At 69.6% G+C, this 51,866-nt stretch carries 37 protein-coding genes; 17 read left to right on the top strand and 20 right to left on the bottom strand.

Annotated elements, in window-relative coordinates; all coding sequences use genetic code 11:
* Positions 1 to 201 precede the first annotated feature (201 nt).
* Positions 202 to 2,211 carry a ribonucleoside triphosphate reductase gene (locus tag RIV12_RS10440; RefSeq protein WP_428978933.1) on the bottom strand — a complete coding sequence of 670 codons (2,010 nt, stop codon included), beginning with the start codon at positions 2,209 to 2,211 and terminating at the stop codon, positions 202 to 204.
* 409 nt (positions 2,212 to 2,620) lie between these two features.
* On the opposite strand from RIV12_RS10440, the gene RIV12_RS10435 reads away from it, so the two are divergent.
* From RIV12_RS10435 to RIV12_RS13185, 5 genes are all read left to right on the top strand, one after another.
* Positions 2,621 to 3,724 carry an AraC family transcriptional regulator gene (locus RIV12_RS10435; RefSeq protein WP_309323662.1) on the top strand — a complete coding sequence of 368 codons (1,104 nt, stop codon included), beginning with the start codon at positions 2,621 to 2,623 and terminating at the stop codon, positions 3,722 to 3,724.
* Positions 3,725 to 4,038: 314 nt separating this feature from the next.
* Positions 4,039 to 4,986: a L(+)-tartrate dehydratase subunit alpha gene (gene ttdA, locus RIV12_RS10430; protein WP_216095374.1), complete on the top strand. Its 948-nt coding sequence runs from the start codon at positions 4,039 to 4,041 to the stop codon at positions 4,984 to 4,986.
* The gene (gene ttdB, locus RIV12_RS10425; RefSeq protein WP_076069101.1) at positions 4,983 to 5,645 is read left to right on the top strand and encodes a L(+)-tartrate dehydratase subunit beta; all 663 of its coding nucleotides are present in this window, start codon (positions 4,983 to 4,985) and stop codon (positions 5,643 to 5,645) included. The genes ttdA and ttdB overlap by 4 nt, the downstream gene beginning before the upstream one ends.
* The gene (locus RIV12_RS10420) at positions 5,642 to 7,273 is read left to right on the top strand and encodes a DASS family sodium-coupled anion symporter (RefSeq protein ID WP_309323659.1); all 1,632 of its coding nucleotides are present in this window, start codon (positions 5,642 to 5,644) and stop codon (positions 7,271 to 7,273) included. The genes ttdB and RIV12_RS10420 overlap by 4 nt, the downstream gene beginning before the upstream one ends.
* Positions 7,180 to 7,587, top strand: coding sequence for a FitA-like ribbon-helix-helix domain-containing protein (locus RIV12_RS13185; RefSeq protein WP_428978932.1), 408 nt, complete (start codon positions 7,180 to 7,182; stop codon positions 7,585 to 7,587). Before RIV12_RS10420 ends, RIV12_RS13185 begins: the two co-directional genes overlap by 94 nt.
* A 202-nt stretch (positions 7,588 to 7,789) precedes the next feature.
* Here RIV12_RS13185 and RIV12_RS10415 read toward each other — a convergent pair whose 3' ends face one another.
* Positions 7,790 to 8,677, bottom strand: a complete 888-nt coding sequence (locus RIV12_RS10415) for a hypothetical protein (RefSeq protein WP_309323657.1) — start codon at positions 8,675 to 8,677, stop codon at positions 7,790 to 7,792.
* A 367-nt stretch (positions 8,678 to 9,044) separates the two neighbouring features.
* Here RIV12_RS10415 and RIV12_RS10410 point away from each other — a divergent pair, with 367 nt between their 5' ends.
* The 4 genes from RIV12_RS10410 (at position 9,045) to RIV12_RS10400 (ending at position 14,676) form a co-directional block, all read left to right on the top strand.
* The gene (locus tag RIV12_RS10410) at positions 9,045 to 10,640 is read left to right on the top strand and encodes a serine hydrolase domain-containing protein (protein ID WP_309323654.1); all 1,596 of its coding nucleotides are present in this window, start codon (positions 9,045 to 9,047) and stop codon (positions 10,638 to 10,640) included.
* 140 nt (positions 10,641 to 10,780) lie between these two features.
* Positions 10,781 to 12,562, top strand: a complete 1,782-nt coding sequence (locus RIV12_RS10405; RefSeq protein WP_309323653.1) for a M20/M25/M40 family metallo-hydrolase — start codon at positions 10,781 to 10,783, stop codon at positions 12,560 to 12,562.
* 425 nt (positions 12,563 to 12,987) lie between these two features.
* Entirely contained in the window at positions 12,988 to 13,197 is a 210-nt protein-coding gene (locus RIV12_RS13180) for a hypothetical protein (RefSeq protein WP_428978931.1), read from the top strand.
* A 3-nt stretch (positions 13,198 to 13,200) separates the two neighbouring features.
* Positions 13,201 to 14,676, top strand: a complete 1,476-nt coding sequence (locus tag RIV12_RS10400; RefSeq protein WP_428978934.1) for an alpha/beta hydrolase — start codon at positions 13,201 to 13,203, stop codon at positions 14,674 to 14,676.
* Positions 14,677 to 14,827: 151 nt separating this feature from the next.
* Here RIV12_RS10400 and RIV12_RS10395 read toward each other — a convergent pair whose 3' ends face one another.
* The 4 genes from RIV12_RS10395 to RIV12_RS10380 all read right to left on the bottom strand — a co-directional run bounded on the left by RIV12_RS10395 (position 14,828) and on the right by RIV12_RS10380 (position 21,978).
* Complete coding sequence (locus tag RIV12_RS10395; RefSeq protein ID WP_309323651.1) at positions 14,828 to 15,487, bottom strand: response regulator transcription factor; 660 nt, start codon at positions 15,485 to 15,487, stop codon at positions 14,828 to 14,830.
* 34 nt (positions 15,488 to 15,521) lie between these two features.
* A complete protein-coding gene (locus RIV12_RS10390) occupies positions 15,522 to 17,081 on the bottom strand; it encodes an alpha/beta hydrolase family protein (protein WP_309323649.1) in 1,560 nt (519 codons plus the stop codon).
* Positions 17,082 to 17,209: 128 nt separating this feature from the next.
* Positions 17,210 to 18,493: a sensor histidine kinase gene (locus RIV12_RS10385; protein WP_309323647.1), complete on the bottom strand. Its 1,284-nt coding sequence runs from the start codon at positions 18,491 to 18,493 to the stop codon at positions 17,210 to 17,212.
* Positions 18,494 to 18,726: 233 nt separating this feature from the next.
* Entirely contained in the window at positions 18,727 to 21,978 is a 3,252-nt protein-coding gene (locus RIV12_RS10380) for a DEAD/DEAH box helicase (RefSeq protein ID WP_075417769.1), read from the bottom strand.
* Positions 21,979 to 22,122: 144 nt separating this feature from the next.
* Here RIV12_RS10380 and RIV12_RS10375 point away from each other — a divergent pair, with 144 nt between their 5' ends.
* The 3 genes from RIV12_RS10375 to RIV12_RS10365 are packed head-to-tail and all read left to right on the top strand — an operon-like array spanning position 22,123 to position 28,780.
* The gene (locus RIV12_RS10375) at positions 22,123 to 24,831 is read left to right on the top strand and encodes a DEAD/DEAH box helicase (protein WP_309323645.1); all 2,709 of its coding nucleotides are present in this window, start codon (positions 22,123 to 22,125) and stop codon (positions 24,829 to 24,831) included.
* Positions 24,832 to 24,887: 56 nt separating this feature from the next.
* Positions 24,888 to 26,621, top strand: a complete 1,734-nt coding sequence (locus RIV12_RS10370) for an ABC transporter ATP-binding protein (protein WP_309323644.1) — start codon at positions 24,888 to 24,890, stop codon at positions 26,619 to 26,621.
* The gene (locus tag RIV12_RS10365; RefSeq protein WP_309323642.1) at positions 26,618 to 28,780 is read left to right on the top strand and encodes an ABC transporter ATP-binding protein; all 2,163 of its coding nucleotides are present in this window, start codon (positions 26,618 to 26,620) and stop codon (positions 28,778 to 28,780) included. The genes RIV12_RS10370 and RIV12_RS10365 overlap by 4 nt, the downstream gene beginning before the upstream one ends.
* Before the next feature lie 13 nt (positions 28,781 to 28,793).
* Here the strand turns inward: RIV12_RS10365 and RIV12_RS10360 are convergent, their stop codons facing one another.
* The 4 genes from RIV12_RS10360 to RIV12_RS10345 form a co-directional block, all read right to left on the bottom strand.
* Positions 28,794 to 29,168 carry an Rv3654c family TadE-like protein gene (locus RIV12_RS10360; RefSeq protein WP_309323641.1) on the bottom strand — a complete coding sequence of 125 codons (375 nt, stop codon included), beginning with the start codon at positions 29,166 to 29,168 and terminating at the stop codon, positions 28,794 to 28,796.
* Entirely contained in the window at positions 29,165 to 29,479 is a 315-nt protein-coding gene (locus tag RIV12_RS10355) for a TadE family type IV pilus minor pilin (RefSeq protein ID WP_309323639.1), read from the bottom strand. Before RIV12_RS10355 ends, RIV12_RS10360 begins: the two co-directional genes overlap by 4 nt.
* A 200-nt stretch (positions 29,480 to 29,679) precedes the next feature.
* On the bottom strand, positions 29,680 to 29,931 hold the full coding sequence (locus tag RIV12_RS10350) for a DUF4244 domain-containing protein (RefSeq protein WP_081380044.1): 252 nt from the start codon (positions 29,929 to 29,931) through the stop codon (positions 29,680 to 29,682).
* A 568-nt stretch (positions 29,932 to 30,499) separates the two neighbouring features.
* Positions 30,500 to 34,195 (bottom strand): DEAD/DEAH box helicase, encoded by a 3,696-nt coding sequence (locus tag RIV12_RS10345; protein WP_309323636.1) that lies wholly within the window; start codon positions 34,193 to 34,195, stop codon positions 30,500 to 30,502.
* 240 nt (positions 34,196 to 34,435) lie between these two features.
* Between RIV12_RS10345 and RIV12_RS10340 the strand changes: the two genes are divergently transcribed.
* A complete protein-coding gene (locus RIV12_RS10340; protein WP_309323663.1) occupies positions 34,436 to 35,098 on the top strand; it encodes a GOLPH3/VPS74 family protein in 663 nt (220 codons plus the stop codon).
* A gap of 179 nt (positions 35,099 to 35,277) precedes the next feature.
* On the opposite strand, the gene RIV12_RS10335 is transcribed toward RIV12_RS10340, so the two are convergent.
* Positions 35,278 to 35,925, bottom strand: coding sequence for a TetR/AcrR family transcriptional regulator (locus RIV12_RS10335; RefSeq protein WP_309323634.1), 648 nt, complete (start codon positions 35,923 to 35,925; stop codon positions 35,278 to 35,280).
* A 67-nt stretch (positions 35,926 to 35,992) separates the two neighbouring features.
* Between RIV12_RS10335 and RIV12_RS10330 the strand changes: the two genes are divergently transcribed.
* Positions 35,993 to 37,114: an NAD-dependent epimerase/dehydratase family protein gene (locus RIV12_RS10330; RefSeq protein WP_309323632.1), complete on the top strand. Its 1,122-nt coding sequence runs from the start codon at positions 35,993 to 35,995 to the stop codon at positions 37,112 to 37,114.
* A gap of 183 nt (positions 37,115 to 37,297) precedes the next feature.
* Here RIV12_RS10330 and RIV12_RS10325 read toward each other — a convergent pair whose 3' ends face one another.
* Positions 37,298 to 38,908, bottom strand: a complete 1,611-nt coding sequence (locus RIV12_RS10325) for a cation:proton antiporter (RefSeq protein ID WP_309323630.1) — start codon at positions 38,906 to 38,908, stop codon at positions 37,298 to 37,300.
* A gap of 177 nt (positions 38,909 to 39,085) precedes the next feature.
* On the opposite strand from RIV12_RS10325, the gene RIV12_RS10320 reads away from it, so the two are divergent.
* The 3 genes from RIV12_RS10320 (at position 39,086) to RIV12_RS10310 (ending at position 41,180) form a co-directional block, all read left to right on the top strand.
* Positions 39,086 to 39,316, top strand: coding sequence for a DUF2191 domain-containing protein (locus tag RIV12_RS10320; protein ID WP_010615473.1), 231 nt, complete (start codon positions 39,086 to 39,088; stop codon positions 39,314 to 39,316).
* Positions 39,303 to 39,743, top strand: coding sequence for a TA system VapC family ribonuclease toxin (locus RIV12_RS10315; protein ID WP_309323628.1), 441 nt, complete (start codon positions 39,303 to 39,305; stop codon positions 39,741 to 39,743). The genes RIV12_RS10320 and RIV12_RS10315 overlap by 14 nt, the downstream gene beginning before the upstream one ends.
* A gap of 90 nt (positions 39,744 to 39,833) precedes the next feature.
* Positions 39,834 to 41,180 carry a DUF4921 family protein gene (locus tag RIV12_RS10310; RefSeq protein WP_309323626.1) on the top strand — a complete coding sequence of 449 codons (1,347 nt, stop codon included), beginning with the start codon at positions 39,834 to 39,836 and terminating at the stop codon, positions 41,178 to 41,180.
* Positions 41,181 to 41,209: 29 nt separating this feature from the next.
* Here the strand turns inward: RIV12_RS10310 and RIV12_RS10305 are convergent, their stop codons facing one another.
* The 8 genes from RIV12_RS10305 to RIV12_RS10270 all read right to left on the bottom strand — a co-directional run.
* Positions 41,210 to 42,076 carry a glutathione S-transferase C-terminal domain-containing protein gene (locus tag RIV12_RS10305; protein ID WP_309323624.1) on the bottom strand — a complete coding sequence of 289 codons (867 nt, stop codon included), beginning with the start codon at positions 42,074 to 42,076 and terminating at the stop codon, positions 41,210 to 41,212.
* A 350-nt stretch (positions 42,077 to 42,426) separates the two neighbouring features.
* A complete protein-coding gene (locus RIV12_RS10300) occupies positions 42,427 to 45,471 on the bottom strand; it encodes a tetratricopeptide repeat protein (RefSeq protein WP_309323622.1) in 3,045 nt (1,014 codons plus the stop codon).
* 388 nt (positions 45,472 to 45,859) lie between these two features.
* Entirely contained in the window at positions 45,860 to 46,654 is a 795-nt protein-coding gene (locus RIV12_RS10295) for a hypothetical protein (protein ID WP_309323620.1), read from the bottom strand.
* Positions 46,654 to 47,094 (bottom strand): YbjN domain-containing protein, encoded by a 441-nt coding sequence (locus RIV12_RS10290; protein WP_309323618.1) that lies wholly within the window; start codon positions 47,092 to 47,094, stop codon positions 46,654 to 46,656. The genes RIV12_RS10295 and RIV12_RS10290 overlap by 1 nt, the downstream gene beginning before the upstream one ends.
* A 121-nt stretch (positions 47,095 to 47,215) precedes the next feature.
* On the bottom strand, positions 47,216 to 47,695 hold the full coding sequence (locus tag RIV12_RS10285; RefSeq protein ID WP_075417754.1) for a hypothetical protein: 480 nt from the start codon (positions 47,693 to 47,695) through the stop codon (positions 47,216 to 47,218).
* A gap of 161 nt (positions 47,696 to 47,856) precedes the next feature.
* Positions 47,857 to 48,912: a hypothetical protein gene (locus RIV12_RS10280; protein WP_075417753.1), complete on the bottom strand. Its 1,056-nt coding sequence runs from the start codon at positions 48,910 to 48,912 to the stop codon at positions 47,857 to 47,859.
* Between the two features lie 951 nt (positions 48,913 to 49,863).
* Positions 49,864 to 50,916 (bottom strand): ABC transporter ATP-binding protein, encoded by a 1,053-nt coding sequence (locus tag RIV12_RS10275; protein ID WP_309323616.1) that lies wholly within the window; start codon positions 50,914 to 50,916, stop codon positions 49,864 to 49,866.
* On the bottom strand, positions 50,913 to 51,866 hold a 954-nt coding region (locus RIV12_RS10270; RefSeq protein WP_428978930.1), incomplete at its 5' end, for an ABC transporter permease. The genes RIV12_RS10275 and RIV12_RS10270, both read right to left, overlap by 4 nt.

Below are 51,866 nucleotides of genomic sequence, written 5' to 3'. Positions count from 1 at the left end.
AGCGGCCCGGGCCGGCTGGGCCGTGTGCGAGTCGGCCGGCGGACGTGTCTGCGGTGAGGTCACTGCACCCTCCTTTCGAAACGTCGTCGGGGCTGCCGGGACTGCGGGGCCGACCCGAGGGCCGGTGTCGTTGCAACACCGGGACCGCTGGGCGCCGTCGCCGGATCATCCAACGGCGCCCAGCGGTCCCGGCGAGTCCTCTCAGGCGCTGACCGCGCTCAGGCGCGAGACGGCCGGGCCGTGGCCGCCGGCGGCGACCTCGGTGAACATCCGCCGCTCGGCATACTCGCCCTTCTTGCCGATGTTGAACGAGCGCACCGGCCGGAAGTAGCCCATGACGCGGGTCCACACCTCGCACTCGACCGGTTCGGCCTCCAGGTGGAGCTCGGCGCACTTGTCGCAGGTGAGGTGCTCGCCCACGAGGTATCCGTGGACCGGGCAGATGGAGAAGGTCGGCGTGATGGTGATGTAGGGCGTGCGGAAGGCGGTCAGGGAGCGGCGCACGAGCTCCTTGCAGGCGGCGGCCGAGGAGATGCGCTCGTTCATGTACAGGTGCAGGACGGTGCCTCCGGTGTACTTGGTCTGGAGCTCCTCCTGCATCTCCTGGGCCTCGAAGGGGTCGTCGGTGTAGCCCACGGGGACCTGGGAGGAGTTCGTGTAGTAGGGGTTGGTCTCCGTACCGGCCTGGAGGATGCCGGGGTAGCGCTTGCGGTCCTCCTTGGCGAAGCGGTAGGTGGTGCCCTCGGCCGGCGTGGCCTCGAGGTTGTAGAGGTGGCCGGTGGCCTCCTGGAACTCGACCATCTTGTCTCGCACGTGGTCCAGGAGACGCACGCACATAGCGTGGCCGCGCGGGTCGGTCAGGTCGTAGGCGTCGTGGGTGAAGTTGCGGACCATCTCGTTCATGCCGTTGACGCCCAGGGTGGAGAAGTGGTTGTCCAGGGTGCCCAGGTACCGCTTGGTGAAGGGGAACAGGCCGGCGTCGATGTGGTGCTGGATGACGGTGCGCTTGAGCTCGAGGGTGTCGCGGCCGATCTCGAGCAGCTCGTCGAGCCGGGCGGTCAGGGCGGCCTCGTCGTCGGCGTAGAGGTAGCCGAGCCGGGCCATGTTGATGGTGACGACGCCGACCGAGCCGGTCTGCTCAGCCGAGCCGAACAGGCCGTTGCCGCGCTTGAGCAGCTCGCGCAGGTCGAGCTGGAGGCGGCAGCACATGGAGCGGATCATGCCGGGGTCGAGCTCAGAGTTGATGAAGTTCTGGAAGTAGGGCAGGCCGTACTTCGCGGTCATGGTGAACAGCAGCTCGGTGTTGGGAGCGCCCCAGTCGAAATCCCGGGTGATGTTGTAGGTGGGGATGGGGAAGGTGAAGACCCGCCCCTCGGCGTCGCCCTCGGTCATGACCTCCATGAAGGCGCGGTTGATGAGGTCCATCTCCGCCTGGAGGTCGCCGTAGGCGAAGTCGCAGACGTCGTCGCCGATGAGGGGGTGCTCGTCGGCCAGGTCCGCGGGGCAGGTCCAGTCGAAGGTGAGGTTGGTGAAGGGCGTCTGAGTGCCCCAGCGCGAGGGGACGTTGAGGTTGAAAATGAGCTCCTGCATGCACTGCTTGACCTGGGCGTAGGTCATGTCGTCCAGGCGGACGAAGGGCGCCATGTAGGTGTCGAAGGAGGAGAATGCCTGGGCGCCGGCCCACTCGTTCTGCAGGGTGCCCAGGAAGTTGACGATCTGCCCGACGGCGGAGGAGAAGTGCTTGGCGGGGCCGGCGGCGATGGCTCCGGGGACGCCGTTGAAGCCCTGCTGAAGGAGGTCCTTGAGGGACCAGCCGGCGCAGTAGCCGGCGAACATGTCCAGGTCGTGGATGTGGAGGTCCGCGTTGCGGTGGGCCTGGCCGGCGGCGGCCGGGTAGACCTGGCTGAGCCAGTAGTTGGCGACGACCTTGCCGGAGGTGTTGAGCATCATCCCGCCCAGCGAGTAGCCCTGATTGGCGTTGGCGTTGACGCGCCAGTCGGAGCGGTCCAGGTACTCGGTGATGGTGGCGATGGCGTCCACGGTGGGGCGCTCGCCGCGGGCAACGGCCGAGTCGGCCGAGCCAGGGGCCACGAGGCGCGAGTCGGCGGCGGGCGCCGGCGTGGAAGCGGGGGTGGCGACCGGAGTCGAGGCCGGGCCGTCGACGGGGCTCGGGGTGGCAGTGTCGGTGGGGGCGGGGTGGTTCTCGAGCACGGGTCTCTCCGATGGTCCTTCTCGTTCCTGTTCGCGGCCCTGTCGAGCGTGGATGGGGCCGGTTCTTCCCGGCGCCGCCAGCGACTGCGCACTACCTGCTGAGAGCGGGTCGGTCGGCGGCACCGGTGCCGACCCTACGCCCGCATGCACCGCAGGAGCCGCATTGAGCCACATCATCTTGTGTCTTGATTGTATCTGGACCACAACATCTTGCGATAGAGGTAAGGACTTTTGTCCTGATAGGCAACACCTTCTAGCGCGATCCCGCGGATGCCGTCGAAGCTGGAACGCGAGCCGACAGGGCCACTCGGAGAGCACATATGAGGCCCAGATCACTCCTGCCCGGCGTGTTGGGGCGGCACCATCCACGACGGCACGTCAGATCCACACCACCTTTACGATGGCTGTTATGGACGCCACCGCGAGCCGCCACGTGAACGGAGAGCTCTACTACGAGCACCGGGGCGAGGCTCGCGGCCTCCGGGCCGGCCAGTACGTTTACGGGATCGGCTCCTACCACTACAACTGGCACCCGGCCCTGGAGGTCCTCGTCGTCGTCACCGGCGGGATGGAACTGTGCGCGGACGGCCGGGTGGAGCGCTGCGAGCCCGGCGACGTCATGGTCATCAACTCCAATGACGGGCACGCCACCCTTGCCACGCAGCCACACACAACCGTGCTACTGCTGCATATCGACGCCGGATACCTGGCCGGCTTCACGCAGGACGGCTCCGTCCCCCGTTTCAGCTGCCGCTCCGCCGGGAGCACTCGCGACCAGCCCGGCTTCGCGCGACTGCGTACGCTGCTGGCACGAATGATGCTCGCCAGCGACCGCCCCGGACCCGGAGGTAAGGCCACCTGGGAGTCCAGGCTGCTGAGCGTTGTCGCCACCCTCTTCGACCGCTTCCCACCAGAGCCCTCCCGGGAGCCGGCCACCGACCTGCCCACCGCCATCGAGAGACACCAGGCCCTGCGCCGCGCGGTGGCCTACGTGGACCAAAGCTTCCGCGAGCGCATCACGCTCGAACTGCTCGCCCAGCACTCGGGCTTCAGCCCGGGCTACCTCTCCCAGCTCTTCCCTCAGCACGTGGGCATGACCTTCTCCGAGTACCTCACGCGCGTACGGCTGCGCCAGGCCACGCGCGAGCTGGGCGAGACCGACCACCTCATCGCCGAGGTCGCCCTCCACAACGGATTTCCAGACGTCAAGGCCTTCAACACGGCGTTCCGACGTACCTTCGGACGCACGCCGTCGACTTACCGACGGCTGCTCACCGAGGACACGCGCGAGGCTGACTCGGTCTTCCACCGGAGCTACATCTCGCGCACGAACGCCGAGGTCACGCAGATCCTGCGCCACTGGGCGAGCCTGCCCTCCGTGGCCGACGATGCGAACGAGGGACCCTGCGAGACTGCGTCGCGCCTGGCCCGACTGTCCCCCATGGACGAGGCCCTTGAACTGGCCCGCACCCTGTCGGCGCACCTGGAGGAGCTCGCCGGCCAGACCCAGTAGCAGCGGTCACCTTCCGAGCACCAGCGGCGCGGTTCCCAGCCGGGTGAATCTGTAGGTCGACGACGCACGCCCAGCTTCCCGACGGCTCCCCCGGCACGCACGCCACGCACCATGACGCGCGCCGCGCCGCGAAACGGGATGGGCGAATCCTCAGGTCTTGCCGGCCGCCGGAAACGTCGTCGAACCCGGGCAGCCAGCCGGAGTGGGACCTGCGGCCCGGCCGCCCTCCTGATGGAACGGAAAGATTCTGACGCGCCGTCACGGGACAGTGGTGCTTGGGCACGGATCGGTCCGATACCGAAGGAGGAACCATCGTGACCACCACGACCACCACCGCAGACAGCCTCAGCACGATCGCAACCGTGGACGCCCGCAGCCGGCTGTCCCGGCTCACCGACGTCGTCGCCCGTTTCACCTCACTGGTCAGCAGACGTCTGCCCGACGACGTCACCGCCCGCCTCAAGGCGCTGGCCGAGGCAGAGACCAACCCGATGGCGACGATGATCTACCAGACCATGCGGCGCAACCAGGAGCTGGCCGAGAAACTCAAGCGGCCCTCGTGCCAGGACACCGGGCTGGTCCAGATCTTCGCCACCGTCGGCAGCCACTTCCCCTACACCGACGGACTGTCCGAAGCGCTCAAGGCCTCCATCGCCGAGGCCACGAGGATCGCGCCGCTGCGGCACAACACCGTGGAGACCTTCGACGAGTTCAACACCGGAACCAACGTCGGCTCGAAGTCACCGTGGATCTACTGGGACGTCGCCGAGGGCCGAGATGACCTCACGCTGCACGTCTACCTGGCCGGCGGCGGCTGCTCCCTGCCCGGCCAGGGCAAGACGCTCATGCCGGGCGAGGGCTACGAGGCGGCTATGCGGTTCGTCCTGGACGTCATGACCTCCTACGGCCTCAACGCCTGCCCGCCGCTGCTCGTGGGTGTGGGCATCGGCTCATCGATCGACGCAGCCAGCTACATGTCCAAGCTGGCGCTCATGCGTCCGGTCGGTTCCCACGCCTCCAACCCGAAGGTGGCCCAGCTCGAGGACGACCTCCAGGAGGCCATCGACTCCATCGGGCTCGGTCCCCAGGGCCTGGGTGGGAACGGCTCGACGATGGGCGTCAACATCGAGAACTCGGCGCGCCATCCCTCAGTGCTCTCCGTCGCGGTCAACACCGGCTGCTGGTCGCACCGGCGCGGCACCATCCATTTCGACAAGGACCTGAGCTACGAGCTCATCACGCACAAGGGAGTCGAGCTGTGAGCACCACGAACGAGACCCTCCCCGAGACCACCGTCAGAGCCGACCGCCGCATCACGCTAACAACGCCGATCAAGCGCGAGGACCTTGAGGGCATCAGGGTCGGCGACGTCATCTTCCTGGACGGGCACATCGTCACCTGCCGCGACGTCGCGCACCGACGGCTCATCGAGCTCGGTCGCGAGCTGCCCGTCGACATCCGCGAGGGGGCGATCCTCCACGCCGGCCCGATCATCCGGGTCATCAACGAGGAGGCCGGCCGATTCGAGGTCGTCTCGGTGGGGCCGACCACCTCAATGCGCATGGAGAAGTTCGAGGAGGAGTTCATCCGGCGGACCGGGGTACGCCTCATCGTTGGCAAGGGCGGCATGGGGCCGGGAACCGAGGCCGGCTGCCGGACCTACGGCGCCCTGCACTGCGTCTTCCCCGCCGGCAATGCCGTCATCGCGGCCACCGAGGTCGAGGAGGTGGAGGGCGGCTACTGGCGCGAGCTGGGTATGCCCGAGACCCTGTGGATCTTCCGGGTCAAGCAGTTCGGACCGCTCATCGTCTCGATCGACGCCGAGGGCAACAACCTCTTCGAGCAGCAGAAGGTCATCTACAACGAGCGCAAGGAGCAGGCGCTGGCCGCTCTGGAGCAGAAGGTCCGGTACATCAAATGAGCAGCGCGGACGCCGGTACCGTCGCGCCGGACAGAAGCGACGGAGGAGGGGGCGGCCGCAGCCCCGGCAACAGCGGGGAGAGGACAACCGAGGCGGCGTCGGGGCCGACGCCCACCCTCGACGCCCGCAAGCCCGCGGGCGAAGGCAGCCCGGAGGCGGGAGGGCCATCGACGTCGTCGGCCGACAAACGCCCGGGACTGGGGCGGGAAACCCGGCCGCTGGCGCTGGCCGTGTGCCTCGTCGTCGGCCTGATCACCTGGTTCATCCCGACGCCTTCGGGGCTGGAGCCCGCCGCCTGGCACCTCTTCGCGATCTTCCTGGCGACGATCGTCGGCATCATCGGCAAGGCGGCGCCGATGGGCGCGCTGTCCGTCATCGCGATGGCGCTGTGCGCGGCCACCGGGGTCGTCGCGCCCGACGGCGACGCCGGGGACAGGATCTCGCAGGCCCTGTCGGGGTTCTCGAACTCAACGATCTGGTTGATCGTCTCAGCCTTCTTCGCGGCGCGAGCCGTCATCGCCTCTGGGCTCGGTGAGCGGCTGGCCTATCTGTTCGTCAAGGTCTTCGGCCGGTCGACCATCGGGCTCGCCTACGGTCTGGGGCTCGCCGACCTGCTCACCTCCCCGGCGATCCCGTCCAACACCGCGCGCTCGGGCTACGTGTACCCGGTCATGATGAGCGTGGCCAGGGCGTTCGGGTCCGAGCCGGGCAGGCCGGAGACCCACCGGTGCCTCGGGTCCTACCTGGCGCTGACGACCTACAACCTCAACCTGGCGGTCTCGGTCATCTTCTTCACCGGAGCCGCACCGAACGCCATGGCCTCTCGGCTGGCGGCCGTGGCCGGGGTCCAGGTCAGCTGGCCGGGATGGCTCATGGCCTCGGTGGTTCCGGGGCTGATCGGGGTCATCGCCGTCCCGCTGGTCGTCTACCGGCTCAACCGGCCGGAGATTCGGCGCACGCCCGACGCCTCCGCGATGGCCTCACGCGAGCTGCGGCGGCTCGGGCCGGTGACGGCTCACGAGTGGACGACGCTCGCGGTCTTCGTGTGCATGATCGTCCTGTGGGTCATTGGCGACTCGTTCATGAGCGCGACCACGGTGGCACTGCTCGGGCTGGGGGCGCTGCTGCTGACAGGGGCGCTCACGTGGGAGCAGATGAAGGCGGAGAAGTCGGCCTGGGACACACTCACCTGGTTCGCGGCCCTCGTCATGATGGGCACCGCGCTCAACGACCTCGGTTTCATCGGTTGGCTGGGCGAGCACGTAGGCGGCATGATGGGCGGGTTGGGGACGATCACCGCCTTCGCTGCTCTGACGGGTGTGTACGCGCTGACCCACTACCTGTTCGCCTCAGGGACGGCACACACGGCGTCAATGTTCTCGGTGTTCCTCGGGGTGGGGCTGGCGCTGGGGCTGCCCGGCGTTCCGCTGACCGTGCTGCTGGGCGCGATCCCGACCCTCATGGGGTGCCTTACCCACTACGGCAACGGGCCGGCGCCGCTGTACTTCGGGTCCGGATACGTCGAACTCGGGGCGTGGTGGAGGACGGGGCTCGTCCTGGGCGTCGTGCACATGGCCATCTGGCTCGTGGCCGGGCCGATTTGGTGGAACGTCATCGGGGCCTGGTGAGCCGGGCCGCCGAGGGGCGACCACGGTCGATCTCGGCGACATCATTTTCTGCCAACGAAATCCAGGTAGAGGCTGTGTCCAGTGCTGTCGTTCGCAACCTACCCGAAACAACACACCAGGACCTCAAGGCCTGTACCCAGCTGCACGGCCGCAGCACGGAGGCAGAAATACGCCACATCCTTGGCAATGCAGCGGCTCAGGACCACAAGCCACGACTGGGCTCCTTACTCACGTCAATCAGGGACGAGATCGTCGGCGTGGACCTCGCCCCAGCACGAGACCGCTCCCCGGACAACCCGATTGACCTGTCATGACTATCGATACTGATGTCATCTGACCTACTGAGGATTCACTCCAACATCATCACCCTGGACGCCCCGTCACTCTCGCTGAGGAGCCGTCACCAGAGCAGCCGATGACCTCCTTGAGGGGCTCTGTGTCCAGATCTGCCACAAAGAGGTTCAGGCGCCGTTCACTGAGCAGCAGGAACCGCAGAATTGCGCGGTTCTGTATTTTCTATCCGAGACTCACAGCAGCCTTTGTGGCAGATTTGGACACTCCCCAGCACTCCACGGCCTTCAGCACATCCGGAACGACCTGATGCGCGTAGACATCCTTCCTCGTGAAGCGCAGCGGCAGGAAGCCACGGGCAACAAGCCGGCGGTCGCGCCAACGGTCGAGGCCGAACTGGTACTCGTCGCAGTGGTAGGTGTAGCCGTCCAGCTCTACGACCACCCATCCCTCGACCACCAGGTCCACCTCGCCGACGCCCTCAATCTCCACCCCGTCCTCGAAGCTCAGTCCTGCAGCATGCAGGTCCATTCGCGCCAACGTCTCCAACGGGGAACGGGCCCGGTCACTGGCGCGATCGAGTCGTGCGAGCGCCCGAGCCGAACCGGGGCCACGAAGCAGATTGCGAATCTGCTCGGCAGTGACGCGCTCGTCGTGAAGTGCCGCATCGAGAGCGATGAGTGGGGAGTCGTCCTGGAGGTGACAGCGCAGAAAACGCGCCAGAGCCTCAGGAAGTGCCTGTACGGGGAAACGAGTCGGAGATGCTGAGCCCTGGCTCCGATCGACATGGATAACCTCACGTCCCACGGCTGCGAATCGTCCGCTATCCGAAACCACGAGGTGAACCTGCTCAGATCCTTCTGCAAACGGAAGACCGTAGTAGCGCATGGCTGCCTGGCAGCTGAGGAGCCCACCGTGAATGCGAGCCAGAACGACGGCACGTTCAGCACCTGGAAGACTGACGACACCGTGCTCATGGGCGATGAACTCACCGGTTCTCACAAGCGAGGCGACATGACGGCGCTGGGTGCGAGTCAACTCAAGATCCCGAATGCGCACTGCGCCATAGCAGCCACGAACAACGGTGAGAAGATCAGCGTCCATGGCGTTCATGGAGCCCATTGCCGCTCACCGGCGGAATGGACGCAACACCTTGCCGGAGCCCTGTGGACAACCGTCGCAGCCATCAGACTGTGGCCCCCGGACAGCAAGGGCATCGCGCGAAAGACGGGGCAGGATCACCCCGAGCCGCGATCGTTCGCCAGGAGTATCTCGGGCCTCTCGGCCGGTAAGGGCTCCTCGAGGAGCGCTCACCGGCATCACAGTCACCACACTCGCCCGACTCGGAGATTGCCTACCCGCATTGCGGGTAGATGCCCCGACCTGCTCGACGGCCGACATTCTTTTGTCGGGGTGGCCCGACATGAGTTGACTGGCTGGCTGGATCGTCCCGGTGAGAGCATCAGGACAGCCTGGTCCCATGAGCACCGCGACCTCTCCAATTCCCCGTCCCCAGCCGCCATCACCGCAGGTCAGACCCACATCTCCCATCCGGCCGTCACGCAGCCTCCTCCCCCGCTGGGCCTGCGCGGTTCTGGCGGCCTGCCTGGCCCTGATGGTCTTTGCCGTCGGGCCGCACGCGCCGAAGGCCGACACCTCCTCCATCACGGGAGACAAGGACCTGGCCAAGCAGGTCATCGACCTCCTGCCCGATGACTACCAGGCGCAGGGCATCCACGTCTCCGTCATCACCGCCGAGGGCGCCCGCCACGCCGGCATCGGCACCACCGCCTCCGGCCAGCAGTACACGTCCACCACCCCCATGGAGATCGGCTCGATCACCAAGACCTTCAGCGGCCAGCTCCTGGCCGACGCCATCGCGCGCGGCGAGGTCAAGGCGAGCGACCCGCTGTCCACCCACCTGTCCGAGCTCGCCGGCACCCCGGCGGGCGAGGCCACCCTGGAGGAAGTCGCCTCGCACCGCTCCGGCATCCCGGGCGTCCCCTCACAGGACCTGAGCAAGTTCGTGCTGCGAGGCGACATCCTGGGGCTCAACCCCTTCGCCGACAGCACCGACCAGCTCATCGAGAAGACCCGCACCACCGAGATGGGCAAGCGTGGCGAGTTCGTCTACTCCAACTTGGGCATCTCGCTGCTGGGCGAGGCCCTCAGGCGCGCCGCCGGGGCCGACTCCTGGAAGTCCTACGTCTCGGAGCGGCTCTTCACGCCGCTGGGCATGGAGCACACGACCCTCACCGCCAACCAGTCCGAGATTCCCGACGGCGCCATCCACGGGGTCCAGGCCAATGGGCGCCGCGGCCAGTCGCTCAGCGGCACGGCCTCCAACCCGGCCGGCGCCGGGGTGTGGAGCACCCCGGAAGACATGACCCGCTACGCGCAGGCGGTCCTGACCGACACCGTCCCCGGCGGGGTCGCTCCTCAGGAGGCTCGGTGGCCCGCGGAGGTCTTGGCCGGCTTCCAGCTGCCGGGCGAGAAGATCGGCTACACCTGGTACACCGACGTCGTCGACGGGCACACGATCATCAGCCACGGCGGCACCACGATGGAGTACATGACGCACCTGGCCATCGACAAGGAGTCGGGCAAGGCCGTCATGGTCTACACCGACCAGAACACGGACGGCACTGCCGCCGCGCTCGCCACGACGCTCCTGACCGACGGGCAGAAGATCTCGACGGCGCACCTACCGGTGCCGGCCGAGATGCTGCTCCAGGGCATGATTCTCGGCATCTTCACCATCCTGGCACTGGTCATGGGCCTGTACACGGCCGCCCGCGCGGCGAGCGCGCCCAGCCGCATGGCGGTGGTCTGCCGCGTGGCCGCACTCCTCGCCTGCCTGGCGGCGGCCGCGGCCTCGGGGCCCTGGGCGCACGTGCCCACCTGGATCCTGGCGGTGGCGTCGCTGCCCGGCCTGTACGGGATCGTCCGGGGCATGACGCTGTGGCCGGACCTGCCCACCCTGCCACGTCGCCGGGCCTGGCTCGGCTGGACACAGCTGGCACTGACTGTCGCCTTCGTCGCCGTCTGCCTGTTCGTCGCCTGGCCCAAGGCCTGAACCGGCCGACCCGATGCTTTCTCAACCGTTGCCCTCCCCCAGGTGGGGGAGCCGAGCCCCGCCCGCTTCCACCTGAAGACCACCAACTTCGACCTCTCGACCGATCAACACGTCATTTTCGAGTTCCTAGGTTCCTTGCCATGACTACTCACCGTTTCTCCGTACCCGATCTCGCTCGGCGCCTGCTGGCCCCGATCGCCGCCCTGCTGGGGCTGGTGGCGGGCCTGAGCGTCCTCATCCTGCCCTCCCCCGCACCGACCACCGCCGACCCGACCGAGTTCTCCGCCGAGCGCGCCATGGCCTCCATCAACCGCCTCGCCGACGAGCCCCACAGTGTCCTGCGCCGCGAGGCGCACGACCGGGCGCGCGACGACGTCATCGGCATGTTCACCGACCTCGGCTACACCGCCAAGGTGCACTCCGACCCGATGTTCGATCTCAGCGACCCGGCGGACAAGAAGATCTTCGATGACTTGTCCGCCGAGCAGCAGGCGGCGGTCAAGGACGCGACGGCCGACACGATCGTCGTCGACGTGCCGGGGAAGTCCGAGCGCACCATGGCGCTCATGGCCCACTACGACTCGGCCACGGTCGAGGCGGACGAGAACGGCAGGGCACACCCCACCTCCGGGACCTCCCACGGGGCTGCCGACGACGGCTACGGCGTGGCCGCCATCGTCGAGACGCTTCGGGCTCTCAAGGCCGAAGGGCGCCAGCCGGAAAACTCGCTGAAGATCGTCATCACCGACGGCGAGGAGATCGGCCTCGTCGGCGCCCGCAACGAGATGCAACACCACCGCGCCGACTACGAGAACGTCGACCTGGTCCTCAACCTCGAGGCCCGCGGCATGAGCGGCCCGGCATTCATGTTCGAGACCTCTCCGAACAACAGCGCCGTCGCCGGCTACTTCCTCAGTCACGTGAAGCAGCCCGTGAGTAGCTCGCTGCTCCCCTCGCTGTATGCGCGCATGCCCAACGGCACCGACATGAATGTCCTCATCCCCAAGGGCTTCACGGTGCTCAACATCGCGGCGGTCGGAGAGGCCGACCACTACCACCACGCCACCGACGCCCCGCGCTACGTCGACCACTCGACCCTCCAGCACTACGGCGACCAGGTCCTCGGCCTCACGCGGGCCTGGGCCTTCGACGGGCAGGCCCCCACGCTGACGGCCGACGGCGACCTCCACTTCTTCCAGCTGTGGCGGGGACTGACGGTGCGCTACCCGGCCGCGGTCGGGACGGGGCTGGGCTGCCTGGCCGTCATCGCGGCACTCGGCGCCGTCGCAATGCGGGCCAGGTCGCTGCGCTGGAAGCGGGTCCTGGGGACCGTGTGGGGCCTGACGTGGCGATCCGCACTCGCCTCCGCCGCGGCGGGGCTGGTGCAGCTCGGGGCCATGGCGATGAAGTGGGCGCCGGAGAGCGGACTCGGACCGAACCCGCTACTGCCGTGGATGTTCGCCGGCGGAGCCCTCATCGGGGTTGGGCTCACCGTGCGCTTCGTGGTGCGGCGCTGGAAGGAGGGGCTCGGGCAGGAGGCCGTCGCCGCGGTGCTGCTCCTGCTGGCGGCCGCCTGCATCCCGCTCATGGTGCTGTTGCCCGGCGCTGCCTACGTCCTGGTCCTCCCCACACTCGCCCTGGCGCTGACCGCCCTGGCGCCACAGCGGATGCGGCCGGTGGTCGGGGCCCTGGCGGCCTTCATCATCGTGGTGCTCTTCGCACCCACGATCCTGCTCATCCACGAGCTGCTCAGCCTCGGCGCGGTGTGGGTGACCGTGTTCTTCGCGATCGTGCCGGTGGCGCCGCTGGCACTCGTGCTCCTGCAGGCCGGTTCCCGGCGCACCGCCTCGGGCGCCGGCACCGTATCCGGGCCTGCTTCCGACGACGCCCCCGTTGCCGGTCCGGTCACCGCGACGGCGTAGGGCGACGAGGAAGGCGCAGCTGCGAGCACGAGAGGCTTCGGGGCCTCGGGACCACTCCTGGTGAGTGGCCCCGAGGCCCCGGACTGTTGAGCGACGGGCAGCGGGGACGTGCACAGCGGCCACATGGGGGAGGACGACGTCGTCCCTCTCCTCCAGCAGGTCGGCAGATTCTGGCCCACCGGCCGAGGAAGCCAGCACCGCCGCGCTCTTATCGTCGCAGAGGTCCGGACGCGTGAGAGCCCAGTCCGGACAGAGCCCCACCCGCAGGCACGAGCCAGACAGGAGGTACACCTCCCGACGGCCGCCACGGGCGCGGCCGTCAGCACGCAGAAGTCGACGACGACCCCGGCACCCGAAGGAGCACAACCTCATGAGACCAACCCCCCCTCACCACGCGGAAGGCGGGCGCGACCCTGGCAGCACTGATGCTGTCGGCGACCCTGGCAGCCTGCCAGCCGCAGACCTCCGCCGCAGGCGCCGCAACCCCTACATCCGTGCCGGCACCCACCGACCAGACCAGCACCGCAGCCGGAGAATCCACTGACGGCTCCACTGGTGGATCCACTGCCAGCACCACCGGCGCCTCCGCCTCCCGGACCAGCGCCCCGCAGGGACTGGAGAGCTTCTACAGCTAGACCATTGACTGGCAGGACTGCTCGGACGGCACCTCGCCCTTCCAGTGCGGGACGGTCACCGTCCCCCTGGACTACGAGCATCCGGACGGTCGCACCATCACGATCGCCCTGAAGAAGCTCCCCGCCTCCGACTCCAACGCCGAGCACGGCTCCCTGTTCATCAATCCCGGCGGCCCCGGCGGCAGCGGGATCCAGGATCTGGAAGCCCAGGCCACCACCCTGCCCGAGGGACTCCGGACCGCCTACGACGTCATCGGCTTCGATCCTCGCGGCGTGGGGCAGTCCACCCCGATCACCTGCTGGACCGAGCAGGATATTCACCAGATCCTCACCGACGCTCAGAACGGCAAGCTCTCCGACGTCGTGCCAAGCAACACCGCCTCCTCCAAGAGTCTGTCGGTCCAGGAGAAGATGGACCGGGGCACGGCCGACGCCGCCGCGTGCGCCCAGCACTCCAAGGTCCCCGAGCTGCTCGACCACGTCGGCACCCGCGACGTCGCCCATGACCTGGACATCCTGCGCGCTGCGTCCAAGGACACCATGTTGAACTATCTGGGCATGTCCTACGGGACCCATATCGGAGCCATCTACGCCGACCTCTTCCCAGGCCGCGTCGGACGCGCCGTCCTGGACGGGGCCATGGACCCGTCGCAGCGCTGGGTCGACGGCGAGACCGAGACCACGGCCTTCAAGGAAGACGTCCTGCGCCAGTACGTCGAACACTGCAAGGCTCAGGACAGCTGCCCCCTGACCGGCTCCACGGACGAGGCGATCGCCCAGCTGACGGCCTTCGTGGACGGCCTGGACCAGGATCCCCTCACCGCCCCGGACTCCAATATCACCGTCAACACACAGGAGGCCACCACCATCATCCAGCACTACACCATTGAGAAACCGGACTGGGAGGCACTGACCGCCATGCTCACCCCGGCCATGAACAACCACGACGGCGCCCTCATGGTGAAGGCCAAGCAGAGCGTGCTCGCACCCATGCTGCCGACGACCACCGAGCAGGCCGTCAGCGGGGCGAACAGCGTGTTCGTGGCTCCCGCCGTCATCTGCAACGACTACCCGGACACGGCCGAGACCGTCGCCGACTGGGACGCGCAGTCAGCCGCCGAGAAGAAGAGCCACCCCTTCTTCGGCGGCACCTCGAACGCTATGGAGGCCTACTGCCGCGGCTGGGGACACCGGGCACAGACCCCGCCCCAGGAGACCCACGCCGAAGGCTCGAACCCGGTCCTCGTCGTCGGGCTCACCAAGGACTCCCGGACCCTCTACCCCTGGGCACAGAGCCTCACCGACCAGCTGAACAACGGCCACCTGCTCACCGTCGAGGGCTACGGGCACATCACCTTCGGACGCAACACCTGCGCCACTGCGGCCATGACCGACTTCCTCGTCAACGGGACCGTCCCGGCAGAGGGCACCACCTGCGCCGCAGAGCCCCAGCCCGCAGCCGGCGGCACCGAGGGCTGACCGGCGACGCCACTGCGAGCGCCGGACGTTCCGGGCCTCGGGATCGCTCCCGGTGGGCGAGACCGGGGCCCGGTCTGTCAGAACGGCGACACAATACGAAGGCCAGGGGCCACCGGATGGGACCGGGCTCTCTATCTGTCGGGACGAGGGCTCACAGTGCAGCCTCGGCACACTCAGCCACGGCGACGGCGAGCTGGACCCGGTTGGTGACGCCGAACTTGTCCAGCAGGGCGGAGACGTGGGTCTTAACGGTGCTGGCTCCGACGGCGAGCTCCTCGGCGATCTCGCCGTTGCCCAGGCCCTGGGCCACGAGCAGGGCGACCTGGCGCTCCCGGTCGGTGACGGTCTCGGGGAAGGCGCGGCGCTGCGGGGTGGCCTCGACGGCGGCCTCGACGAGCCGGTCCAGGACGGAGCCGGAGAAGGCCCGCTGGCCGTCGGCGGCGGCGTGCACGGCGCGGAAGATGATCTCGGGGGCGCTGTCCTTGAGCAGGAAGCCGGTGGCGCCGGCGCGTAGGGCGGCGGCGACCATCGCGTCGGTGTCGAAGGCGGTCAGCACGAGGACCTTGGTGTCAGGGCAGTCGGCGGCGATCTGGGCGGTGGCCCAGACGCCGTCGGTGCCGGGCATGTGCAGGTCCATGAGGACGACGTCGGGGCGCAGACTGCGCGCCGCGTCGTAGCCGCTGCGCCCGTCGGAACCCTCACCGAGGACCGTGACGCCGGAGTCGCTCTCCAGGATGAGACGCAAGGCAGCGCGTACGAGGGCGTCGTCGTCAACGATGACAACACGTACACGGCGCTGCGGTGAGTCCATGCCGATTCCTTTGCTTGTTCAACTACCTGGGAGACTACTGTACGTCGGGGCGGGCCGGATCGGGCAGGAAGTGAACCTTCCGGGGTACGGCGGAGTCGTGACCCAGCAGCCTGGGCTCCTGGCCGCGCAGGGTGTGGTTGAAGAAGTCGCTCACCAGCGCCCGAATCGTCTCCTCGGTCTGCGGCTGGACCGTATTGCCGGTCAGAGCGGGGCTGATGAAGGAGAACAGGTCGTGGCTGACATGGTTGGTGTTCTCAATGGTGACGGCCCAGGTCGGTCCGGTACTGCGGTCGTGGAACTGCTCCTGAAACCGGGCATCCTCGATAGAACCCTCGTCCTGGGTTTGTTCCCCTTTACGGGCCTTGGAGATGTCAGCGACGTGATCGGTGGACAGAATATTGAGGCTGGGGACCGGCACGCCGGTGTCGCGGACCGTTCCAAAGTGGGTTCCGTCCATGTTGACGCCGGCATCGAAGCGGGGATCATCAGCCAGGGCCTGCTCCGCACTGGCGCCCCCGAGGGAGAAACCCATAGCACCCACCGAGTCGAGGTTGAGCCGATGATGGAACGGGCTGCCGGGATCCGCATTGAGCGCCGTGAGGTGGTCCAGGATGAAGGAGAGATCCGCGGAGTTGGTGGCGCTCCAACGGGCCGCCCTTTCGAGCCAGCTCTCGCGCCGGCCCGCCTCGGTAGCCGAGGGCTCACCCGGGTCACGGTCGACCTGGCGACCACTGCTCAGGGAGACAGGGGCACCGGAGGTGTAGGGGTGGTCCACAGCGACGACGACGTAACCCTGACTGGCCAGGTCCACCATGAGTGAGGTGTTGTCGAAACGGCCGGCCCTTAAGGCTGGGGAGTAGAAGATGACGGGGAATCCGCCCGGTACCTGGACGATTTCACCCCCGTGTACCGCATGGGTGTCGATCAGCCGGAAATGATCCAGCGAGTTCTCCAGCACGCCCCTGGCACGAGCGGTTCCAAACACGTCGTCGCCGTTCATCGCAGTGCTCTTGGCCAGCCTGCGATCCAGGGCAAGTGGCTTTCCCTGGGCCGTCGCCTCCGTCGGGTACCAGATTGAGAACTCGACCTCACGCAGGTCGTCCTCATCGGGCGTTGTCCACTCCTGGCGACTGGAGTCCGTCAGGTGCTCCTCGGTGTACCCGACGGCGTAGGGACCGGTCGGCGTCGGAAGCTTGAAAACCGGGAGCAGGAAGCCGGCCGCAGATGACACCGCCAGAGCGAGCGCCCCTGACATCATCGCGGTGATACGCCCCAGCACTCGCAGGGCGGGCCGCCCGCGCCGCGGAGCGTCGGCGGTACGACGAGCCCGGCGGAACCAGCGCGTCAGAAGGACACAGGCCAATGCCACTGTGACGACGTAGGCCGGGATCATGACGAACCGGTGCCGCTCGATGACGAGGTGGGCCAGAAGGGGAAGGAGAAGCCCCACCAGCAGGACGGGTTCGGCCCGCAGCCACCGTCGCATGCTCGACACCTTGGAAGCCACCTGCCACCAGCGGGGCGGCAGCCTGAAGACCGTGAGGAGCAGTACCACTGCATCCATGGCAACCACTGCGATCTCCAGCGTTCTCATCGGTGTTCCTCTCACTCCCCCGGCAGGTTCGGCACGGACATTAGCCGGGCGCCGGCCGCGGCCGCCTCCGCCAGGTGGGGGATGCCTTTCGGGCACACGTCCACCTCTCGGTCGCATGATGACGACGGTCAGTCAGCACGACCTCGGGCGGGGACGGCGGCCATGACGACGAAGCGGCGGGGCTGCTCAGTGCGGTCGGACCGATCCGGTGTCGCCGTCTGGCCGGCCGGCTGCGAGACGTGCAGCTCGCCTCCGAGAAGCCGCAGCCGCTCGCGAAGGCCCTCCAGGCCCAGGCCGCCGCCGGGCGCCGTCGGCCGAGGCTTGGACGGGCAGTCGTTGACGCACCGCACCACGAGGGCCGCGCCGTCGTCGCTGAGACCGTCGGAGGCCTCGACCTCGCAGTCGAGGTGGACCACGCCGCCGGCCCCGTGGCGGCGAGCGTTGGTGAGCAGCTCCTCGATGGTGCGCAGGACCGCGTGCCGGCTGCGGGCGTCGGCGGCCTCGAAGGAATCCGCCCAGGACTCGGCCAGGTGCAGGTCGATCTGCTGTCCGGCCTCCCGCTCCCAGGACAGGACGTCCTCGACATCGGACCAGGTGGCGCGGGCGCCATCGGCGGAACCGTCGTCGTGCAGGACGGCGAGGATCTGGCGCAGCTCGCGTCCGGAGTCGGCGGCGAGGGTGTGGATGCTGTCCGCGATCCTGCGGACGCTGCCCATATCCAGGTCGGTGCGGGTCTGGAGCGCGCCGGCGTGGAGGGAGACCAGGGAGAGGCGGTGGGCGAGGGAGTCGTGCATTTCGCGGGAGATGCGGGCACGTTCCTCGGCGCGGCTCTGGGCGATGCGCGCCTCTTGCGTGGTGCGGATGAGGCGGGCCTCGCGGGAGGCTGAGCGCAGCAGCTCCTCGCGGGCCTGCAGGTTGACGCCCAGCATGACGCAGACGATGCAGATCGGGAGAGTACTGACCGCGTATGTGGTGACAAATAACAGCGCACCCTCTCCGCGACTCGGATTGAGGAGCGGAGACAGGCCCACACCTACGGTCGTGGCGACCACTACCACCGGTATCGTCCTCGCCCCTTTACGCATGCCGATAACAGTCGCAGCCACGTAAACCGCCACCTGCGGCCAAGAGGGAATGAGTCCCAGGACAACGATAAGGATCGGCAATGACGGGCGGGGTCCTCTGAGGACCGGGATGAGGAGGAGAAGGCAGGCTAAGGAGATGAGTAAGTGCCCGGCATACATCACCTGCCAGCGGGCCAGGCCCGGCACGACCGTGGAGCCGCCTTCCAGCTTGAGGTACGCAATCAGGGCGAGCAGCGTCTGCACCACGGTGATCGAAGCGGAGCCGCTCCAGACGAGGATCTGCACCCTGCGGGCGTGCGCGCTGGAGGAGACGGGGACGTCGGCCATGGGCCGACCCTACTGAGAGCGCCTGCGCGGGAGCCTCCCCCAGGTGGGGGAGGCAGTTCATCATCGTCAGCCGTGCGCGGTCGTGGGGTGGGTGTCGCGTTCGCCCCCCTCTACCCCTCGAACGGGGGACATAAGGTAGGACTACGACAACCGGGGTGCAGGCAATCGGAGAACGGTGTCTCACTGGACCTTCAACGACACCTTGCGCCTTCCAGTCCTGTCGGTGCTCTCGTTCAGCCCACCGTATCCACGGCCTGCTGAGGCTCCGGGGCGAGTGCAGAGGCGAGGTCCGCGAAATACGGATACTGCGCCCAGGCGGTGCGGTCACCGATAACGTAGAGACGACGCTTCGCTCGGCTCGCGGCGACATTGACGAGATTGACGGTCGACGAGGCCCAGGCCTTCGCCCCCGGAGCGGCTGGATCGCCGCCCAGAACAAGGAAGACCACATCCGCCTCCCGGCCCTGGGCGGTATGAATCGTACCGCCGCGCAATCCGGGATATCTCCCCTTGAGGGTCCCCAACGCGTTAGCTACCACCCGGAATGGCGAGATAGCGATGATTTGCGACGTGGCAACACCCTGAGCCTGGAGCTGATCGATCTGTTTGCGCAGCTCCTCGATCTGATTGCCCTGAAGATGTGTGCCAGGCGTTCTTGCTGGGACATCGATCCAACGGCTCGGTGATACCTTCTGCTCACGAGGCCCGTCAAAAAGATCGGGGCGATCGGGATCATCTAGGCGGCGCTGAACGCCGCTCACCATCATGCCCCCGTAGGCGATCTCATTACACAGTCTGAACATCGGATCGTCGCATCGACGATGCACCGTCAGTGGCGCACCCACCCACATGGGCTTCTCTCCGTGATACAGAGTGGTCCCATGGCGTGAAACGCGGTCAGCGAGAGTCTGGACCGAGGCGAGCGGCGGGATCCAGACCGATGAGACACCGAACGCAGCAGCGATGTCATACTGGGCCTTACGCGGCATCGTCACTACCGGCTGCAACTGCAACGGGTCACCAACGGCGACGACCCGCCGGGATCGCCAGATCCCTCCGACGGCGTACTGCGGGCAGGCCTGCCCGGCCTCATCAATAAGTAGCCATCCGAGAGACTCGGGACCAAGTCCTGCGAACATGCGCCCAAAGGACGCGAAAGTCGTCGAAACCATCGGCACGACCAGGAAGAAGGTCTGCCACGCTGCACGTACTTTTTCGGGCTCCAGGTTACGCGGGTATGCACCGGCAACCACCTCAACAGCTGCACGCAGCCCCTTCACCATATCCCCGGCCGTATTGGCCAGAAAGTCCTCATGGAGCCTCAACGCTGCCAGAAACAGGTCGGACCGAGCCTCATCGAGCTCTGCGTCGAGCCATGGGGCATACTTCTCGCGGTCCTCTCTATCCCGCCTCTCATCCGGGTACCCGCGCCCATAGTGCTCACGGTCCTCAGCTACCTGCCGGCGCAGGTCGGCCACTTCCTGGGAGAGGCACTTACGTCGATTCTCAGTGCTTGCCAACTCACCAGAGATGTACCGCGCTCGCTCGTCGAGGGACTGCGCATACTGACGCACCTGCTGCCAGTTCTGCTCCGCTGTCCGCAACTGCTCCTCGAGTGGCTCCAACCGTTCCCTCCACTCGCGAGCAGCTCGCCCCAAGGTGAAGAGCGTCTCGAGCACCCCGGGCCTGGTCTCGGCGTGCCGGTTCCGGATGCTGCCAGCCTCGGAGTACTCCGTCTGCGCACGCTCAACGATATTCGTGTACTTCCGCCTCTCGTCCGCAGCCTCGGTGGCCGCCACTGTGAGGTGCTGAGCCTGCGCAGCGAGCTCCGGTTCCTCCCTGAGGGCAGCCTTGAGACGTTCTATTCGCCACTGAGCCGCCTCCCGCTGAGCGAGGAGCTCATCGACATGCCGTTCGGCCCGACGGAAGTCTTCTCGTGCCTGCGACCAACTCTTATATGGCACCTTTCCGTCACGCCACTGATTCAGACGCGTCTGCATGCGCGGAGCAGTTCCCGGAATGGGTTTTTTGTCCCGGCCTGTGATGTCAAACCAGAAGGCTGAGCGGAAGGCTCCCCGATTCCGCTTGTTGCCTAGTCGAGCCGCCACCAGGCCCCAGGCCTTCCGCTCCGTTCCCTCGGCATCCTCACGTTTCTTTTCCCCGACCTCCGAGGCCGCCAGAGTCGCGGAGGCGATGTCAGCAAAATAGTCGGCGTCTCCCCGCCATTTGCCATCGATCGCACCAAGGGCGGGAATCTCAACGCTAATGTTCTCAACAGCGGTGTTGTTCGCTGAAGCGACGACCATCTCGAATCCAGTCAGCGTCGGCTGGAGCTGACGCACCTCACGTCGGAAGCCATCACCGGACTGCCAGCAGTGCGTGGTCGTGGTGAAGGCGTCGTCTGGGCTCTCCAATTCGGCGAGGCGCCGCGCACGTTCAACGACATTGCCGGCAAGGATGTCGCGCAGCATCGTTGTCTTGCCAGTACCGGGCGGTCCGTTGACCCCCATCAGACCACCTGCATCAGACAGATCATCCAAGGCCCGGTTGACGGCGAACTGCTGGCGCAGCGCCAGGCCGTGCTCAGGGTTGGAGGGCCACCGACCTTTCGGCAACCTGTCAACCTGGACTCCGGCGTCAGCAACGGCGTTATCCCGGATAACGTCCGCCCGCTGCCCCAAGGGGAGATCGGCGTCGGCGGTCAGGTACTCAGACAGTGCCGGCGGACAACTTCCATTTGACAGTTCTCTCGTGACGGCAGCGAGATCGTCGAGGAAGAAGCTGTTGAGAAAGTCGATGTCCGCGATCGCATCATCAGTGCGACGACTGGAGACGGCGACCGACGAGATGATGATGCGCTCACTGGCCAGTCCGGACACTCCGGCAATTCCCGAGACCTTGTGAGCGATACGCAGCAGTTCCTGCAATGAGTCTGCCTCCTGAGCAGGAGGTTTCTCCGTACCAGCCGCCTCACGACGATCTCCCTCGAAGGCATCCACCGCTTTCGTGAACTCTTCTGCGGCCTGGGAGAACCCACCACCCCAGTGTGGACTCGGCACTTCACGGGTGCTCCGGATCCGGGCTACAGCCCACAGCGCAGAGGAGAGCGTCGCAGAGTCCACCATAAGCGTTCCACGCTCGTCGAGCATAACCGCGGCACAGGCACTGATTCCGGCCGTGCGCTCGTCATAGGCATCCTGGTCCTCTGCGAAAGCACAATGCAGATCCTGATAAATATCCTCGAGGTCGTACACGCCGAGGTAGATGGTGTGCTGCCATTTCATAGACGTGCCACTCACCGGAGCCGGCGGGCGCAGCACTTCCCAAGGCAGAGCCGCCCGAGGCTGCCAGTCGATGACCTGACGGTCCTTCGGACGCGTTGACGGCTTAGTCAGCTCAGGTACCTTCTGTGGGCTGAATAGCTCCAGCATCCACCAGTACTGCAGGATCCGCTGACGAGTCTCGGAGGAAGTATTCATTCCCATGGGAGGATTCTGCCAGGTCGCAGCAGTTCGAGTAGATGATTTGCACGGGATACTTCTGGCGAGGAGGGATCACCGCGCTCGGGCCCGGACACCGGCAGAGGCGAGTCGGACGCCGACGGCCACCGGTGGTGCACACTGTGCCCCATGGCAGACGGGACCAGACGCGACCTCACCGGGCTCCTGGAGTCCATCGGCGGACGCGACGGCAGGCTCGTCCACCTCCAACGCACCCCGGCCCGCCCAGGCTGCCACGCCGACTGGCCCAAGTGGGCGGACCCCGACCTCGTGGCCGCCTACCGCCGCATCGGCGTCGAGCGCCCATGGACGCACCAGGTCACCGCCGCACAGTCCGCCCACGCCGGCCACCACACGGTCCTAGCCACCGGCACCGGCTCGGGCAAGTCGCTGGCCGCATGGCTGCCGGCGCTCTCCGACGTCCTGGCCGCCCAGTCCCCCGGCGCCGACTCGCGCATCTCCGCCCACGGCCGGCGCCCCACCACCCTCTACCTCTCCCCCACCAAGGCGCTCACCGCCGACCAGGCTGCAGCCCTCGATCGGCTCATCGGCGGGCTCGAGGCCGTCCAGCGCGAGGCCGGCACTCCCACGGGCTCGCTGCGCACGGTGCGCGCCGGCACCTGCGACGGCGACACTCCCCTGCCCGAGCGAGACTGGGTGCGTGCCCATGCCGACGTCGTCCTGACCAACCCCGACTTCCTCCACTTCTCGCTGCTGCCGGGCCACGAGCGCTGGACCCGTCTCCTGCGGGGCCTGCGCTACATCGTCATCGACGAGTGCCACGCCTACCGCGGGGTCCTGGGGGCGCACGTCGCCCTCGTGCTGCGTCGCCTCCTGCGGCTCGTGGCACGACTGCGCCCACGCGGCCCGCAGCCGGTCGTCCTGTGCGCCTCAGCGACGGCGGCCGAGCCGGCCCTCACCGCGGCCCGCCTCATCGGCGCCGCACCAGACGACGTCGTGGCCGTCACCGAGGATGCCGCGCCCGCCGGGGAGCGCACCCTGGCCCTGTGGCAGCCGGCCCTGCGCGACCCCTGGGTGCTGCCTGCGCCTGACGACGAGCCAGCCCAGGACTCGGCCCGGGCGACCGAGCCGGACTCGGGCGATCCCGGTGAGGATCCTTCGGCGCGGCGCAGCGCCGTCGTCGAGGCCGCCGAACTGCTCGTGGACCTGCTGAGCGTGGGCGCCCGGGCGCTGGTGTTCGTGCGCTCTCGTCGCTCGGCGGAAGTCGTGGCCGAGCGGGCCCGCCACACGCTGGGGCTCTCGCTGCCAGAGCTCATCGGCACGGTGTCGGCCTACCGCGGCGGCTATCTGCCCGAGGAGCGCCGGGCCCTGGAGGCTGACCTGCGCTCAGGTCGGCTGCGCGCCCTGGCCACCACCAACGCCTTGGAGCTGGGCATCGACGTCACCGGGCTGGACGCGGTCCTCATCGCCGGATGGCCAGGCACGCGCGTCTCGCTGGGTCAGCAGGCGGGCCGGGCCGGACGTGCCGGTGGCCGCGGCCTCGCCGTCCTCATCGCCTCCGACAATCCGCTGGACGCCTACCTGGTGCATCATCCCAAGGCGGTTTTCGCCGCCCCCGAGGCCACGGTCTTCGACCCGGCCAACCCCTACGTGCTCGCGCCCCACCTGTGCGCCGCCGCTTCCGAGGCGCCCTTGCGGGCCTCGGACCTGGCCCTGTTCGGCCTGCCCGACGACGCCCTGCTGCGCGAGCTGGAGGGCCGGGGCGCGCTGCGGCGTCGACCCACGGGCTGGTTCTGGAACGTGAACCTGCCCGGGCGGCCCCAGGATCTGACCTCCCTGCGCGGCGATGGGCCGCCCGAGGTGCCGGTGGTGGAGGCCGACACGGGCGTCGTCATCGGCACGGTCGACGGCGCGGCCGCCGACTCCACCGTCCACGAGGGCGCGGTCTACGTCCACCAGGGGCGCGTCTACGTGGTCGAGGAGCTGGCCGACGACGTCGCCCTCGTGCGGCAGAAGGCGGCGGTCGGCTACCGCACGCGGGCCCGGTCGCGCTCGAGCGTGCGCATCATCGCCGAGCGCGAGCAGCAGGTCTGGGGCCGGCCGGGTGAGAGGACGCCGGACGACTGCCATGAGCCGTCAACGCACGAGCCCGAAGAGCCGGCCGGCTCCGGCCCCGGTCCTAATCCGGCCGGCGGCAGGCGGGTCGCCTCGACCCTCGGCGACGGGCACGAGCCCCCGGGTACGGCGGCGATCACCTGGTCCTTCGGGTCGGTGGAGGTCACCAGTCAGGTGACCGGCTACCAGCGCATGGCGCTGCCGGGAGGGGAGGTCGTCTCCCAGCACGCCCTTGAGATGGATGAGCACGTGCTGCCCACCGCCGCCGTGTGGTGGACGATTCCGCAGGAGGTCTGCGAGGCGGCGGGCCTGGAGCCCACCGACCTGCCCGGGGCCCTGCACGCGGCCGAGCACGCGAGCATCGGGATGCTGCCGCTGCTGGCGACCTGCGACCGCTGGGACATCGGCGGACTGTCAACCGCAGCGCACCCACAGACGGGGGCGCCCACGGTCTTCGTCCATGACGGGCACGCCGGCGGGGCGGGTTTCGCCGAGCGCGGCTACCGGGCCGGGCGCGACTGGCTGGAGGCGACGCTGGCCGTCATCGAGGGCTGCGGCTGCGCGAGCGGCTGCCCCTCGTGCGTGCAGTCGCCCAAGTGCGGCAACAACAACGAGCCCCTGGACAAGGCCGGGGCCACCGTCCTGCTGCGGCTCCTGCTCGAGGCGGCGCCGACGGCGTCCCCCGAGCCCTCCGGCGTCGAGGCCGGTACCGGGGCCGCCGGCGAGCCGAACGCCGTCGACGCGGCGGGCTTCGGCGGCTGAGGATCGCCGCACCGGGCACTGGCCCTCACGCTAGGTGAGGCTGATATGTTCCCGGCATGCTCCTTCGATTACTGCGCACGTACTTGCGCCCCTATACGGGGCTGCTGGTGTGCGTCCTGGTGCTTCAGTTCGCTGAGGTGATGGCCTCCCTGTACCTTCCTACCCTCAACGCCGACATCATCGACAAGGGTGTGGCCTCCGGGGACACCGGTTATATCTGGCGGATGGGCGCGTTCATGCTGGGGGTCAGCCTGGCCCAGGGCGTGTGCACGGTGCTGGCGACCTACCTGGCGGCGCGCGCGGCGATGAGCATGGGCCGGGACCTGCGCGGCGAGGTCTTCGACCGGGTCAGCGGCTTCTCGGAGCGGGAGATCTCCGCCTTCGGGGCGGGTTCGCTCATCACCCGCAACACCAATGACGTCCAGCAGGTCCAGATGCTGGTGATGATGAGTGCCACGATGCTGGTGACGGCGCCGTTCATGGCGCTGGGCGGCATCTTCATGGCGGTCACGCGCGCCCCGGGCCTGTCGTGGCTGATCGGGGTGTCGGTGCCGATCCTGCTCGTGGCGGTGGGGCTCATCGTGAGCCGGATGCTGCCCCTGTTCCGCTCCTACCAGGACAAGCTCGACACCATCAACCGGGTGATGCGTGAGCAGCTCACCGGCATCCGGGTCATCCGCGCCTTCGTGCGCGAGGAGGCCGAGACCGAGCGCTTCGAGGGTGCCAACACCGATATCGCCCGGGTCGGCGAGCGCGTGGGTCAGCTCTTCGTCCTGCTGTTCCCGCTGGTCATGCTGGTGCTGGACGTGACGATCGTCGGCGTCATCTGGTTCGGCGGCCACCAGGTCGGCGACGGCGACGTGGAGGTCGGCACCCTCATCGCCTTCATGTCCTACCTCATGCAGATCCTCATGGGCATCGTCATGGCGAGCTTCATGACGATCATGATCCCGCGCGCCGCCGTCTGCGCCGAGCGCATCAGCGAGGTGCTGGCGACGCCGCCGACCATCACCTCCTCCCCCGACGCCGTCGACACCTTCCCGGCTCCCGGGACGGTTGAGATGCGGGACGTCACCTTCGTCTACCCCGACGCCGACGCCCGCGTCCTGGCGGAGGTGAGCTTCACGGTCCAGCCCGGTACGACGACGGCGATCGTCGGCTCGACGGCGTCGGGCAAGTCCACGGTGGTGCGGCTGCTGGCCCGGTTGCTGGAGGCCAGCAGCGGGCAGGTGCTCATCGGCGGCACCGACGTTCGCGAGGCCGACCCCGAGGCGCTGTGGTCGCAGATGGGGCTCGTGCCCCAGCAGCCCTTCCTGTTCGCCGGGACCGTGGCCTCCAACCTGCGCCTGGGGCGCGAGGAGGCCACCGACGACGAGCTGTGGGAGGCCCTGGAGGTCGCCCAGGCCAAGGACTTCGTCTCCGAGATGGACGGGGGCCTTCAGGCGCCCATCGCCCAGGGAGGCACGAATGTCTCGGGCGGTCAGCGTCAGCGCCTGGCCATCGCCCGGGCCCTGGTGCGCCGGCCCGACATCCTCATCTTCGACGACTCCTTCTCCGCCCTGGACGTGTCCACCGACGCGCGGCTGCGTGAGGCCATGGGGCCGGCCACGGCCGGCATCACGAAGGTGATCGTGGCCCAGCGGGTCTCCACCATCACCAAGGCCGACCAGATCCTCGTCCTGGACGGCGGCCACCTAGTGGGCAGCGGCACGCACACCGAGCTGCTGGCCACCTGCTCCGTCTACCGCGAGATCGTCACCTCCCAGCTCGGAGCGGAGGCCGCAGCATGAGCAGGAACGCGAGCAGCCACATGGGCAAGAAGGCCGGCAGGAACACCGGCGACAACGCCGGGAGCGGTGCGAGCGCCACCGTCAGCCCCGACGAGCTCAGCGAGGAGGACCTCAAGCTGGCCGCTGAGGCGCAGGCCGCCTCGGGCGACTGGCACGACGGGCCGCCCCCGGGCAAGGCCGAGGCCTTCTGGCCCTCCTTCAAACGGATGGTCGGGCTGCTGGGCGCCTACCGGGTCTCCCTGGTGGTCGTGGCCCTGGCCGCCGTGGGCACGGTCGTGCTGGCCGTGGCGGCCCCCAAGGTGCTGGGCCAGGCCACCAACGTCATCTTCGAGGGCGTGGTCTCCACGATGCTGCCGGCCGGCACCACCAAGGCCCAGGCCATCGAGGCCCTGCGGGCGCGGGGGATGGATGACTTCGCCACCATGCTCTCGGCGATGGACGTCATTCCCGGCGCGGGCATCGACTACACCCGCCTGGGCCGGATCCTGACGGTGGTACTGGTCCTGTACGTGGGTTCGGGCCTGCTCAACTGGCTTGAGGGCTGGCTCATCAACCGCATCACCATCAAGGCCCTCTACCGGCTGCGCGCCCAGGTGGAGGACAAGGTCCATCGCCTGCCGCTGAGCTACTTCGACACCGTTCAGCGCGGTGAGCTGCTCAGCCGCCTGACCAACGACGTCGACAACGTCACCAACACCCTCCAGCAGTCCCTGTCCGGCGCCCTGACGGCGATCCTCACGGTGGTGGGCGTGCTGGGGATGATGTTCTCCATCTCCTGGAAGCTGGCACTGGTGGCGCTCATCATGTTCCCGCTCATGGGCGTGGTCTTCGGGGTGATCGGGCCGCGCTCGCAGAAGGCCTTCACCCACCAGTGGGCGCGCACCGGCAAGATCAACACCCGAGTGGAGGAGTCCTTCTCCGGGCACGCCCTGGTGCAGGTCTACGGGCGCACGGAGTCGGTGCGCGAGGCCTTCGCCGCCGAGAACGAGGAGCTCTACCGGGCCTCGCTGCGCGCCCAGTTCCTCTCCGGCATCATGATGCCGATCATGCTGGTCATCGGGAACATCAACTATGTGGCCATCGCGGTGGTCGGCGGCGCCATGGTCGCCTCCGGGTCGCTGCGTCTGGGCGACGTGCAGGCCTTCATCCAGTACTCCCAGCAGTTCTCCCAGCCCCTGGGCCAGCTCGGCGGCATGGCCACGGCCGTGCAGTCCGGGACCGCGAGCGCCGAACGGATCTTCGAGCTGCTCGACACCGAGGAGGAGCGTCCCGACGACGTCGCACCGGAGAGCGCCGGCACCACGACTACCGACGCCGCGACTACCGACGCCGCGACCGCCGATGCCGGCCGGACCTCGGGGACCCGCCCCAGCGCCCCAGCGGATTCGCCGAAGAGCCCGGCGGGGCCGGGCGTCATCGAGATGGAGCACGTGCGCTTCTCCTACAGCCCGGAGGTCGAGCTCATCCGGGACCTGTCGCTGCAGGTCGACCCCGGGCACACGGTCGCGATCGTGGGGCCCACGGGAGCGGGCAAGACCACCCTGGTCAACCTGCTCATGCGCTTCTACGAGCTCGACGGGGGACGCATCCTCATCGACGGACGCGACATCGCCACGATGACGCGCCACGACGTGCGTCGTCGGACCGGCATGGTTCTGCAGGACCCGTGGCTGTTCGCCGGCACGATCCGCGAGAACATCCGCTATGGGCGGCCCGGGGCCACTGATGAGGAGGTCGAGGCCGCTGCAAGGGCGTGCTTCGTCGACCACATCATCAAGGCCCTGCCACAGGGCTACGACACGGTCCTGGAGGAGGACGCCGCGAACATCTCCGCCGGCGAGCGCCAGCTGCTCACGATCGCGCGGGCCTTCGTGGCCAACCCGGCCGTCCTCATCCTCGATGAGGCCACCAGCTCGGTGGACACCCGCACCGAGCTGCTGGTCCAGCAGGCGATGAACGCGCTGCGCGAGGGCCGCACGAGCTTCATCATTGCTCACCGCCTGTCGACGATCCGAGACGCCGACACCATCCTGGTGATGGAGCACGGAGACATCGTCGAGCAGGGCAGCCACGATGAGCTCATCGCGGCGGGCGGCGCCTACGCGCGCCTCCACGCGGCCCAGTTCGCGGGCGGCGCCACCGTCGCCGTCGAGGACTGAGGCCCGGGCCGATTCACGGCTCGAGCGGGGCGTCGACGGGGCCGGCTCGGGCCCGGGCGGTGGCCTGGCGGGGCAGGCCGAGGATCGTCGTCGGGACGACGACGCTGACGGTGACGTCCTCGCCGGCCACGGAGCAGGCACTCACCGAGGCGCCGTTGGCGTCCGCGACGCGCTGCGCCATGACACAGGGGTCACCGGGGGCGATGACCGAGGACAGGACCGTGGCACCGGAGATGGCCGCGAGGTCGGCGGCGGCCCGGGCCCGACCGGTGGCGCTCTGGGCCTGGATGAGACCCGCAATGCCGACCGCCGTCGTCAGCAGCACCGCGATGACACCCAGGGCGTAAACCGTCCCCGAACCGCGCTCGTCCCTTCGTGGGCGGTTCATGGGCCGCTCGGTTCGGTGTAGGCGCAGGCGCGAGCGCGCGCCGTCAGGCCCAGCCCGCCCAGGGGTCCGGGAACGGGTCGGGCGGCGGTGACGCAGGTGAGCTCGCCCTGCTCGACACCGAGGCTCACCCCACCGGCCACGCGCTGGGCGGCACCGATGTAGTCGTCCTGGCCGATAGCGGCCTGGCGGGCCGCCGTGCGGGCGGCGTCGGCCACCCGCAGCTGGGTGACGCCGGCGCTGACCGCCGCCAGAACCATCAGCAGCACGAGGACGACGGCGGGCAGCGACAGCGCCGTCTCGGCCGTCACCATCCCCTGCTCTCCTCGTCCAGAGCACCCGTCCTGGTCGTTGACCCCGTGGCCTCGGTGAGGTCGACGACCAGGTGAGGGATGCGATTGCGCGCGGCCGGAAGGCCGGCGGGAAGCGGGACCCGGGCGGCGACGTCGGCCACCGCCGGGCGCCCGGGCCACTCGGGGGCGAGCGCGCCCACGTGCTGCGATGACGCCGCACATCACACCGAGAGCGCCGACTCGATGATGGACTGCAACGCCCCGCTCAGGCTGCCCGAGCGCATGAGCGCCAACAGCAGGCCGGCGAAGGCCGCGGCCGCCAAGGTCCCGATGGCGTACTCGGCGGTGGCCATGCCCTCCTCCCGGGACGTCAGGCGCCGCATGACGTCCGGCAGCGTTGACGCATCACCCGGACGGGCCAGCATCACACTGGTGCGCAGAGCGCGCAGGGCGGTCCTGGTGGGTCTCCTCATGGTGGTTCTCCTCTGATAGGTGGGGACCAGCGCGCCGCTGCTCCCCAGCGGGCGCCGTGCCCGCACCACCAGCATCGGGCTGCCCCGAGCTCCCGCGCTCAAGGGCTTCTCAGCCCTGTGGAGACCACCTGCAGTCCCGGCTCTGTGGACCCGGGGACCGCCAGCGCCTTCGCCGATCCGCCTGACCGCACGGATGACCCCCACGCAGGCCCCGACGGAGCAATGGTCGGATGGCGCGGGGAGGACACCGAAGGGGAGGTACAGACCGCCACGGTCACTCCCGGCCGGGGACATTCTGCGCGGCCGGGTGCGTCCCACTCCGGGCGGGGGCATTCGACGCCGTCGGGGACAGGATTCCTGTCCCCGTACGCGCACGATGTCCCCGGCCGGAAGAGAGTGTCCCCGAAGGCAGACTCCCGCACCTGTTCACGCGGATTGTCCCCAGCGCCGAGGGGAGGTGACACTGTCGGTCGCGCAGAAGGCCCCACCAGGACACAGCCGAACGGGGTCCACAGTGCGGGGGTCGGGCGCAGGGGAGCTCAGACCGCGCTCGACCGCATTGAGAGCCTCAGCCCTCGATGAGCTCGCGGATCTCGGCGGCGGTGAGGGCCGCCGGACTGAGTCCACCCGCGCCCGTAGCCCCGGCCGTCCCTCCAGCACCTTCGCCGCCGGTCTCGGCCTCGCCGGTCCCCTCAACGACCCGGGCGAAGAGCTCGGCCTTCTTCTCCTTGAGGGCCATGACCTTCTCCTCGATGGTGTCGGCCGAGACGAGCCGGTAGACCATGACCGGCTTGTCCTGGCCGATCCGGTGGGCGCGGTCGACGGCCTGCGCCTCGGCCTGCGGGTTCCACCACGGGTCCAGCAGGAAGACGTAGTCGGCCTCGGTGAGCGTGAGCCCGAAGCCGCCGGCCTTGAGGGAGATGAGGAAGACGTCGGCCTGGCCGGCCCGGAAGGCGTCGATGACCTTCTGTCGGTCGGGGGTGGAGCCGTCCATGTAGGCGGTTCGCACACCGGTGGCCTCCAGGTGCTCGCGCACGCCGGAGAGGTAGCGCGTGAACTGGGAGAAGACGAGGGCGCGGTGCCCCTCGGAGAGGATCGGCCCCAGGTGCTCGACCAGCACCTCGACCTTGGCCGACGGGCTCGGCCGTCGGCCCGGCCCCCTGTGGCCCGTCGCGGAGGCGGTGACGGCCTTGCCCTTCGCTCCCCTCGCGCCGCGGGCCGACCTCCTACCGGAGGCGCCCTTCCCGCCGGCCGTGTTCTCTCCGCTCTCGCGACTCTCGCCGCCCATGTCCGCTGAACCCTCAGTCCCGGGAGTCTCAACGTCCCCGGGCTCGGTTACGTCCCCGCCGTCGACGAGTGCCGGGTCGAGCGCCATCTGCCGCAGGGTGGTGAGCGCCTTGAGCGCGATGAAGCGCGACTGCGCCGTGTCCTCCTCCAGCAGCCCGAGGATCCTCTGCCGCTCGCGGGCCAGGCGCTGATCGTAGGCCTTGCGGTGCTTGGCGCCCAGCTCGACGGCCAGGACCTGCTCGGTCTTGGCGGGCAGGTCCGCGGCCACCTGCTCCTTGGTTCGCCGCAGCAGGAAGGGCCGCATCCTGCGCCGCAGCCGCCCCAGCGCCTCGGTGTCCCCGCGGTCGATCGGCTTGCGGTAGACCTGCCCGAAGCGTTCGGGATCGGGCAGCAGCCCCGGCGCCGCGATGCTCATGAGCGCCCACAGGTCCATGAGCGAGTTCTCCAGCGGCGTGCCCGTGATCGCGATGGTCGACGGCGACCGCAGCCGCCGCACGGCCTTGTAAGTGGCCGAGGTGTGGTTCTTGACGAACTGGGCCTCGTCGCACACCACCCAGGCCCAGTCCTGGGCCGTGAACTCCTCCTCACACAGTCGCACGATCGTGTAGGAGGTGACGACGATGTCGCAGCCCTCCGCGATCCGCGTCAGGGTCTCCTCGCGCTTGGCGGCCGTCCGCCTCACGGCCCGCACCCGCAGCCCCGGGCAGAAGCGCTCGGCCTGCTCCACCCAGGAGCCGACAACGGAGGTCGGCGCGATGACGAGCACCGGCCCGGCCCCCTCCGGCTCACCGGGGTCGCCGGAGCTGGTCGGCTCGTCGGCCGGGCCCTGCCCCTGGGCCTCCTCGCGCTCCTCGATGAGGCGCTGGACGGCGGCGAGCACCTGGACGGTCTTGCCCAGTCCCATGTCGTCGGCCAGGACCCCGCCGAGGCCCGCCTGGCGCAGGAAGTCCAGCCAGCGGTAGCCCTCGAGCTGGTAGGGGCGCAGCGTCGCCCGCATCCCCCGGGGCACGGAAAACCCGCCGGTTCCCTCGCCGGTGCCGCCCGCGTCGCCGCCCCCGGCGGACCGCCCATCGGCGTGCTCGGCGGTGGCCTCGGCGGCGCGCGCCCGCTCCAGCAGCCGCCCGACCCGCTCCTTCCAGCGGGCCGTGGCCCGCTCGATGACGCCGAGTGACTCCAGGACCTCGTAGTAGCCGGCGTGCAGGGCACTGACCCGCAGCTCGCCCTGCGCCTGCGGGTCGGCCAGCTCGCGCCCCTCCTCCATGAGGCGGGCCAGGGCCTCGATCTCCGGTCGGTCAATGCTCACCCACGTGCCCGACTCCAGGAGCACCTCGGGCTCCCCGGTGGCCACAGCCGCCATGAGCAGCGCCAGAGGGATCTCCTCCTGGCCCACGTGGACGCGCACGGACAGGGAGAACCAGTCGGGGCGGTCCTCGTCATCGCTGACGCTGGTGGTGATGACGGGGGCGGCGTCGGCCTCGCGGTAGTCGGGGACGTCGTCGTCGACCTCGACGTCGAAGGCCTCCAGCTCGCGCAGGGCCGGCAGCGTCTCGGTCATGAAGCGAGCCGTGTCCATGCCTCGCAGGTCCAGGGGCTGCCAGAGGGCCGGGTGCCGGCCGGCCAGGGGCAGCAGGCGGTTGAGGACCTCTCGGGCCAGGCGGATCTCCCCCTCGATGTCCCGGCCGGCGGTCTCGCCCTCGATGCGGCCCTCGGCCGCCGAGGAGAGGTCGGGGAGGCCGTGACTGTGCCGGGCTTCGCCGTTCTCGCTGATGTAGCGGATGGACCACTCGGTGGTCAGGTGGTGCTCATCGGCGTCGACGTGGACCGCGAGCGCGGCGCGCAGCGTCGTGGGCCGGGGCAGGCGGATGGAGGCGTCGGCGGACAGGACCGGCAGCGCCCGGGTGAGGGCCTCGAGGTGCTCGGTCTCGAAGCGCTCGACGTCCCCGGCCGGGATGGTGATGGCCTCGCCGTCTCCCAGCAGCACCCGGGAGAGGGCCTCGCTGGGGCGCGGTTCGAGAGGCATGAGGAGCAGCTCGCGTCCGGGCATCCACGTGTAGAAGCCGTGGACGGGGTCGCCGATGGGCATGAGGGAGAAGTTGAGGCTCAGTCCGGGGACCTGGAGGCGCCGCAGCTCCTCGACGTCGTCGATCTCCACGGCGGGGGTGATGACGACGTCTCCTCCCTCCTCCCGGGTGAGGTGGATGCCGCCGCGCAGCCCTTCGGCGAGGTGGACGGGCATGCCGTGGTGCTGGGCGGTGGTGAGGGTCAGGCCGGCCGCCACCCCTCGGCGCAGCACGTCCCAGACGCGGGCGGGCGCGGTCGTCAGGGAGAGGCGGTCGTCGGCGTAGTAGAAGCCGTGGCCGCCGGCTATTCCGGCCAGCTCGCGCAGGACGCCCATGACGTCGGGGTCGACGTCATCGTCAAGGCCACCGGTGGCGATCTGGCTCCAGGAGGCCCCCTGCCGGTTCCAGCCGCGCTTGCCCTCGATGAGCGGGAGCATGGACAGGCCGGCGGGGGTGCCCCACATGTTGCCGGGGTCATCGATGATCTCCAGGGCCATCCGACGGCGCGGGGCGTGCTCCACCCGCAGCAGGTCGGCCAGTCGGCTCTCCCAGGGGGCGACCCGGCCGGAGGAGGGGGCGGCGTCGGGCTCCTCCTGCGCCAGGGTGCGCGCGGTGATGAGCAGGGCGGCCACGTGCTTGCAGTTGCTGCCCACCGGGCACGAGCAGGTGCCGGCCCATGCCTCCGGGGCGCTCCGGGCGCTCTGCTTGCGGAAGACCATGGTCTGGTAGGTCCGCGTGCCCGAGCCCTTGGACTGGGCACTGATGATGTCCCCGTTCCCGGCGACGCCGATGCCCCGCACCCGGCCCTTGCGCGCGTAGTCCAGCCCGCGCTGAAAGGCCTGGTGGCCGACCCGGCTGATGATCTGGTCATCGGTGAGCTCCACCGGCCAGTCGTCATGCCGAATCGCGCGAGCCATGCCCCCAGGTTAAACGCGGGGTGCGACACGTTCGGGTGTCATCTGGGCGCCGATCGAACGCCCAGCGCGAACGGCCCGGTCTCGCACCCGGTCAGGCGGGAACGGGGCGAGGGGCCGGCCGCATCCCGGTCGGGTGGGTGAATGCCTCCCCCTTGAGGAGGAGCCGGGTCGGGCCCGGATCTCGCACCCCAGAGGGATCACATTCTGATGACGGCACGTTGTACTGGAGTCATGAATGCGATGCTGACCTGTGAAGAACTGTTCCTCCTGTTGACCAAGGACTCCGGGAAGCCGGAGAGCCGCATGACGTACCCGGTCTACGGGCTCACCGGTGCACTGCTCACCGACCTGCTGCTGGCCGGCCGTATCAGCCTGACCGAGGAGCGCAACCCCCGCATCTACATCGTCAGCTCCGAGCCGACCGGGCACCCCGTGCTGGATCGGGCTCTGGAGCTCCTGCCCGCCAAGGACGGCAAGCGATTCTCCTCCCTGGTGGCCTGGGGCAAGCTCAACCCCACCCGTCACATCGCCGAGTCCTTGGCGGCGGCCGGGGTGGTGCGTATCCACACCGGCGGGCTGTTCGGTTCGCTGAACCCCAGTTACCCGACGCTCGACCCCGTCCCCGAGCGGCAGCTGCGCGCGCGCATCGACGGCGCCCTGCGCGGGGTGCAGCCACCGACCGGCGCCGACGTCGCCCTGCTGTCGATCCTGCAGGCGCTCGGTGTCGCACCGACCGTCCTGCCGCAGCAGGAGACCGGACTCAGCCGCGGCGAGCTCAAGCGTCGGATCAAGGAGATCGTGGGGGAGAATCCCGTGGGTCGTGCGGTGCAGCGGGCCGTGGAGGCCGTGACGATGGCCATCGTGGCGGCCGCGAGCGCCGGGGCGCTGGCCTCATCCAGCTGATCGGGGAGCCGACTCAACGGACACCGCCGGGGACATTCTGCGCGGCCAGGTGCGTGTCCTTCCGGGCGGGGACCATCGACGCCGTCGGGGACCGGAATCCTGTCCCCGAACGCGCGAGACGTCCCCGGCTGGAGTGGAGCGTCCCCGGCCGCGCGACATGTCCCCGTCGGCGAGTACCGTCATTCATCTCCGAGCGCACGCAGCAGCAGATCCTGATCGACGTCGGACAACGGCTCGGCCCCGTCACCGCCGGCAGCAAAGGCGACCCCGGCCAGGACCGCGCCCAGGACCAGTCGGGCTCCGGCGTGAGGTTCCACATCGGGGGCACCCTCTCCGCGCGCCCGAGCCCGGTCCCGAATCTGCTCCAGATGAGAGCGAGTGGCGGCGAGGAGCTGACCGAGAAACAGCTCCCTGAGCTCCTGGTCCTGAGGCAGCTCGCCCAGAAGCGACAGCACCGCCTGACCGGTGGCCCCTGATAGTAACCGGTTCTTGTGGGCGATGAAGGCCTGCAGGTCTCCTCGCAACGAACCGGTGTCGAAGGTCTCGGCCGAGGAAGCGCCGGACTCCAGGGCCTCATCGGTCACGCCGGTCTCGATCATGCGTCTGGTCGCGGCCAGGACGAGTTCGCGCTTGGTGGGCCACCGGCGGTAGAGGGTCGCGGTGGAGACGCCCGCGCGCCGAGCCACCGCTGCCGTCGTCAGCGCTGCGTAACCACTCTCGGCCAGGAGGTCACGTACGGCCAGCATGATCGCCGGCCCCAGAGCGGCGTCAACCGGCCGCCCCGGGGCGCGCTTGCTCCTCGGTGCTTGTGAGCCCACTGCGTTCATGGGGAGATCGTACCGACCAATAATGAAACTGATTGACTTCGTTTCCCAGGGGTGTCAGGATGCGGCCATGCAACCATCGGCAGCACACTCCAGTGACAACACTGACAGCACTGACAACTTCGACTCCACCATCGATCTGAGCGGCATCCCGGTAGACACCAGCAGCCCCGTCATGGTCACCGGCGCCACCGGCTACCTGGGCAGCTGGGTCACCAAGGGCCTGCTCGACGCCGGCCTCACCGTCCATGCCGCCGTACGCGACCCTCAGAACATGAGCAAGGTGGCCCACCTGAACCGCATCGCCGAGCAGGTGCCGGGTACTCTGCGCCTCTTCGCCGGCGACCTGCTCCAGCCCGGCTCCTACGACGAGGCGATGGAGGGCTGCGCGGTCGTCATCCACACCGCCTCACCGTTCATTCGCGCAGTCGACGATCCCCAACGAGACCTTGTCGCACCTGCACTGCAAGGAACCCGCAATGTTCTGGCCGGTGTCGGGCGCACACCATCAGTCACGCGAGTGGTCCTCACCAGCTCGATCGCCGCCATGTACGGCGACGCCACCGATATCCAGGGCTACCCGGGGCGAATCCTGACCGATACCTGCTGGAACACCACCTCCTCCCTGTCCCACGAGCCCTACCCCTACTCCAAGACCCTTGCGGAGAAGGAGGCGTGGCGACTGGCCGCAGAGCAGGATCGGTGGAGGCTGGTGACCATCAACCCGTCCATGATCCTCGGCCCCTCACTGAGCAGCGCCCCCACCAGCGAGAGCTTCTCCACGATCAGGATGATGATCGACGGTACTGCCCGCCTGGGAGCGCCGCGCGTGGGAATCAGCGTCGTCGATGTCCGCGACGTGGCCCAGGCGCATATCGCCGCCGCCTTCCTGCCTGAGGCCCACGGCCGCTACATCGCATCCGCGGAGGACACCGACATCTTCGCTCTCACAAGCACTTTGATTCCACGCTTCGGCAGGTCGCTCCCGTTGCCGCGGCGCGCCCTGCCCCGGCCCGTCGTCGTGGCCATGGCACCCCGGCTCGGTCAGACTCGAACCTATATCCGGCGCAACGTGGGCTACGCGGTCCGCTCCGACGCCTCCCGAAGCCGCCTCGAACTGAGCACCCGATACCGACCGGCCCAGACATCCATGGAGGAGATGGTCGAGCAGATGCTCGCCCAGCAGGGATAATCACCCGCTCGCTCTCCCCCTCCGCCGGAGGGGGACATTCTGCGCGGCCGGGGACACAACTCACCCGGCGGGGACCTTCGACGCCTCCGGGGACAGAATTCCTGTCCCCGGAGGCGCAACACGTCCCCCACTGGAGTGGAACGTCCCCGGCCGCGCGACATGTCCCCGTCGGCGAGAAGGGCGTCACTCGCCCCGGGGCCGACGACGCCGGGCCGCGCGGGAGGTGCCGCCGTGTCTGCGCAGGTGGTGCCAGCGCTCGCGCCACTGGGCGTGATCCTGCTCGATCTCGGCCAGGCGAGCGGCCAGGCGGTGCGACTCCTCCAGCGACAGCCCTCGGGCGTGCATCCCCAGCTCGGCCAGCCGCGCAATCGCCGGCGTCGCCTGCTCGCGCAGGTCGGGCAGGCCCACCAGGTCGGGCTGCGTCGGCCGTCTCACCCCTCCGGCCGGAGTGCGCTCCCCCACCGGCAGTCTGATACCGCTGGGCGGCGACGCCGGTCGGCGCGGCTCCGAGACCTGCTCACCGACCGGGACCGTCGCCTCCTCGGGGGTGCGCCCGTCGGGAGCTGCCGGCCCCTGGACCACGCGCATCACCTCGTTGGCCGGCACGTGGTCGCTGCGGTGGCCCAGCACCAGCCCGGCGGCCGGCAGGACCAGCACCGACAGCACCCCGGCCAGCACGAGGGTGGAGGCGAAGGAGGTCGACATGGCCTCGGCACTGACCGCCACCTGGGTGACGGCCACGATGATGGGCAGGGCCGTCGTCGAGTAGACGGCGATCTGGAGGCTCTGGCGCATCGAGTAGGCGCGTGAGCCGTCCCTGCGTCGCTCCGCCCGGGAGGCCAGCCACACCGGCACACCCCGCACGAGCACCAGCAGCACGAAGAAGGCCAGCAGGTTGACCAGGTCCCCGCCGTCGAGTCCGGCCTCGATACCCATGCCGGAGGTGACGAAGAAGATCGGGACGAAGAACCCGTAGGCCAGGCCGTCGAGCTTCTCCTCGAACTCGGCGTCACCCTCGGGCAGGGCGTGGCGCAGGACGAAGCCGGCGGCGAAGGCCCCCAGGATGACGTCGAGGTTGAAGATGGCGGCGATCGCGCACAGCCCCACCAGGAGCAGCACGGTAGCGCGGATGGTGGTCTGCGCCGTCGTCGAGGCCCCCAGGTGGATGGCCTCGACCAGACGGCGCCCCACGCGCTTGACGCGGCTGGTGAAGCGGACGATGAGCAGGGTGATGATGAGGAAGACCGCCAGGATCACCATGCTCGCCCAGGTGGAGCGCGAGCCCAGCAGCAGCGCCATGACGAGGATCGGCCCAACCTCGCCGACGGCGCCGTGGTTGAGGATCGAGGCGCCCACCGCCGTGGGCAGCAGACCGCGGTCGCGCAGGATCGGCAGGATCGTGCCGATCGCCGTGGAGGTCATGGCAGTGGCGATGGCGATGCCGTTGGCCGACGCCGCGCCTCCGGTCACCCCGATGACGCTGACCGCACCGAAGGCCAGCCCCAGCGAGAGCAGCCAGGCGACGGCGGCGTGGCGTCCGCCCGCCCCGCGCAGCTCGTTGATGTCGATCTCGTAGCCGGCCATGAGGAAGAGGAAGGCGACGCCGAGCTCGCGCAGCAGCTCGATCGAGGAGTCCTCGATGGCCAGCCCCAGGCCGTGGGGGCCGATGAGCATTCCGCCCAGGATGAGGAGGACGACCTCGGGCACGAGCCGCTTGGGAATGGTCCAGGAGATCAGCGGCGCCACGAAGGCCACCGCGACGATGAGCAGCAGGGAGGTGAAAACCTGGGCCATATCGTCTCCTTGTCTCCAGTCGGGTGCGGGCAGTGCGGGCGCAGGGCCGGGCCCGGCGCCCAGGTCCGTACGAGCCAGTGAGACTACCCCGACCTTGGCCGGCCGAGCCCGCCATCAGAATCCACAACAGTTCATCGGCTCATTGATGCCGTGATGCGCTGGTGCGATCATGATCGTATGAGGACGACACTTGAGATCGACGACCGGGTCCTGTCACTGGCTCGTGAGCGCGCTCATCGCGACGGCGTGTCACTCGGGCGCGCCGTCTCCGATCTCGCGCTCCGGGGAATCTCCCACGGGGGCCGCACCAGTAGGCACGGGATCCCCTTGTTCTTCCCGCCCGCAGGCCAGCAGGCTCATGTGGTGACGCCAGAGCTCATCGAGCAGTACCGAGATGACGACCACTGATCGCCTGCGACTGCTTGACGTCAATGTCCTCGTGGCATTGTCGCTGCCCAACCATGCGCACCACGAGGTGGTCAGCGCCTGGTTCGACGGAGTGGATCAGTGGGCGACCTGTTCCATCACCCAAGCCGCATACCTGCGTCTCCTCATGAATCCTCGAGTCACCGGATTCGAGATCGCGGCCGCTGATGTGCTCTCCGGACTCGGTGAGCTGACATCGCTTGACGATCACGTGTTCCTTGTCGACGACGCCCCTCCTGCTAAGCCGTCCATCAGCTTCTCGAGACTGAAGGGCCCGAAACAAGTCACCGACCTGCACCTGGTGGACCTCGCAGCACGTCACAACGCTGTTCTCGCCACCATGGACGGACGCATGGTGCAGGCGCTCACGTCACAGGATCGACGACACATCGAGATCATTCCCCTGTAGGCAGGACTCGCCCCGTCCACAGAGGCCGGCCGGGCCCGCCATCAGGGCCGCCGGGCGCGCGGGAGGGTCACAACACGTCACAATGGGGGCATGCTCATGCCGTACTCTCCCTCCGCCGAACCACTCACGCGCCTGGCCGATGGGACGGTCAAGCAGATCAGCCCCTTCACCGGCACCGAGGTGTGGACCGTGCCGGGCCGCGCCAACCGGCCCATCTCGCACCCGGTGGCGGAGGTCCGCCCGCTGGAGGAGGCCGACCGCACCCACAGCTGCGCCTTCTGCTCGGCGCGCTACCTGGAGACGCCCCCGGAGAAGGCGCGCGTCGTGCGCGGGACCGACGGCGGCTTTGAGCGCCTCGACGCCGTCGCCGCCTCCGCCCTGTTCGACACGGTGGCCGAGTTCCGGCGGGTGCCCAACCTCTTCGAGATCCTCTCCTTCGACTACTGGCACATCAACCACGGCTACGAGATCCCCGACGCCGCCCGCGAGCGCATGGAGGCATACCTGGCCGAGCCGGCCGGCGTCGAGCACGTGGAGCGGGTGGCGCGCACCAAGCTGGCGGCCGCGGGCGCGGACCCGGGCTCCTGGGACACCATGAATGAGCGGGCCCGCCGTACCTTCCTGGCGGCCTTCTTCGCCGGGGGCCACGACGTCATCGTCGGCCGGCGCCACTTCACCGACGACGCCGTCGACACCACGGGCCTGGCCGGCTCGGGGACGCTGAGCGTGGCCGAGCACCGCGCCTACACGCGCCTGGCGATCCACGCGATGCAGAGCCTGTACGAGGCCAACCGCTGGGTGCGCTACGTGGCCGTGTTCCAGAACTGGCTGCGGCCGGCCGGGGCGAGCTTCGACCACCTGCACAAGCAGCTGGTCGGCATCGACGAGCGCGGCGTGACCAGTCAGCTGGAGCTGCAGAAGGTGCGGGCCAACCCCAACCTGTACAACGAGATGGCGGTGGACTACGCCGCCTACCAGGGCCTGCTGGTGGCGAGCAACGAGCACGCGGTGGCCTTCGCCGGGTTCGGGCACCGGTACCCGACGCTGGAGGTGTACTCGACGTCGGCCGTCCCCGAGCCGTGGCTCATGAGCCGCGAGGAGATCGACGCCGTCGCCGACCTGGTGCACGCCCTGCACGCGGCCACGGGCACGGACGTGCCCAGCAACGAGGAGTGGCACCACAAGCCGCTCGACGTGGACCAGCCCATGCCCTGGCACATCACGCTCAAGTGGCGGGTGTCGACCCTGGCGGGCTTTGAGGGAGGCACGAAGATCTACCTCAACACCATCGACCCGTGGACGCTGCGCGATCGCGTGGTGGCGCGCCTGGAGGACCTGCGGGCCGACCGGCTCATCGCGCCGATGGCCGTGGGCGAGGAGTGCCCGATGACACCCAACCGGCTCCTGTACAACCCGGTCCTCACCGCCCGGCCGTAACCGGGAGGCGACGTCGGACCGCAGCGGCCTCAGCAGCCCAGGGCGCTGCGCTCCTCCGGCCCCACCCAGCCCGAGCGGCCCTCCAGGGCGCGGAACCAGCGGGCCAGCGCCGGCCAGAAGGAGATCGACGGCGCCTCCCCGCCGGGGTAGTGCTGACGCCCGCCGTACTCGTAGGACTGGACGGTGGTGAACAGGCGGATGTCGCTGCCGGTGGGCTTGTCGCCGCACAGGTACTGGCCGATCGCGACGACGGCGGACAGGGCCGGCCCGTCGAGCATCGTCAGGCCGTCCTCGCGAGAGGCCTCCATCCGCGTGGCCCGGGCCAGGAGGGTGTCGATGACGTCGAAGCCCACGAGGACGCCGTTGGCCGCCGCCGCGGCCTTCTCCGGGTCCTGCGAGTGGGTGGCCACCGCGTGGCCGATGTTGATCTGCGAGCCGATCCACGCGTCCCAGGCGTCGGTGGAGTTGCGGCGGTTGAGCGGGTAGAGGTCCGGGGCGCCCTCTCGGTGGAGGTCCCACCAGGCGGTGGACAGGTCGAAGAGCATGTCGCCGGAGTCGTCGCTGACGACCTGACCGGTGGTGGTGTCCACGAGGGCCGGAACGGTGGGGGCGGGCTCGTAGCCGGGGGTCTTCTCGTAGACCTCGGCCAGGGAGCGGGCGCCGAGCGCCGGGTCGACGCCGGGCTCGCCGTCGGGGCCGGTCAGCTCCCAGTACCCGTCCGCGCCCTTGCCGTAGGTCCAGGACACGGGGATCGCCTCGGTCAGGCCGAGCAGGCGCCGGGCGATGAGGACGCGGCGGCACCACGGGCACGCCCCCGACGCCACGAGTCGGTAGCGCCCCGCCTCCACGGGCAGGTCGCCGCTGGGTACGAATCGGTGTGAGACTGCGATGGCCAAGGGGTGCCTCCCGGAAGGGTCGTCGAGGGGTCGTGATGCCCAAGGCTTATCATTCCTCGCGCGCCGGCCACCGTCACCCGATTCACACGGGGCGGAATCTCGCACTCCGCGCCCGCCGACGGGGACATTCCCCACTCAACGGGGACATCCTGCGCGTGGGGGTGCACTTTCTCTCGGCCGGGGACATCCTGCGCGTAGGGCGACAGGATTCCTGTCCCCGACGGCGTCGAATGCCCCCGCCCGGAACAACACGCCCCCGGCCGCGTCGAATGTCCCCGGTCACGGGGCAGGGGCAACATCACGGGTCAGGGAGGGACTGCATCACAGGCAGGCGGAACCCGCACCACGGGTCAGCGCAGCGTCTCCTCCACGGAGGCCACGAACTCCAGGGCGTCATGCCCGTCCCAGTGCGGCTCACCCAGCAGGTCGCGCACGCGGGCGCAGGCGGCCAGGGCCTGGTCGCGCTCACCGCGCTCGGCGTGCAGGCGGGCCAGCATGCACAGGGCGCGCGAGGCCGAGTCGCGGTCCTCGGTGTCCATGTAGCCGTCGTAGGCGGACTCGCAGTGCTGGACGGCCTGCCAGTTCTGGCCGGTGCGCCACAGGATCCAGGCCATGTCGTCGTGCCAGTCGCCGATCTCCCAGGCCGAGGAGTAACCCTCAGTGTCGGCCACGCCGGCGAAGGCCTGGCGGGCCTCCTCCATGATCTGGCGGGCCTCGTCGAGCCGAGCCCGGGCCATGGGCAGGGTGAGGTCGTCCACCAGTGCCCTGGCCGAGCGGCGCAGCGCCCGCCCCCGGTCCAGGCGGCCCTGGTCGGTGCGGGTGTCCTCCAGGTCGGCGGCCTGGCGGAACAGCGCGGCGGCGCGCACATTGTCCTTGAGGTTGGAGGCGGCCATCGCCGCGTGCGAGAGGTACTCCCCCGCCAGCGCCCGGCGTCCCTGGTCCTGCAGGATCCGGGCGGCGTTCAGCGAGTGCTCGGCGACGCTCTCCTCCTCACCCATGGCCATACCGGTCTGAGCCAGGAGCCGGTGCAGGTACAGGGCGATACTCTCGGCCCCGCTGCGCTGGGCCAGGGACAGCGCGGACTCCAGGACCTCGGCGCTCTCCAGGTAGCGCTCGGAGGCCTCCAGCGCCGACCCCAGGGACAGCAGGGAGGCCACGGCGTACAGGGTGATGCCGGCGGCAAGCATGATGTTGGCCTGCTCACGGAACTGGGCGATGGCCTCGTCGAACTGGCCCACCTCCATGGAGGAGATGCCCAGCAGGCGCCGGCCGCGGGCGGCCAGGACCGGGGAGACCTTCTCATGGCGGCGCATGACCTCCTCAGCCAGGAGGCAGCCGTTGTAGACGTCACCGCACTCGGCCAGGACCTCGGCCCGCGCCATGTCGAGAATGTCGTCCATCCGCTCGGCGTGGCGGTCCTCGGGGACGGCGTCGGCGGCGCGGGCGACGACCTGGATCGCCCCGAGCGCCTCGTCCTTGGCGTGCAGGTCGGTGAGGACCGAGGCCCCCACGAGCAGGGCGTCAGCGGCCAGGACGAGGGTGTCGGTGCCCCCGGGGTCGAGCAGCTCGGTGGACACCAGATCCTCGACCTGGGCCTCGATCTGCCCGATGAGGGAGGTGGCCCGCTGCAGGCGCTGGTCGCGCACGGCGTCCTGGGAGCGCTCGGCGATGGAGTCGGCGGTGATCTCGTTGTCGAGGTTGAGCAGGTCCACGTAGTAGGCGCCCAGCGGCCCGAAGGCCAGCTCGATGAGAGGGCGGATCCGCAGGCGCTCGGCGATGGCCTCGTCCATCTCGGTGCGGCAGGTCATAGCGGCGGCGCGCAGCAGTCCCGTGTGGTACTCCAGGCCCGGGATCTCCTCACCGATCGGGGGCAGCAGGTCGCGCGTGGCCACCTGGTCGACGACGTACCAGTAGTCCATCGTCGAGGAGCCGATGGTGCGACGGTGGTCGACGTAGCGGCGCACCGCCTCCTCACCATTGCGCACCGGCCGGGGACGCACGAGGTCCACCAGGGGGAAGGGCTCGTCGCCGCCCTGGTGGCTGGTGGCGGTGCGTCCGGCGCGGGCGCGACGGCCGGCCCCCTCCTGGCTCGACGACGTCGTGCGGGGCGCGTGCTCCTGGACCAGGCCGTTGTCGTCGGCCACGAGGCCCAGGAGGGAGGCGACGTCGGGCTCGGCACCGTCCCCGTTCACGGTCAGGCTCGTCTGGGCCGGCTCGGGCAGCTCCTCGGAGGGCTCCAGGAGGTCGACCTCCACACCCAGCCCGTGGACCGCGCCGGGGGCGGCGTCGAAGGCGGCCCGGGCCAGGGAGCGCTCCAGGTGGTCGGAGATGGTGGAGTTGCCGTTGCGCGTATCGAACTGCTGGGCCAGGCGCCGGGCCCAGCCGGTCATCTCGGCGTAGACGCGCGAGATGGTGGTGGAGGCCTCCAGCCCCGGCAGCGGGTACCACAGGTCGGCGGCCGGGACCTCGACGCCGAGCGCCTCCTCGCCGCGGCCGGCCCGCTCGGCCTCGCGCAGCACCAGGCTCATGCCGCGCAGGGCCGACAGCAGCACGTAGGCGGACTCGGCCTGAGCCAGCCAGGGCAGGTGACGGCGCAGGATCTCCAGGCCCCGGTCCACCCGCCCCACGAGGGCCAGGTACTCCAGGTGGTAGGACAGGGAGATGAGGGCCTTAGGACTGCGGCGGATCTCCCGGTAGGAGCGCAGGTGCGCCTCCCAGGCCGCCCGGGGCCGACCGGAGGCCAGCAGGGGCAGCAGCGCGAGGGACTGCGTGGTCTGGGGCTGCACGTTGCAGCCGACGGCGCCGGTCAGCACGGGCACGGCCGTGGCCACGGCCAGCTCCCAGGCCTCGGTGCGGTAGGCGAAGGCGACCTGACGCATGGGGTCGCAGCCCTCGCAATCGGCGTTCTCGTCGCGGTGGGTGGCCCGCCAGGCGGCCAGCTCCTCGGCGGCCTCCTCCTCGAGCCCCAGCAGGCCGGCGACCGAGGCGCGCTCACCGTGGACGACGTGCATGGAGGCGCCCTCGGCGCGGTAGAACTCCTCGAGACTGGCCTCGAGCTGACGCACCTTGTCCTTGGAGACCCTGGGGTTGGCACCCGCCACGGCCACGGCCCACTTGAAGTGCCAGTGCAGGGTGCGCACCTGAGCGTCCTCGAAGGCCTCGGGGTGGCGCTGGTAGCGGCCGAGGTTCCACACGAAGGGGGCCAGCGCCTTCCATGCCTCGTTGCCCTGCTGGTAGGCCTCAGTCAGAGCCAGCCGGGCGGCGATCCGCAGGTCCTCATCACCCAGTGCGTCCGCCCAGCTGACGGCCTCCGCGATGAGGGCCGAGGTCTGGGGGCCGTGACCGAGGGCATCGGCGTAGGCCAGACGCTCGAGGATGTCTTCGCGTGTGGTCATGGAGTCTGTCCTTCCGGGCGGAGCCTGACGTTGCACCGTCATGAGGCGAAGGCTCCCACCGTGTGCTGCAAGAACGCACGGAATGCGGTCCGCGCACCCCAGGGACGCCGTGGGAGGAGCGTCATCCCGCACCGCTCACCGGTGAACGGTGGCATGGGCATATCGGGCTCCTTTCGTCCAGAGGGCGGTCGTCCGACGTCCAGTGTTACCGAACAGTTATAGAATCCGCTACCGCTGCGGCGAGCGGCAACTCGGTCGCGGGGCATGTCGGAGCCGGGCACCACGCCCGGGCCGGCCGGCTCCAGGGCCGGCCGGCCTGATGGCGACTCCCATCGCACCAGTGTTCCCAACGGATGTCGCGGCGCCGGGTCCGCGAGACCCGCGTGCGCTAGGACACGAGCAGAGGCTTGGAGGTGTTGGTTGTCTCAACCCCGGTTCCGCCCTCAGCATCACCCGGGGCACCGGGGCCCGGCCCGTCGACGACGGCCGCCATCTCCACCGTCGCATCCGCCATGTCGGCGGGCACGCCCTCCGTCATCGCCCCCGCTGGAGTCTGCGCGCTCATGCGTGCGGGCCCTCCCGCCACCGCTGCGGCAGTGCCGGCAGTCCCGGCGGACCGGACGGGCTGGGGTGCCTCGGGCAGGGCGATCACGGTCGCCCCGTCGCCTTCACCGTCAACTTCCATCCCGGCCGTGATCCCCAGCTCGACGACGGGCCGCCTGTCGGCATCGGCCTCCTCGGCCACAAGAAGGCTGAGGACCTCGCGCAGGGCCTCCTCGACGCCGTCGATGATGAAGTCCAGGGTGCCGGCCAGCTGGGCGTCGTCGAGCCCGGCACCGATGTTGGTGAGGACCTCGGCACACAGGCCCAGGCCGGCGTCGTCGACCTCGGTGTAGAGGGCAGGGATGAGCCGGCCGCTGGAGACCTCCTGGGCCACGGTTCGCACCCGCGAGAGCTCCGCGGTTCCCGGGAGGGCGGCGGCGAGCTGGTGGTGGGCGCGCACGGCGAGGATCCGGCGGTCGACCACCATGAGCGCGTAGTCGAATCCGGCCACCGAGAAGCGCACCACCCCCTCGGACAGGTCGATGTCGTAGCGGTGACCGCGTGCGGCCAGCCAGGCGGCGAGCCGCCTGAGGGTCACGGTCGGGGTCACCGACCCCTCCGGCTGATTCCACCAGGCCATCAGTCCTCCTCCCAGGTGACGAGCTCGGGGAAGCGCTCCTCCACGGTGGAGAAGAAGGCGCGGGTCATGCCCAGGCCCATGTCCATGAAGGCGTCGAGCTGGACCTCGCTCATGCCTGCGCCGATGTAGGCCACCATCTGGGTGCTCAGCAGGAGCCGACTGGGGTCCTGGGCGGGGGTGACGGCCAGATCCGGGCCGTAGGTGGAGCGGTGCTGGGCATCGATGAAGGTGCGCATCTCATCGAGACGCTCGGCCGCCGGGCGCCCGCGCCACATGCCGGCCACGACGAGGGCGGCCTCCTCGTCGTGGAGGTAGACGCCGATGTCGCAGCCCGGGAATCCCATGAAGACGGCGCCGTCCTCCTCGGGGCCGGCGGCGATGCCGTGCCGGGACAGCCAGTTCTCAACCCTCTCCAGGGTCAGAGCCGGTTGCGCGCTCATGGGATCTCTCGCCTCCTTCCCGATGCGGGGCGTGATGCGGGTGCGGTGCGGATGGCGCCACCGGGGTGCGCGGCGCGGCTGGTTGTCCGGCTCGGGGCCGGTGGTGGCGCAGGACGGGCCTTCAGAACTCGATGTCGGAGGCGATGTCCGCGACCGTGTCGACCTGGCCGGCGCCGACCTGTGCACTGCGCACGCTACCCGCAGAAGCCCCCCGCCCCCTAGTCGAGTCCGGGGCGCCGACGGCGTTGGGCCGGTTCCCCGCGGTCGCGCCCGTCGGTCCGGCAGGGCCTCTGGAGGAGGCGGGGGCGCCGGGGCCGTCCGGGAGTCGCCCCAGCGCCTGGTCCAGGGAGCGGCCCAGGACCCCGGAGGCCGATTCGGCCAGGGTCAGGCACCGTGAGTCCATCTCATCGGAGGTCTTGTAGCCGCGGCGGCCGGCGGCCAGGCCTCGTCGCCCTTTGCCGGCGCGTGCAGCAGGGTCGTTGCGCCCCGCACGGGCGCGCTGGGCAGCGCCCGAGGAGGCGGCCCCTGCTCGCCCCTCCGCCCTGGCGTCGGATGACCGGGAGGAGGAGCTGTCTTGGGACTTCTTGCGGAAGCCGACCATGGTGGTCCTTTCGGGAATGGTGTCGAACGGCGTCGGGCCGAACGGGGAACGAAGAACTGACACATCGACGGGACGGCGAAGGAGTCGCGCGGTGCGCCGTCGGACTCGAGCCGTCTGCGCGCCGCCTGAGAGCCAGGCCGGACGGACGGCGGGTAGGAACGCTAGCGGGGCACCTCGCAGGAGAGCTGGTCGGCGGCGTGGGCCTGCTGGCTCCACAGCTCCTCGGTGAAGGTGTTGTCCAGGATGGCGCGGGCCAGGGGCTCGTCGGGACGCATGATGTCGCGCACCGTCTGGAGGATGAGCTGACGGCGGTCGTCGAGGCCCTCCTGGCCCAGGATCTGGGCCGAGCGGCCCAGACCGCCCATGAAGTTGACGTACTCCATGGCGTGGTACTGGGGGGAGACCTCGTCGGGGCGCAGCTGGTGGGTGCGGGTCTCCAGCGCGTTGCGCACATCGCGGCGCAGAGCCTCCTGGCCGCCCTCGGAGCGCACGTAGAAGGGCAGCAGACGGTTCATCATGAGGTGGTGGGCAATGGCGTAGTCGACGTAGTAGAAGAAGGCCAGGCCCACCCCCTCCTCGGCGGACTGCTCCGACTCGGACTTCTGCCACTCGGCGTAGCAGGTGGTCTTGGCGACCTCCTTGGCCCAGGTGGGTGCGGCCGCCATGGCCTCGGTGGGCTGGAAGGCCACGCGCGACTTGCAGCGCGGGCAGGTGATGAACACCGGCATGTGGTAGAGCTCGGGAAGCGGCACCGGGTCGCCGCACTTGTCGCAGGTGAAGGAGAACTGGGCCTGACGCCAGTCGGTCATCGCCCGGTTCCACTCCTCGCGGGCCTGCTCGGCGCGGCCGGGGGCGAAGACCTCCTCGATGATGTTGCGCAGGCGCACCTCGAAGCCGGCCACGAGGTTGGCCGCGTCCTGGAGGCGGGCGGAGAGCTGGCGGTCCTCCTCGATGGACAGGTCGGCGTCGATGTCCAGGAAAGGGGCGAAGTGCTTGGCAAAGACCCGCTGGGCCTTGGTGTGCAGGAACATGATCTGGGCCTCGACCTCCGAACGGAAGGCGGAGACGGAGGCCGGGTCGGTGATCTGCATCTCCATCGCGGTGCGGGCCGAGCTGACGCCGAACTCCCGGGCGCGAGCCTCCAACCGGTCCAGGTAGGTGCTCAGGCGCTGAGTGAGTGCCTGAAGCCGCCGGTAGTAGCGGACGTAGGCGGACATGTCAGGCTCCTTGCGGTGGAGGATCGGGATTATCACTGAGGAAGGCGCCGATTGCCGAGGGTGTGGACACGCGACCCGAGGCCGGCGACGACGCCGACGCACAGGCCCAGCGCAGAGGCGCCGACGGCTGCCAGCACTGTGGATGCTACTCAACTGGAGACTTCAACTGCGACCTGTTCGTGATCTTTGGGCCTCGCAAGGCTCAGCATCCGGGCAGGACTCCCCCTTGCCATTCCTCCGACGACGCGGCTTCTCGTCCACCCACAACGGCGACGCCATGCAGGAGAAAAGTCCCGGTGGGACCCGCGCCGGAGCGGGCCGAGACATGTCGGTGAGTGATAAGGATCATAGTGTTGGTGCTGGCGCGAAAGCGCTGGTCATGACGCCGCCCGCAACCTCTCCGTTATCTAAAAGATCGGGTGGACGGTCGGCGGCAGAGAGTGCTTGAGCCTCCCCACCCAGGCCGATAGGTTGAGGCTGCCCGTCCACGGGTGTCAGTAGACCTTCAGACACCCGGCCTTCTACCGGCCTCCTATGACACTGTCGTCAGCCCCTCAGGGCACGGTTGCCAGGCCCCACGTCAAGACGGCGCTGATCATCTGGTCAGTCCTGGCCATCGGCCTCGTCATCTACTACGTCTGCCTGCGCCAGCACGTGCTTCGCATCCGGGACCCACGGGGCGAGGTCTACGGGGCGGTCGCGCTCACAGCGGTGACGCTCGGAGGCCTCCTCGCAGCCCTGGTCATCCGCGTCATGACAGCGTTTCTGCACCGTCCAGCCGGGGGCGGAAGTCCTCCAGCGCGAGCACCCGGAGCACTACCGGGCTTTCGTCGAGTCGACCTGAGGCAGCCCCGCGCGTTCGTAGGGTGGGTCGCGCGTTCGTACCCTTTACCCCTCGAACGGGGCACTTAAGGTACGACCTCGACGATGGGGCCGACGACGGGGCCCGCTTTACAGGCGGGCGGCGCGGGCAGGGTCGAGGTTCAGGGCGACGTGTGCACCAGGAGCATGGGGGCACTGAGTCAGGGCGGTGGCGCGGGCAGGCTCGCGCCCATCGGGGGCATCAGCCCCGACGCCGTCCGGGCCGGCCAACCCCACCAGCCCCGCCAGCTCGGCGAGCCGCTCGGGGTCGAGCTCGACCTCGGCCTCCCACTGGCCGCGGCGCAGTCGCGAGGCCAGTACGGTGGCCGGCAGCATCTCCGCGGGCTCCCCCTCCGCGGCCTCAGCCACGCGCAGCGCACCGGGCGCGAGGGCGAGGTCGCCGACGACGTCGAATCCCAGGAACCGCGCCACCTTGCTGCTGCCGGGGTCGGCCCACAGGCGCTGGGGGGTGTCCAGGCGCAGGAGCCGGCCGGCCTCCATGACGCCGACCCGGTCGGCCACAGTCATGGCCTCGTCCTGGTCGTGGGTGACGTAGAGCGCCGTGGTGCCGCCCTCACGCAGGATGGCGCGCACGTCGGTGGCCAGCTGCTCGCGCAGGGCCCGGTCCAGGGCGGACAGGGGCTCGTCGAGCAGCAGCAGCCTCGGCGCCGGCGCCAGCGCCCGGGCCAGGGCCACCCGCTGGGCCTGCCCGCCGGACAGGGTGGTCACGCGTCGCCGCTCGAAGCCGGGCAGGCCGACGAGGTCGAGCATCTCGCGCACCCGCTCGCCCCGCTGGGCGCGCGGCAGGTCGGTGAGCCCGTAGGCGATGTTGCTGCCGACGTCGCGGTGCTCGAAGAGCTGGCCGTCCTGGAACATGAGGCCGAAGCCGCGCTTGTGGACGGGCACACGCACCATGCTCCGTCCGTCCCAGGCGACCTCGCCGCCGGCCACGTCCTCCAGGCCGGCCACCGCCCGCAGCAGGGAGGACTTGCCGGAGCCCGAGGCCCCCAGGAGGGCGACGACCTCACCGGCGGCCACCTCCAGGTCGACGCCGTCGACGGCGCGCAGGTCCCCGTAGGTCACGGCGAGCCCGCGCACCGACAGGCCCGCAGAAGCACTGGTGTCACTGGTGTTCGGACTCATGGCCGCTCACCTCCGTCCGTCCTGGGCCCGCGTGACCGGGCCGTCTCGTTGTTCTCGTTCGCCGTGCGCCGGCCGGCGTCCGCGGAGGTTCCGCGCTCCGGGATCGGCTGATGCGCCAACGCCCTGCCCGGCCTCGACGTCGCACCCACGAGTCCGCCCCGCCCGGGACCGAGCCGGGTCTGGAGCCACTCGCAGCCGAGCATGACGGCGGCGCTGCCCACCGCCAGGACCACGCCCCCGGCCAGCGCCATTCCCTGGTTCTGGGATCCGGGGCTGCCGATGAGCCGGTAGACGACCACCGGCAGGGTCGGCTCCTGGGGGCGGGCCAGGAACGACGTCGCCCCGAACTCCCCCAGCGACGTCGCCAGGGCGAAGCCGGCCGCCAGCCCACCGGCGCGCAGCAGCTGGGGTCCGTCCACGCTCAGCAGCACTCGGCCGGGCCCTGCCCCCAGGGCGGCCGCCGCCTCGCGCTGACGCGGGTCGATCGCGCGCAGCGCCGGCAGCAGGGTGCGCACCACGAGCGGCACGGCCACGACGGCCTGCGCCAGCGGCAGGATCCACCAGGAGCGGGTCAGGGCCAGCGGCGGGCGCGCCAGGGTGATGAGGAAACCGAAGCCGACCGTCACGGCGGAGACGCCCAGCGGCAGCATGAAGGCGGCGTCGAGCCCGGTGATGATCCGGGCGAGCGCCCGACTGCGGGGGCGGCGCGAGACGACCAGGCACACGGCCACCCCCAGGGTCAGGGCGATGGCCGCGGCCGCCACGGCCACGCTCACCGAGTTCGCGGCCGCCTCCCACACGGTCACGAGCAGAGCGCTGCGCCCGCCGGTCGAGCCCAGGTCGGTGTAGTTGTCCAGCGTCCAGGCGCCGTCGCGCTGCAGGGAGCGCACCACCAGCACCGCCATCGGCGCCACCAGCAGACCCACGACCGTGGCGGCGGTGACCGCGAG

It is taken from the genome of Actinomyces stomatis, assembly GCF_031292835.1.
GTDB lineage: Bacteria > Actinomycetota > Actinomycetes > Actinomycetales > Actinomycetaceae > Actinomyces > Actinomyces stomatis.
The sequence above is the reverse complement of the archived record's forward strand: the minus strand, read 5'-3'. Positions and strand labels throughout refer to the sequence as shown.

Excerpts from the sequence above, each read along its gene's own strand:
- RIV12_RS10435 (WP_309323662.1), top strand. The coding sequence starts at position 2,621 with ATGGACGCCACCGCGAGCCGCCACGTGAACGGAGAGCTCTACTACGAG.
- RIV12_RS10420 (WP_309323659.1), top strand. The coding sequence starts at position 5,642 with ATGAGCAGCGCGGACGCCGGTACCGTCGCGCCGGACAGAAGCGACGGA.
- RIV12_RS10415 (WP_309323657.1), bottom strand. The coding sequence starts at position 8,677 with ATGAACGCCATGGACGCTGATCTTCTCACCGTTGTTCGTGGCTGCTAT.
- RIV12_RS10410 (WP_309323654.1), top strand. The coding sequence starts at position 9,045 with ATGAGCACCGCGACCTCTCCAATTCCCCGTCCCCAGCCGCCATCACCG.
- RIV12_RS10405 (WP_309323653.1), top strand. The coding sequence starts at position 10,781 with ATGACTACTCACCGTTTCTCCGTACCCGATCTCGCTCGGCGCCTGCTG.
- RIV12_RS13180 (WP_428978931.1), top strand. The coding sequence starts at position 12,988 with ATGCTGTCGGCGACCCTGGCAGCCTGCCAGCCGCAGACCTCCGCCGCA.
- RIV12_RS10395 (WP_309323651.1), bottom strand. The coding sequence starts at position 15,487 with ATGGACTCACCGCAGCGCCGTGTACGTGTTGTCATCGTTGACGACGAC.
- RIV12_RS10390 (WP_309323649.1), bottom strand. The coding sequence starts at position 17,081 with ATGAGAACGCTGGAGATCGCAGTGGTTGCCATGGATGCAGTGGTACTG.
- RIV12_RS10385 (WP_309323647.1), bottom strand. The coding sequence starts at position 18,493 with ATGGCCGACGTCCCCGTCTCCTCCAGCGCGCACGCCCGCAGGGTGCAG.
- RIV12_RS10380 (WP_075417769.1), bottom strand. The coding sequence starts at position 21,978 with ATGGGAATGAATACTTCCTCCGAGACTCGTCAGCGGATCCTGCAGTAC.
- RIV12_RS10375 (WP_309323645.1), top strand. The coding sequence starts at position 22,123 with ATGGCAGACGGGACCAGACGCGACCTCACCGGGCTCCTGGAGTCCATC.
- RIV12_RS10370 (WP_309323644.1), top strand. The coding sequence starts at position 24,888 with ATGCTCCTTCGATTACTGCGCACGTACTTGCGCCCCTATACGGGGCTG.
- RIV12_RS10365 (WP_309323642.1), top strand. The coding sequence starts at position 26,618 with ATGAGCAGGAACGCGAGCAGCCACATGGGCAAGAAGGCCGGCAGGAAC.
- RIV12_RS10360 (WP_309323641.1), bottom strand. The coding sequence starts at position 29,168 with ATGAACCGCCCACGAAGGGACGAGCGCGGTTCGGGGACGGTTTACGCC.
- RIV12_RS10355 (WP_309323639.1), bottom strand. The coding sequence starts at position 29,479 with ATGGTGACGGCCGAGACGGCGCTGTCGCTGCCCGCCGTCGTCCTCGTG.
- RIV12_RS10350 (WP_081380044.1), bottom strand. The coding sequence starts at position 29,931 with ATGAGGAGACCCACCAGGACCGCCCTGCGCGCTCTGCGCACCAGTGTG.
- RIV12_RS10345 (WP_309323636.1), bottom strand. The coding sequence starts at position 34,195 with ATGGCTCGCGCGATTCGGCATGACGACTGGCCGGTGGAGCTCACCGAT.
- RIV12_RS10340 (WP_309323663.1), top strand. The coding sequence starts at position 34,436 with ATGCTGACCTGTGAAGAACTGTTCCTCCTGTTGACCAAGGACTCCGGG.
- RIV12_RS10335 (WP_309323634.1), bottom strand. The coding sequence starts at position 35,925 with ATGAACGCAGTGGGCTCACAAGCACCGAGGAGCAAGCGCGCCCCGGGG.
- RIV12_RS10330 (WP_309323632.1), top strand. The coding sequence starts at position 35,993 with ATGCAACCATCGGCAGCACACTCCAGTGACAACACTGACAGCACTGAC.
- RIV12_RS10325 (WP_309323630.1), bottom strand. The coding sequence starts at position 38,908 with ATGGCCCAGGTTTTCACCTCCCTGCTGCTCATCGTCGCGGTGGCCTTC.
- RIV12_RS10320 (WP_010615473.1), top strand. The coding sequence starts at position 39,086 with ATGAGGACGACACTTGAGATCGACGACCGGGTCCTGTCACTGGCTCGT.
- RIV12_RS10315 (WP_309323628.1), top strand. The coding sequence starts at position 39,303 with ATGACGACCACTGATCGCCTGCGACTGCTTGACGTCAATGTCCTCGTG.
- RIV12_RS10310 (WP_309323626.1), top strand. The coding sequence starts at position 39,834 with ATGCTCATGCCGTACTCTCCCTCCGCCGAACCACTCACGCGCCTGGCC.
- RIV12_RS10300 (WP_309323622.1), bottom strand. The coding sequence starts at position 45,471 with ATGACCACACGCGAAGACATCCTCGAGCGTCTGGCCTACGCCGATGCC.
- RIV12_RS10295 (WP_309323620.1), bottom strand. The coding sequence starts at position 46,654 with ATGGCCTGGTGGAATCAGCCGGAGGGGTCGGTGACCCCGACCGTGACC.
- RIV12_RS10290 (WP_309323618.1), bottom strand. The coding sequence starts at position 47,094 with ATGAGCGCGCAACCGGCTCTGACCCTGGAGAGGGTTGAGAACTGGCTG.
- RIV12_RS10285 (WP_075417754.1), bottom strand. The coding sequence starts at position 47,695 with ATGGTCGGCTTCCGCAAGAAGTCCCAAGACAGCTCCTCCTCCCGGTCA.
- RIV12_RS10280 (WP_075417753.1), bottom strand. The coding sequence starts at position 48,912 with ATGTCCGCCTACGTCCGCTACTACCGGCGGCTTCAGGCACTCACTCAG.
- RIV12_RS10275 (WP_309323616.1), bottom strand. The coding sequence starts at position 50,916 with ATGAGTCCGAACACCAGTGACACCAGTGCTTCTGCGGGCCTGTCGGTG.